Origin of the sequence: Amycolatopsis sp. MJM2582 (assembly GCF_000754115.1) — a bacterium.
In the GTDB taxonomy this organism is placed as follows: domain Bacteria; phylum Actinomycetota; class Actinomycetes; order Mycobacteriales; family Pseudonocardiaceae; genus Amycolatopsis; species Amycolatopsis japonica.
Window position 1 is genome coordinate 447,865 of the sequence record NZ_JPLW01000006.1, and the last position, 54,686, is coordinate 502,550.

Sequence of the window (54,686 nt, forward strand, 5' to 3'; positions counted from 1 at the left end):
GCTCTCCCTTGCGCAGTGCGCGCAGCAGAAGAAGCGATCCTCCACCTGGATGCCGTGTCCGACCACGCGGCAACCGCAGTGCTCGCAGATCGGCGCCAGCTGGTGGATCGCGCATTCGAAGGAGTCGAAGGTGTGCTTCGCTCCGTCGACGGTGTGGGATCTCGAACGTCTTTTCGTAGTCGTTTCCGCAGACTTCGCAGTTCGTCATGCTGGAGGGCTACCCGGTGTACGGCCCCGACAACCGTGAGGGTCAAGTCCGTGAAGGCCTCCTTGAGGGACCCAGAGTCCCTCAAGGAGGCCTTCACGGACCGAGGGGTCGCCACAGGTGCACCAGCAACCACAGCAGTCACAGCGGCCGCGCGTGAAGGCCCCCTTCCCTCGGCTCAGCCGAGGAAAGGGGGCCTTCACGGACCCCCAGCCAGTCACGCGCCGACGGCCGGAACACGGTCCCGCCGCGGAGTCCGGCTCACCGTCCACACACTGCCGACCACGACCGCCGCAGCACACGCCGCCATCGTGGAAGCGCACATCGGGAACACGACAGCCCACGTGGCGCTCACGCAGACCAGGGCCCGCCGATCCACGCTCTCCTGGCCGCGCTGATCTCGCGTCAGGAAGCGGTGAGTGGGTACCCCTCCAGGTAGCGGAGGTGATTCGCGATGGACAGGCCAGGCCCGATCCGGTGGGTGCAGTACGTCTACGGGCGCAGACTGCCGGAGCGATACCGCGAATGGGTGCTGTACGACGCGACCTCGCGCACGTGGCTGCTGCGGTTCGCCCTCCGGATCTGTTTCGAGGCGTTGCCGTGGCTCACGATCGCGTTCGTGCTGTTGGTGACGCTCACGCCGTTACCCATTCCCGCCGTGCTGGGCGCGTTGATGCTGAGCCTGTTCCTGGGGCTGTTCTTCACGATGACCAGCGCCGACGAGCTGGCCGAGGTCCGGCTCGGCAAACACGGTTTCTCGCGTGGCACCGGAAAAGCGGCCAGATCCGCCCGCGGAGGCTCAGGCAGCTGGCCGTGACGTCACGGTGGCGGCCGCCGCGGCCAGGGACAATTCCTCCCGCGATCGCACCGTCAAGACCGGTATCCCCGCGTTCCGGTCGCTGATGATCGCGTCCTGGGAGCGGTCGGTGGACAGATCGCCCTGTATCCCGAGCACGCCGAGTCCGCGCGCGACGGCCTCGGCGACCTCGGGCTGGTCCCACCCGATGTCGCCGGTGAACACCAGTGCGTCCACGCGGTCGAGGCTCGCCGCGACGGCCGCGAGCTCGCGACGGACGCGATGTTCGAACACCGCCATGGTGAACCTTGCCCCGGCATCGCCGGAACGACTGTCGCGGACCAGCTCCCGGGTGTCGTCCGAGGTCCCGGACAACCCCAGCAGCCCCGAGTGGTGATAGAGGCCGTCCTCGAGTTCGTCCAGGCCGACATGCCCTTCCCGCAGGAGCCACAACAGCATGCCGGGATCGACGCTGCCGGACCTCTTCGCCATCATCGCGCCTTCGAGCGGGGTGAAGCCCATCGATGTGTCGACGCTGCGCCCGCCGGAGACCGCGCACACCGAGCTGCCACCGGACAGATGCGCCACGAGCAGGCCGAGCCCGTCCGGCGGGCGGCCGAGCAGCTCGGCGGCGCGCCGGACCGCCCACGCGTACGAGTGCCCGTGAAACCCGTAACGGCGCAGGTCCCAGCGTTCACGCCAGCGCGCGGGCAGCGGGTACGTCCGCGCGACTTCGGGCAGCCCCTGATGGAAGGCGGTGTCCGGGCAGACGACGTGCGGCACGTCCGGCAGCAGCCCGGTCAGCAGCTCCAGAAGGGCTTCGGTGTTCGGAACATGTTCCGGCGCCAGGGATTTCGCCTTCGCGATCGCCTCGCGCACCTGGGCATCGACCACGGCGGGCGCGACGAGCGCCGTCCCGCCGTGCACGAGCCGGTGCGCGACCGCGTCCACCCGCACGTCCTCGACGAACGACCGCACGTCTTCGGTCGCGTCCGACGGCGGTTTCCCGATTTCCGCCGAGTCGACGACGTCCTCGCCGTCGACCACGTGCAGCCGGAGACTGCCCGATCCGGGATTGACGGTCAGTATCCTCACGGGTGCCACCTCCAACCGGTGATCTCGGCCGGATCTTCACCGTCCTGATAGGACTGTCGCAGCACGGTGTCCCGCCGCCGCACCAGTTCGCGGGCGAGATCCCCACCTGCCGACGCCCAGCCCGCCGCCAGGCGGACGGCGTCGGCGGCGAGATCGTGACGGGTCATCCGGTTGCTCGCGAGCAGGTCGAACGGGGTGGTAGTGGTGCCTTCCTCCAGATAGCCGTGGACATGGAAGCGGTCGGCGCGTGGGCGTCCGTGCAGCACTTCGTGCACCGCGGACGGGTAGCCGTGGAAGGCGAACACCACCGGGGTGCCGTCGCCGAAGCAGTCGGCGAACGCCTCATCGGACATCCCGTTCGGGTGTCGGTCCGCCGGGCAGAGGGAGAGCAGATCGACCACGTTCACCACCCGCACCCGCAGTTCCGGCGCCGTTTCCCGCAGCAGCTGGGCGGCGGCCAGGGTTTCCACGGTGGGAGTGGTTCCGGCGCAGGCGAGGACGACGTCGGCCGCGGCTTCGGTGTTGCCCGCCCACGACCATGCCCCGGCGCCCGCCCGGCAGTGCGCCCTGGCCTCGTCGGGGGACAGCCATTGCGGGCCGCTCTGCTTACCGGCGACGACGACGTTGATCAGCCCGGTCGAGCCGAGACAGCGGTGCATCGTCTCCAGCAGCGTGTTCGCGTCCGGCGGGAGATAGATCCGGGAGGTGGTGGCCTTCTTGGTCAGCATCTGGTTGATGAATCCGGGCCCCTGATGGCTGTAGCCGTTGTGTTCCTGCCGCCAGCCGTCGCTGGTGAGCAGGTAGTTCAGGCTCGCCACCGGCGCGCGCCAGTCGACCTCGCCGGACATCTTGAGGAATTTGGCGTACTGGTTGACCATGCTGTCCACAATGGACACGAAGGCTTCGTAGCAGGGGAACAGGCCGTGCCGTCCGGTGAGGAGGTAACCCTGCAGCCAGCCTTGGCACAGGTGCTCCGAAAGCACTTCGTGCACACGGCCGCGGGGGCCGAGGTGTTCGGTGTATCCCGTGACCTCGCGGTCGAATTGCCGCGGGGTCGCTTCGAGCAGGGTGCCCAGTTTGTTGGACTCCAGTTCGTCCGGGCAGACGACGCGGAACGTGCTCGGGGCGCGCCGGACGATTTCCGCCAGCCACTCGGCCAGCACTTCAGGGGCGCTGGCGTCGGCGGCGCCGGGTTCGTCGACGGCCACCGAGTACTTCGCCACCTCCGGAAGGGGCAGGTCACGGCGCAGCAGGCCGCCGTTCGCCTGCGGGACGCGGCCGAGCCGCAATTCGGGGGCGGGTGGGACCGCGAGGATGTCCGCGGACGGCACCCCGTTCTCGTCGAAGAGCTCCTCCGGCCGGTAGGACCGCAGCCAGCGTTCGAGTTCGGCGAGTTCACGCGGATCGTCCGCGGCGCCGGACAGGGGGACCTGATGGGCGTGGAAGGTACCTTCGAGCGGAGTCCCGTCCGGTGTGGCCGTCGGCAGACCCGCGCCCTTGGTGTTCCGCAGGACGATCATCGGTGGCTCGTCCGTGTCGCGTTCGTGCGCTCGGGCCAGGGCTTCGGCCAGCGGCGTGTCCGGATCGCCGGTGTCGCGGACGTCCACGATGACCGGGCACCAGCCGCAACCGGTGAAATAGGCGACGAGTTCGTCGTCCGACATCGCTTCATAGATTGTCGGTGACGCGATCTTGTAGCCGTTGAGATGCAGGATGGGCAACACCCTGCCGTCACCCGGGCCGCTGAATTTGGGGCTGTGCCACGCGGCGGCGGTCGGCCCCGTCTCGGCTTCCCCGTCACCGATCACGCAGGCGACCAGCAGGCCGGGATCGTCGAACGCGGCACCGAAAGCCGTCGCGAGGGCGTAGCCGAGTTCCCCGCCCTCGTGGATGACACCGGGAACCTCGGGGGAGAGGTGGCTGGGGAAGCCGCCGGGCCAGGAGAACCGTTGGACCAGGTCCGCGAGCCCACGCTCGTCGAGGGACAGCCGCGGATCGTATTCGGCGTGCGTTCCCTCCAGCCACAAATTGGCGTGGATGGCGGGCGCGCCGTGGCCGGGGCCGGTGATCAGCAGGGTCCGTTGCCTGGTTTCGGCGACGAGGCGATTCAACCCGGCGTACACGAGGGTCAATCCGGGGCAGGTGCCCCAGTGCCCGAGCGGCCTCGGTTTCAGGTGTTCGGGCCGTAGCGGTTCGCGGAGCAGGACGTTGTCCTTGAGATGGATCATCGCCGCGGCGAGGTAGTCGCACGCGCGCCGGTACCGCCGGAGCGTCCCGACCTCTGTTCCGCCAGGCACCCGGTCCTCCTTTCCGAGGGGTTTTCCGACGGGTACCCGACGACCGGACGGCTAACCGGGCGCGGACTCGCCCGGTGTGACCAGGCCTGATTCGTAAGCGAGGACCACGAGTTGCGCGCGGTCGCGGGCGTGGAGTTTGGTCATGGCGCGATTGACGTGCGTCTTCGCGGTCAGCGGGCTGATCACCATGTGGCCGGCGATCTCGTCGTTGGACAGGCCCCTCGCGACCAGGACCACCGCTTCGCGTTCGCGGTTGGTCAGCTCCTTCAGCCCGGAACCGCTGCCGCCCCCGAGCGGGACGGTGACGTATCGGTCGATCAGCTTGCGCGTGATCGACGGCGCGAGCAGGGCGTCACCGCGCGCGGCGACGCGGACGGCGTGCAGGAAGTCTTCGGGCTCGATGTCCTTGACGAGGAAGCCCGCCGCGCCCGCGCGCAGCGCGTTGAAGACGTACTCGTCCAAGCCGTAGTTGGTCAGGATGACGACGTGCACGCCTGCCAAGGCCGGGTCGGCGGCGATGCGCCGGGTCGCCTCGATGCCGTCCACGCCGGGCATCTGGATGTCGATGAGCGCGATGTCGGGCAGGTGTTTTCTGGCGAGTGTCACGCCTTGGCCCCCGTCGGCGGCTTCGGCCACGACCTCGATGTCGTCCTCGACGTCGAGCAGCGCGCGGAAACCGCTGCGGATGAGGGGCTGGTCGTCGACCAGCAGGACGCGGATCACGAGCGCTCCACGGGAAGTTCGGCCCGGACGGAGAAACCGCCCGTGTCTTTCGGTCCGGCGTCGAGACGGCCGCCGAGCGCGGTGACCCGTTCACGCATCCCCAGCAGTCCGACACCGGGAATCGGTGTGGTGCCCGGAGTGGCCTTGCCGTCGTCCTCGACCTGGATCGTCAGCGCGTCGGGACGGTGGTCGATGCGTACCGACGCGGTCTTCGCCGCGGCGTGCCGGGCGATGTTGGTCAAGGATTCCTGGACGATCCGGTACGCGGTGCGGTCCACGGCCGCGGGCAGATCGTGTCGCCGCCCTTCGACGGTGAGCGTCGCGTCGAGACCGGCCGCCTGGGCCCGTTCCACCAGGTCGGGGATCCGGTCGAGTCCGTGCGGCGGGTTCGTGTCGTCGTCGCGCAGCGCCTCCAGGGTCGCCCGCAGCTCCCTGGTCGCCTCACGGCCTGCTTCGCGGATCGCCAGCAACGATTCCGGCACCGCCTCGCCCCGTTTGGTGGCCAGGTGGACGGCGACTTCGGCCTGGACCTTGATGACGGAGATCTGGTGGGTGAGCGAATCGTGCAGTTCCCGCGCGATGTGCAGCCGTTCCTCGTCGGCCCGGCGCCGCGCGGTCTCCTCACGGGTGCGCTCGGCCTCGTCGGCCCGCCGTTCGGCCTGTCGCAGCGCTTCACCCGCCGCGCCGGCGGCGATCAGCCAGGCCAGCTGCAGCGCGTCGCGGCTCTGGGCGAAGGCATCGCTGACGGAAGAAGCGTTGGCGGAGGCAAAAAGCACGAGCGGGAGCGCGACGATCATGAGCACCGACCCCGCGACGGCGACGATCCGGTGTCCGGCGCGGACCGCGGCGTAGACCGCGACCAGGTAGGCGACGGCGGGCACGGTGAAACCCATGGCCTGATACCCCAGCGCGCACACCGCGGTCACGGCCAGGACCGTGAGGGGCGCCCGGCGATGCGCGGCGAGCGCCAGGCCGCCGGCGACCAGCACCACGTAACCGAAGGGGTTCACGGTGGTGTCCTGATCGGACAGTGCCGTGACGAGCAGGACCACCGTCACCCCGACGGCGATGGCCCAGTCCCAGACCCTGTTCATGCGAGAACCCTAACCAGCCGTCCTCGCGCGCGACTCCTCCCCACGGACGATGCCGGGACTACCACGCACGCGGTAGTCCCGGGATTTCCACGACCGCGGCGGCAGTCCGGAATGCCTGCGTTCACCGGACGACGCGGGGCGGGTCCGGCGGACACGATCTGCGGACATCAGTCATCGAGCGAAGGAGTACCCCATGACCGTCCACTTGCTGTCCGCCGGCTACCTGACCCCCGGACGCGTCTGGTCCCTGATCGCCGCGCTGGTGGGGGTGATCGGGGTGGTCGCCGGCGGACTGGCCGTCGCTCGGAGCCGGTCCGGCGACACCCGGCGGGGAGCCGTCGTGGCGCTGGCGGCGGGGCTGCTCGGCATGGCGGGCGGCGTTTACGTGGTGGCCGCGGCGAAGGGCGGCCCTGGCACGGGCTACGGGATCGTCGGTGGGTTCCTCGCCTTGGTGGTCGGGCTGATCGCCGCGGCGCTGGGCGGGGTGGCTCTTTCGCGTTCCCGGCGCGCCGGGAAGGTGTCCGGCGAAGTCGCGTGACGTCCGCGATCGTGTTGCGAAAGCCACTTTGGCAACCTTCAACGTTGCGAAAGTGGCTTTCGCAACCCGGCGCGGCGCTGGCCCGTCGTGCTTTCTACCGCGCCGGGTAACGAGCACGAAGTTCGGCGAGGTCTAGATATATCAACCTGCGTTGATGTATCTTCGGCCAGTGGCGACCTTCGAGACGGCCGATCCGCCGCCGTTCGTGCGGCTGGCGAGCGATCCGCTGCGCTGGCGGCTGCTGCGCGAGTTGTCGCACGGCGACCGCCGGGTGCGGGAGCTGGTCGACCTGGTCGGGCAACCGCAGAACCTGGTGTCCTATCACCTGCGCAAGCTGCGGGCCGCGGAGCTGGTCACGGCGCGGAGGAGCAGTTTCGACGGTCGCGACACCTACTACCACCTCGATCTGGGGCGGTGCGCGGACGCGCTCGCCGAGACGGGAAGCTCGCTGCATCCCGCCCTGTCGCCGATCGGGGTGGAGGTGAAGCGGGCCGAGCCCCGGATCAAGGTGCTGTTCGTGTGCACCGGGAACAGCGGGCGCTCGCCGATGGCCGAGGCGCTGCTGCGGCACCGTGCCGGTTCGAGGGTCGAGGTGTCCAGCGCGGGCAGCCACCCGAAACCGCTGCATCCCGACGCCGTGCGCGTTCTCGCCGAACGCGGCATCGCCCTGACCCACGAACCGTCCCATGTGGACGATCTCCGGCGCAGGCGATTCCATTGGGTGATCAGTCTTTGCGACCGGGTCCGCGAGGTCTGCCCGGAGTTCCCCGGGCATCCGCACGTCGTCCACTGGAGCCTGCCGGATCCGGCCAAGGAACCCGAGAGCCATCCGGCGTTCCGTCGGCTCGCCGACGAACTGGACCGCCGGATCGGGTTCCTGACCGCCCGGTTCGGCGGGAAATACCGCGATGATGAGGTGAACAGGACATGACTTCGGATTTGGTGAGTGTGCGGTACCTGGTCGACGACGTCGCGGCCGCCGTCGAGTTCTACACCGGACACCTGGGTTTCGCCGTGCGTTCGAGCGCGTTGCCCGCGTTCGCCGACGTGGTGCGCGGGAATCTCCGGCTGCTGCTCAGCGGTCCGGCGAGTTCGGCGGGGCGCGCGCTGCCGGACGGTACGAAACCGGCGCCGGGCGGGTGGAACCGCATCCATCTCGTCGTCGACGACATCGACGCCGAAGTCGCGCGGTTGCGCGCGGACGGTGTCCCGTTCCGCAGTGACGTCGTGACCGGGCCGGGCGGCCGTCAGATCGTGTTCGACGACCCGGCGGGCAATCCGGTCGAACTGTTCCAGCCCGCTTCCCGGTGACGCCGCACCACGAGCCGAGCCTCGGCACCGTCCTGCGGGAATGGGGCCGGATCGGCTGCATCGGGTTCGGCGGGCCGCCCACCCATATCGCCCTGCTCCGCAAGTTGTGCGTGCAGCGCCGGGAGTGGTTGTCGGATCAGGAGTTCGAGGACGCCATCGCCGCCTGCAACCTGCTGCCCGGCCCGGCGTCGACGCAGCTCGCGATCTTCACCGCATGGCGGGTCCGCGGCCGGGCGGGGGCGCTCGTCGGCGGCGCGGCGTTCATCGTGCCCGGCCTCATCGTGATTTTGGCGCTGGCCGCGCTGTTCCTCACGGGATCCCCACCGGCCTGGGTGCGCGGGGCCGGTGCGGGAGCGGGTGCGGCGGTCGCCGCCGTCGCGGTGCACGCGGGGGTCGGCCTGATCCCGGCGGGCTGGCGGCGCGCGGCCTCCACCGGTCGCGTGCGCTGGGCCTTGTACGTCCTGGCGGGTGTCGTGTCGGCCGCCTTGCTCGGCCCGTGGCTGGTGCTCGTCCTGCTGGGCTGCGGCGCGGTCGAACTGACCGTGAACCGCGCACGCCGCGGTGAGTCCAGCGCCGCGTTGTTCGCCGTCCCCGCCCAATCCTGGGCCGCGACGGTCGCGGGCGCCGGTGTGTTCGCGTCCGTCGCGTGGGTATCGCTCAAGGTCGGGATGCTGTCCTACGGCGGCGGCTTCGTGATCATCCCGCTCATGCAGGACGACGCGGTGAACACCTACCACTGGATGAGCGCGGGGGAGTTCCTCAACGCGGTCGCGCTGGGCCAGGTCACCCCCGGTCCGGTGGTGCAGACCGTCGCCGTCGTCGGCTACGCCGCGGCCGGGCTCACCGGCGGCATCCTGGCCTCGCTGGTCGCCTTCGCCCCGTCGTTCCTGTTCATCCTGTTCGGTGCCAAGCATTTCAACCGGTTGCGTGGCAATCCGAACGTCCGGGCGTTCCTCGACGGCGCCGGTCCGGCCGCGGTCGGCGCCATCCTCGGCTCGGCGATCCCGCTCGCTCTCAGCCTGACCCAGGGATGGCAGTACGCCGTGCTCGCCGGTGCCGGGGTCCTGCTGTTCGTGTTCCGGCGTGGCGTGGTGACCACGATCCTGGCCGCGGCGGCGGCCGGAACCGTGCTCGCGCTCGCCGGAGTGCTCCTGCCGAGCTGAGGTTCAGCCCAGGCCGCGGGTGGTGACGACCCGCGCGTTGCCGTCGGACAGGTGGTACGACAGCCCGACCACGGCGGTCTTCCCGGCGTCGATCTGCTCGGAGAGCAGCCGGGAACGGTCGACCAGGAGGTCGACGGTGTGGCGGATGTGCTCGTCGATGATGTCGTCGTTGCTGGTGAGCCCGGCGGCGCGGGCGGCGAGGACGCTCGGGGTGACGCGCTCGATGACGTCGCGGACGAAGCCGTTGGTGCCGAGGCCGTCCTTCAGTGCTTCGCGGGTCGCGGCGACGGCACCGCAGGAGTCGTGGCCGAGGACGACGACCAGCGGGCAGTCGAGGATGCTGACGGCGTACTCGATGCTGCCCAGCACCTCCGAACCGGCGACGTGGCCCGCGGTGCGGACGACGAACAGGTCGCCGAGCCCGCGGTCGAAGATGATCTCGGCGGCCAGTCGCGAGTCGGAGCAGCCGAAAAGCACCGCGAACGGGCTCTGCTCGGGGGCGGTTTCGGTGCGGCGGACGGCATCCTGGTTCGGGTGCTCCGGAGTACCGGCCACGAAACGCCGGTTGCCGGCGAGCAAAAGGTCGAAAGCCTCGGAAGGGGTCGGCGCGTCGCTCATGGGCCGGACATTACCGGGTGCCGGTGGTTCGGGCAGGTGGGCCGCGTCACTGATCGAGCCGTCCGGACACGGCACGCATGGCGCGGCCGACGGCCCGGAGGTCGTCCGGCGCGATCACGTCCACGAAGTGTTCGCGGACGGTGCGGAGATTGTCCGGTGCCGCGCGGCGCAACGTCTCGTAGCCCTGGTCGGTGAGCCGGGCCCGGACGCCGCGGCCGTCGTCCGAGGTCGATTCCCGCTGGACCAGGCCGCGCGTCTCCAGCCCGTTGATGCGGTGCGAAAGGCGGCTGCGCGAGTAGTACGCGGATTTCGCCAGGTCCGCCATGCGCATCGACCGGCCGGAGGCTTCGGAAAGCCGCACCAGGAGTTCGAATTCGGCCAGGGAAAGCCCGTGTTCCTCGCGGAGCCGCCGGTCGAGCAGGTCGACGAACCGCACGGATCCTTCGATGAACGCCCGCCAGTCGCGCTGCTGTTCCGGGTCGAGCCAGTCGGTCACGGCGCACACAGTAACAGTTGACGCCTTCAACCACTTCGGGCTAGTTTTGGTTGAAGACTTCAACTAGATGGGGAACGCGATGACGAACGAAGCCTGGGTGATGCACGAGAAGGACGCGGAGGTCGTCGAGCGGCCCGCGTTGCGGTTGCTGGCCGACGGCGAGCACACGGGCGGGCTCCTCGGCGCGAACCGGTTGTCGCTACGACCTGGGGAACCCGGGACGAAACCGCACTATCACCGGAAATCCGCGGAAGCGTTCTACGTGCTCGACGGGGCACTGCGGATGCTGGTGGGCGACGAAACCATCACGGTCGGGCGCGGCGGTTACGTGGTGATCCCGCCGGGCGTCCGGCACGCGTTCGCCGCGCCGCCGGAGGTCGCCGCGGACGTCCTCATCACGGTGGCGCCCGGCGTCGACCGGTTCGGCTACTTCCGGGTCCTGCCCGAGATCCTCCGCGGAAACGTCGCACCCGAAGAGGTCGAGCGCCTTCACGAGCGGTACGACGTGCACTTCGTCGACGCGCCCGAATGGGGCACGGCTCAGCCGACCCCGTAGCGCCATGACAGCCGTGACCGCCACAACCCGCGCACATCGCCTAAGTCGGGCATTATGCGGGGATGTCCGGGCTGTGGTGTGAACAGCCCGCTCCGTCCGGCGAGCATGTTTCGATGGGGAATCATGACGAACGACAGCGAGGTCCGGTCGCGGCCCCTGACGAGCTACGTCAGCCGGACGGACGACGAGGACGAGGTGCGGCGGCTGCTCGGCGTGGGCCGTCTGGTCACCTTGACCGGCGCCGGCGGCGTGGGCAAGACCCGGCTGGCCGCCCAGGTGGCCAGTTCGCTCACCAGGGCCTTCCCCGGTGGCGTGGCGGTCGCCGGACTGGGTGAGCTGCGGGACGAACGGCTGATCGCGCGCACGGTCGCCGACGCCTTGGGCCTGCACGACACGGCGGGACGCACCGACCTGGAGGCCGTCGTCTCGTATCTGCGGCCTCGGCGGTCGTTGCTGCTGCTGGACAACTGCGAGCACCTCCTCGACGGCAGTGCGGACCTGGTGACGGCGTTGCTGCGGGACTGCCCGGACCTCGTCGTCCTGGCCACCAGCCGCTGCTCGCTGGGGCTGACCGGCGAGCACGTCCTGGCGATCCCGCCCCTGGCCGTGCCCGACGAAGAGGTCGGGACACCGGAAGAGGCGCTCGCGTTCGGCGCGGTGCGGCTGTTCGCGGAGCGTGCCGCCAACGTGCTGCCCGCTTTCGAGGTCACCGAGAGCAACGTCGCGGACGTCGTCCGCCTCTGCCGGCGGCTCGACGGCCTGCCGTTGGCGATCGAACTCGCCGCGGCCAGGATCCGGGCCCTGTCGCCGTCGCAGATCGCGGACCGGGTCGAGAGCAACTCGGGCGTGCTGGCCACCGGTCTCCGGATGCCGGTCGAGCGGCATCGGACGCTGCGCGCCACCATCGAGTGGAGTCATTCCCTGTGCACGGAGACCGAGCGGATCGTCTGGGCGCGCTGTTCGGTGTTCGCCGGGCAGTTCGACCTGTCCGCCGCGGAGGACGTCTGCGCCGGAGCCGGGTTGGACTCGCTCGCCGTGCTCGACGCGGTGGACGGTTTGGTGGACAAGTCGGTGCTGGCGCGCATCGACGGCACGGACCGGGTCCACTACCGGATGCTCCGGTTGCTCCGCGAATTCGGCGGGCACCGGCTCACCGAATCCGGTGACGAGCTCGGCGTGGCGAGGAAGCATCGTGACCACTACGCCCGGCTGATCGACCAAGCCGCGGGCACATGGTTCGGGCCGGGACAGGAAGAGGCGTACGAGCGTCTGACCGCGGCGCACGCCGACATCCGCGAGGCGCTGTCGTGGTCGCTCCGCACCCCGGGCGAAGGCGCGGTGGCGTTGGGGATGGCCGTCGGCGTGATCGAGTACTGGGTGGCCCGCGGCGCGGCCTGGGAACTGCGGGACTGGATCGATCGCGCGCTCGAGGCGATGGCGCCGGAGACCCGGGGGCGGGCCCGCGGCCTGGCCGTCGCCGCCCTTTGCGCCGCGCTGCACGCGGATCTGCCCGGCGCGCGGCAGCGGTTGGCCGCCGCCGAGGCGATCGAGGACGACGACGCCGCCCCCTACATCGCCCATGCGTGTGCTTTCGTGAGGATGCTGTCCGCGGAACCGAACACCATGGTCCGCGCGGCGGAGGCCGTGCGGCTGTTCGGCGAGCGAGGCGACGTACGGCGCCAGATGCATCCGATGTTCATCCAGGGGGTCGCGCTCGCCTACCGGGGTGACCTGCCGGGCGCGCGGGAGTTGCTCGGCTCGATGCTCCGCCTGTGCGAGGAGGCGGGGGAATACCGCTATCGCTCCATGGCCCTGTACGGGCTGGGAGTCGTCGAAGTCTGCTTCGGCGGCGTTCTCGACGACGGCGAGCGGTTCATCCGTTCCGCACTGGAGATCGACCTCCGTACGTCGGACATGATGTCCGCGGCCTACCGGCTGGACGGTCTCGCCTGGGTGTCGGCGAGGCGCGAGGAGTGGGTCCGGGCGGCGGAACTGTTCGGGACCGCCGCCACGCTCTGGGACCGCTGCAACGCCGAGCCCGACGTGGCCGTCACCGCGTCGCACCGGATGTTCCACGACGCCACCCGGAACGCCTTGGGGGCGGAGAGATTCGACTTGGCTTTCGCCGAGGGGCGGCGGCGGAATCCGCACGACGCCCTGGCCGGTCCCGAGGCCTTGCCCGACGGCGAACCGGCCGACCTCCCGCCGCTGACGCCGCGCGAGTCGGAGATCGCGCGGCTGGTCGCGGCCGGGCTGAGCAACCGGGACATCGCGGCGAGACTGGTCATCGCCCGGCGCACGGTGGAGACGCATCTGCAGCACATCTCGCACAAGCTCGACTTCGCCAACCGGACCCAGCTGGCCGTCTGGGTCGAGCAACGGGACCGCGGACCGCTGTGACCCGCCGAGGTCACAGCGGCCGCGCCCCTTGCGTCAGCCGAGCGGGCAACTTCCCCGGTATACGGCGATCTTCGGGTCGTTCGCCGGGAGCGGGCACAGGAACTGGTCGTACCTGGTGTCTTCGTCGACGAAGCGTTTCAGCCACGAAAGGCTGTACTTCGCGATGGTCACGTTCGGCTTGGTCGGCGCCATGTGACCGGCGCCGGCCAGCAGCATGTACGCCTTGTCCAAGGACTCGGGAAGGCTTTGGTAGAACGGCCGGGAATGCGAGCCGTCCGGGGCGATGAAATCGTTCTGGGCACTGACGACGAACGTGGGGACCTTCAAATCGGAGAACGTCGTGTTCGGGTTCCAGCCCGTCAACGGGATGGCGGCCTTCAGCGTGGGTGCTTTCTGCGCGGCGATCAACGACCCGCCTCCGCCCATCGAATGGCCCATGACGGCGAGCCTGCCCGGGTCGACGCGGTCCTTGGCCTGGCTCTTGTCCGTCACGTACCGGAGAGCCGCGAGCAGCTGATCGGACCGGACGTCCGGAGTGTCCCAGGTGCTCTTGGTGGAGAACGTGATGACGACGAATCCCTGGGACGCCAGACGCGGGCCGTACCAGGCGATCGCGCTCTCCGTCTCCAAGAAGCCGGGCGCGATCGCGATCGCGCCGAAAGTGCCCTGGCCGGTTTCGGTCGGGTAATGGATCGTCCCGCCGCCGAAACCTTGTCCGGCGGGGACTTTCTCGGTCGCGGTCTGGAACGATCCCCGGTCCGCCTCGATGCTGGCGTTCGTCGGAGCGGGGCCGCGGGCATAGGGATTCTCTTCGGCGTCAGCCGGTGCCGCCGCCACGAGCAGTGCGGTCACCGCACTGAGCACCGCGGCGCCCCATCGTGATCCACGCTTCATCGCGCATGTCCTCTCGGAAGAACCGTTCCGGAGCCGGAACGGTTTCCCAGATATAGCGGGGACCCGGCCGGGTGCGCGTCGTGGAAACTACTGAGAAGCGAAAAACTGTCACGTCGATAAGGCTTTCGGCCTCGTGAGTGATAAGGACGGTTAGAACCGTCCTAACCACTCACGAGGTGACGAGGCGGTCAGGTGCCGGCCCGGTTCCCGGTGGGGATGGTGATCGGGGTCGTCGTCGGTGAAGTGCCCTTGTTGAGGAACAACATCGCCAGCGCGCGCACCATCTGGTCGAACATGTAGAACCCGGCGGGCATGATCGGGATCAACCCTTCGCGGAACGCGATGTAGGCAGGCCACGCGGTGCGGATGAGGGCCGCGGACGCGTAATCGCGGCGCAACCCGAGCCAGTCGCCGATCGCGTCGCTCAGCACGTAGCGCACGAATTCGTTCAGGAATCCCCGGGTGACGCCCAGATCGACCTGCGCGGTCAGCCCCAGCAGATCTTCCGCGAGCTCTTTTCCTTCGTGCGAAGGGGAAAGGATCGGGGTGAGCACCTGCGCCGACTGCGCGTAGGCGGCCGCCCACGACTTCGGGATGAACTCCTCCCGCACGCCGAGCAGGTGGATGGCGACCTGCCACATGTGGAGGAAGGCGTCCTCGTCGGCGGCCGACATCGGGACCTTCCATTCGCGCAGCTTCCGGTGCACGTAGGTGCCGAGGCTGTGGAAGGTCACCAGGATGTCGCCGTTGCTGATCGGGATCCGCTCGTCCGCGACGGCCTTCCAGTACGGCGACTGCGGCAGCAGATGCCGCACCGCGGCGTGCACGAGCCGCGTCTTGTTGGCGGTGACCACGAACTGGCCGCCGGGTTCGAAGGCGTTCAGGTCGCTCAGGTCGTAGCCGAAGGTGAACGTCTTGGCCGCGCGGTCCTGCATGTCGGCCCCGCCCGCGGACCAGTAGACCGATTTGGCCTCACGCGGGATGACCGTGCTCATGATGCCGCTGCCGAGCCCGTACAGCATGAACAGATAGGTGTCCTTGCGCCGGTTGAAATCGGCCGCGCGGCGCAGTTTCGCGGGGTCTGCCCAGGACGGCAACCGGTTGACACGCTGGAGGTGGCCCGCCAGATCGGCGGGCAGTCCGCCGGGGAGCGGATCGTTGTTGTCCACCCAGGACCGCAGCGCGGTGTTGACCGCGGGCACCTGGCCCGCTTCGAGAACCCCCGCCATGATGCGGTCGATCTCGTCGTCCCAGACCCACCAGGGGTCCGCCGCGGTATCGGTCCGCGTCGCGCCCCAGGCGGGGGCGACGCTCGCCGCGCCCACCAGGCCCAGTGCGACGCCGAGGGACAGGACATTCCTCCTGCTGAGATCGCTCATTTACTTACCTAACTTCCTTGGTAGGTGCCGATGAGTGATTCACGATCGTTTTTCGTCCAGCTCGCGAAGCGAACCTTTGACCACCTTCCCGCCCGCGTTGCGCGGGAGTTCGGGGACCACCACGAGATCCTTGGGCATCTTGAACGAAGCGAGCCTGCCGTCGAGGAATTCGACCAGTTCGGCCAAGGACGGTTCGGGCTCCGTCGCACTGACGAAAGCGACCGGCACCTGGCCCCAGCGCTCGTCGGGCCGTCCGATCACGGCGACCTCCCGTACCGACGGATGCGCGGAGATCGCGTTCTCCACTTCGGCGCAGTAGATGTTCTCGCCGCCGCTGATGATCATGTCCTTCTTGCGGTCGACCACCCAGATGAAACCGTCTTCGTCCTGCGAAACCAGATCACCGGAATGGAACCAGCCGCCGGCGAAGGCTTCCGCTGTCTCCTTGGGTTTCTTCCAGTAGCCCTTGGTCACCGAGGGCCCGCGGTAGACGATCTCGCCCACTTCGCCCGGCGCGACGTCGTTCATGTCGTCGTCCACGACGCGGTATTGGAGCGTCGGGATCGGTTTGCCGACGGAGCCGAGTTTGTGCGTCGAGTCCTCTCCGCTGAGCACGCAGGTGATCGGGGAGGTCTCGGTCTGGCCGAACACGGCCACATTCAGGGCACCGGGGAACTTCTCGGCCATGGCTAGCAGCGTCGCCCTCGACGCGGGAGCCGCGCCCCAGCTGATGATCCGCAGTTTCAGCTTCCGTTCGGCGATGTCCGGCTGGGCGCAGAGCAGATCCCATTGCTGGGGAACGTTGAACACCACGGTGGCGCCTTCGCGTTCGTAGGCGTCGAGCACCGCGCGCGGATCGAAGGCGCCCAGCGGGTGGATCACGACCACCCCGCCGACCAGGAAATTCGCCACGATCGAACCCAGGCCCGCGATGTGGAAGAACGGCGCGGTCAGGAAGGCGACATCGGTGTCGTCGAAGATCTTCATCGCCCGGATACAGGTGATCGCCTGCATCTGCAGGTTGCGATGGGACAGCATCACCCCTTTCGGCCTGCCGGTGGTGCCCGAGGTGTACATGATCAGCGCGGTCGATTCCTCGCTGACGTCGGGCAGTTCCAGCGGCTCGTGCGCGGTCAGGAATTCCTCGTACCCCATGCGTCCTTCGGCGTCGTCCGGCTCACCGATGACGAGCACGGTCCCGATCGACGCGGCGTTCGGAGCGGCGTCGAGCAGGGGGAGCAACCGCGCGTCGACGACGACGGCGGACGGGGTGCAGTCGGCCAGGATGTAGTCGAGTTCCGCCGGCGCGAGCCGGAAGCTGAGCGGGACGGCCATGGCGCCCAGGCTGTTCGCCGCGAACACGGTCTCCACGAACCACGGATGGTTCAAGGTCAGCGTCGCCACGCGATCGCCTTCGGTGACACCTCGTGCGGCGAGGGCGGCGGCCAATTGCAACGACCGTTGTGAGAGTTCCGCCCAGGTGGTCGTCTCGCCGAGGTACCGCAGAGCCGGCCTGTCCGGTCGCATCATCGCGTGCGTGGCCGCGTGCGCCATCCAGTGGTGCCGGAAGGACGAGGCGGGAGCCGAAGCGGTCGACATGGCCATCCTCAGGTGTCGGAACGGGACCTCTCGCGTGGCCAGTATGCATGCCAAACCGCCGGTTGAGAAGCGATAAGTTAATCGAAAATCACATCGCGACGCCGACCTGCCCGGCAGTTTCCGCTGGTGGTGATCCGGTTCGTGGTTGACTTCCCGGCATGAGCGCCGAGTCGACCGCGGCCGTCCGGCCGCGCCACCGCAAGCAGCAGATCGTCGACGCGGCCGGGCGGATCTTCAGCGAGCACGGCTACCACGCGGCGTCGATGGAGGAGATCGCCGCCGACGTGGGCATCACCGCGGCGGCCCTGTACCGGCACTTCCCGAACAAGTACGCGTTGTTCGCCGCGTGCGCGAACGTCATGGCCGACCGGCTCGTCGCCACGCTCGACGAGGTGGCGCCCGGCGCGCCGCTGGCGGACGTGCTCGCCGCCGTCACGCAGGGGACGGTCGTCCATCGCTCGTCGAGTGGCCTGTACCGCTGGGAATCCCGGTACCTCGAACGCGAGGACCGGCAGTCGCTCGCGCTGAAGTTCGGGCAGGTCGTGGACCGGGTCGCCGAGGCGGTGCGCCGGGAGTACCCGCTCCCCGACGAGGGCTTGCGGGCCGTCGCCGCCCTCGGCGTGATCGGCTCGATCACGATGCATCGCACCTCGATCGCCCAGCGCCGGGTCGAAGAGGTACTCGTCGAGTCCGCCCTGCGCGTGGTCGCGACCGATCCGGCGGCGGGCGCCGGGGCCGCGCACGCCGTCGAGTTGCCGTCCAATCCGGAGCCGCGCACCCGCCGTTCGGAGATCATCGCGGCGGCCATCCCGCTGTTCGAACGGGACGGATTCGCCAATGTCACGAACGGCAGGATCGCGGAAGCCGTCGGGTTGGTGCCGTCCGCGCTCTACCGCTATTTCCCCGGCAAGGCCGACATCCTCGCCGCCGCCTGCCTGCAGGCCGCGGGAATCCTGGCCCAGGCGGTGGAACAGAACCTTCGCGGCGTCGAGGGCACGGGCGACGCGCTGCTCGCGCTGGCGCGGACCTATGTCGCCTACAGCTTCGAGTACACCGCGCTCACCAGTGTCGCCAACGCCGAACTCGCGGGTCTGCCCGCGGCCCTGCAACGTCCTTTGGTCAGCGCGCAGCGCGAGCACATCGCCGTCTGGGAACGGCATTTGCGGTCGGCGCGGCCGGAGCTCGACCAGCGTCAGGCGAGGGTGCTCGTGCACGCCGGTTTCGGGGTGGTGGTCGAGGCGGGACGGAGGTTGCGCTGGGAGGACGTCCCCGCCAACCGTGACGCCGTCAGCGCCTTGCTCGTCGGCGCGTTGGGGATCTGACGCGCCGACGGCTCAGGACTCGCGGTGGCCGAGGCCGGCGGAGACCTGCCGGGCCGCGCGGCCGACGACGCGGTTCAGGCCGCGCATCCGGGCGGCGGGCATGTACGGCCGGGTCGCCGAAACGCTGATGGCCCCGGCGATCGCGCCGGTGGCGTCCCGGATCGGCGCCGCGACACAGCGGATCCCCGGTTCGTTGTCCTCCAGGTCCATCGCCACCCCTGACTCCGCGTACTCACGCATGCGCGCCAGGAACGCCTCGACGTCTTCCGGGCGCACCCTGCCGGGTTCCGCGGGTGTCTCGGCCAGGTAGAGGTCCCGCCATTCCGGCGCGGAGTCCAGCAGCAGTGCCATGCCGACACCGGTGCGGGTCAACGGCATCCGGTGCCCGATCCGGGAACGCATCTCCGCGCCCCGAGAACCGGGCAGCTTGTCCAGGTACAGCACCGAATCCCCGTCGCGGACGGCCAGGTGCACGGTGTCGCGCAACTGCTCCGCCAGTTCCTCCAGCACCGGCCGGGCGACCACCGGCAGCGGACTGCCGTGCAGGGCCTGGAAACCCAGCTCGATCAAGGTGGGTCCGAGCGCGTAGCCGTCCCGTCCGCTGCGCAGGTAACCCTCGCTGACCAGCAGCTGGACCAGCCGGTGCGCGGTACTGCGGCCCAGCCCGGTGTCCTCGACCAAGCCGCGGAGGTCGGTCGCGCCACTGGCGACCGCGCGGATCAGCGCGAGGCCGCGGGCGAGCGTCTGGGTGCCGGGCGGTGCCGTGTCGGACATGCCGGAATCCTACATATAGGGACGGCGATCGCATTATCGGGAACGCGCCCGCACGATGTCGCTCGTGACCGACACCGAACCCGCCTTGATCGCGCTCGACTGGGGAACCTCCGGTCAGCGTGCCTGGCTGCTCGGCGCGGACGGCGGGATCCTGGCCGCCCGCGGCGCCGGGCGTGGACTGCTGACCACGACCGAGGACGTGGACCTCCGCGACCCGCGGGCCAGGGCGGCCGCCTACGAGTCGGCGTTCCGGAAGACCTGCGGAGACTGGCTCACCGAGTTCCCCGGACTGCCCGCCCTCGCCGCCGGCATGGTGGGCAGCGCGCAGGGCTGGACCGACTCCGGCTACCGCACCGTCCCGGCGGGACTCGACTTCCCGTCGCTCGTCCCCGTGTCGCATCGCGGCGGCGTGCTCCATCTCGTGCCGGGACTGCGGATCCCGTCCGGCGCGCAGCCCGGCGACGTGATCCGCGGCGAGGAAACGCAACTGGTCGGCGTGCTCGAAGCGCTCGGCGACCCCGGCGGACCGCTCACCGTGGTGCTCCCCGGTACGCACAGCAAATGGGTCCGCCTCGAGGACGGGATCGTCACCGGATTCACCACCGCGATGACCGGCGAACTGTACGGATTGCTGATCGCGCACGGCATCCTCGCCCGCACAGCCGCTGATCCGGTCGCCGACGAAGAGGCGTTCTCGCGGGGGCTCGCCGCGGGACGGCGTTCGCGCGGGCTCGCCACCGAGGCGTTCGGCGCCCGCCCGCTCGTGCTCGACGGCGTCCTGGAACCGGAGTCGCTGCCCGACTACCTTTCCGGCGTCCTGATCGCCGACGAGGTCTCGCATCTGTTGTGTGACACCGACACCCGTGTGGTGCTGTGCGGCGCGGACGAACTCTGCCGTCGCTACGCCACCGCCCTCGCCGGAAGGGGAGTGGAGGCCATCGTACTGTCCGAAGAGGTCACCGCCAGAGGGCTGTGGCGGATCGCGACGGCCGCCGGACTGCTCGAAGACCGTCTCGAAAGGACACTGAAACCGTGACCGGATTGATCGCGATCCTGCGCGGGGTGACCCCGGCCGAGGTCGTCGGCGTCGGCCGGGCGCTCGTCGACGCCGGATTCCCCGCCATCGAGGTACCACTGAACTCACCGGAACCGTTCGCGAGCGTCCGCCTGCTCGCCGACGCGTTCGGGGACCGGTGCGAAATCGGGGCGGGCACCGTGCTCACCACCGAAGACGTCGGCCGGGCGAAAGCGGCCGGAGCGCGGCTGATCGTGGCGCCCAACACCGATCGCGCGGTGATCTCCGCCGCCGTGGCCGAGGGGATGACGCCGTATCCCGGCGTCGCGACGCCGACCGAGGCCTTCGCCGCGCTGGCCGCGGGTGCCCGGTATCTCAAGCTGTTCCCCGCCGACGCGGTCGGTATCGGGGGCATGAGGGCGTGGCGCGCCGTACTGCCGCGCGACGTCGGACTGCTGCCGGTCGGCGGGGTCGACGAAACGAACCTGGCGGCCTGGGCCGCCGCCGGGGCGGCCGGGGCGGGGCTCGGTTCCTGCCTCTACCGGCCGGGTGACACCGCCGGCGCGGTCGGCGTCCGTGCCCGCGCACTTTCCGAGATCTGGCACCAGGAATAGGAAAAGAACCATGAAGATCGTGTCAATGACGACATACCAGGTGCCGCCGCGCTGGTCGTTCCTGAAGATCGAAACGGACGAGGGCGTCACCGGCTGGGGCGAACCGGTCCTGGAGGGCCGGGCCGCTTCGGTCGCGGCGACCGTCGAGGAGCTTTCCGACTACCTGATCGGCAAAGACCCCTCGCAGATCGAGGATCTGTGGACCGTCCTGTACCGCGGCGGGTTCTACCGGGGCGGCGGACTCCACATGAGTGCGCTGGCCGGCATCGACCAGGCCTTGTGGGATATCAAGGGCAAGGCCCTCGGTGTCCCGGTGCACGAACTGCTCGGCGGCCGGGTGCGCGACCGTATCAAGGTGTACTCGTGGATCGGCGGCGACCGCCCGGCCGAGACCGCCCGCGCCGCGCGCGAGGTGGTGGACCGCGGGTTCAGCGCGGTGAAGATGAACGGGACCGAGGAACTGTCCTATCTGGACACCTGGGACAAGGTCGACCGCTGCGTGGCCAACGTGGACGCGGTACGCCAGGCGGTCGGCCCGAACATCGGTATCGGGGTGGACTTCCACGGCCGCGTGCACAAGCCGATGGCCAAGGTCCTGCTGCGCGAACTGGAGCCGTACCGGTTGATGTTCGTCGAGGAGCCGGTGCTTTCCGAGCACGTCGACGGATTCGCCGACGTCCTCCGCAACTCGCCGATCCCGATCGCGCTCGGCGAGCGGCTGTTCTCGCGGTGGGATTTCAAGACCGTGCTGGCGTCGGGTGCCGTCGACATCATCCAGCCGGACCCGTCGCATTGCGGCGGCATCACCGAAGCCCGCAAGATCGCGCACATGGCCGAGGCGTACGACGTCGGCCTCGCGCTGCACTGCCCGCTCGGCCCGATCGCGCTGGCGGCCTGCCTGCAGATCGACGCGGGCTGCTACAACGCGACCATCCAGGAGCAGAGCCTCGGGATCCACTACAACACGAGCAACGATCTCCTCGACTACCTGGCGGATCCGTCGGTGTTCGCCTACGACGACGGCCAGGTCGCCATCCCCGGCGGGCCGGGGCTGGGCATCGAGATCAACGAGGAGTACGTCGCCGAACGGGCGGCCGAGGGGCATCGCTGGCGGAATCCGGTGTGGCGGCACGCCGACGGCTCCTTCGCGGAATGGTGAGCGCGATGACCACCGCCGTGCGTCCCACCAGGTTCCGGATGCTCATCGCGGTGATGCTGTTCATCACCGTCGTCATCAACTACCTCGACCGGTCGAACCTGTCGATCGCGATGCCCGCGATCGCCGGCGAACTCGATCTGTCCAAAGCGGAACAGGGCATCCTCCTGTCGGCCTTCGGCTGGACCTACGCCGCGTTGCAACTGCCCGGCGGCTGGCTGGTCGACAAGATCCCGCCGCGGCTGCTCTATCCGGGCTGCCTGATCCTCTGGTCGCTCGCGACGTTCTTCATGGGGATCATCGGCGGGTTCGTCGCGCTGATCGCGTTGCGGCTGATGGTCGGCGTCTTCGAGGCGCCCGCCTATCCGATCAACAGCAAGATCGCGACCGTCTGGTTCCCGGAACGCGAACGCGCCACGGCGATCGGCTTCTACACCTCGGGCCAGTTCATCGGCCTCGCCCTTTTGACGCCCGTGCTGTCCTGGCTGCAGACCGTGCTTTCGTGGCACTGGGTGTTCATCGCCACCGGTCTGGTCGGCATCCTCTGGGCCGTGGTCTGGTACGCGAAGTACCGCGAACCACGTGAGTCGCGGGCCAACGAGGCCGAGGTGGAGCTGATCCGGTCCGGCGGCGGCCTGGTGGACCTGCCGCGCGAGCGGCCGGAGCGGGCGCGGATCACGCGTGCGGATCTGGCGACCGTGCTGGGCAGCCGGAAGCTGTGGGGAATCTACTTCGGACAGTTCTGCCTGACCTCCACCCTCTGGTTCTTCCTCACCTGGTTCCCGACGTATCTCGTCGAGTACCGGGAAATGGACTACATCAAGTCCGGGTTCCTCGCGTCGCTGCCGTTCATCGCGGCACTGGTGGGCGTGCTGGTTTCCGGTGTCCTGTCGGACTTCCTGGTACGGCGCGGCGCTTCGCTCGGAGTGGCGCGCAAGGGCCCCATCATCGCCGGACTGCTGCTGAGCACCGTGATGGTCACGGCCGGGTTCACCGACTCGACCGCGATGGTCATCGTGATCCTGTCCATCGCCTTCTTCGGCAACGGGCTCGCGTCGATCACCTGGTCGCTGGTGTCCGCACTGGCGCCGCGGCGGCTGCTCGGGCTGACCGGCGGGATGTTCAACTTCATCGGGAACCTGTCGTCGATCGCCACGCCGATCGTCATCGGCCTGATCGTCACCGACGACAGTTTCGCGCCCGGCTTCGCCTACATGACCGTGATCACGGTCGCCGGGATCCTGTCCTACGTCTTCCTGGTCGGCAAGGTCGAGCGCGTGGCCGAGCGGGACGGCGTGGTCAGCGCGCGAACGCCAGGGTGATCCAGTTCGAGAACTCGCAGGCGAGGTGCATCCGGTGCTGGGTGACCATCGTGGGCATCGTGAGCCGCGGGAACTCGACGCAGAGGTGGGCGTGGAAGCCGTCGGCGTGGTCGCGGAACTCGTGCCGGACCCCGCCGATGGCCAGCCCCGACCCGGACCTGGCGACGCCCGACGCTTCGAGCGGGAACGCCGCGTCCCGGTGGGTGACGATCTCCGCGGTGTCGGTGTAGTCGACCAGGAACCGGGTCGCGAGCGGACTGCCGCCGGTCGTCTCGATGACCTCCTGCCGCCCGTCGGGCGCGGTGTCGATCAGGAAGTGGTCCGGGTTGGCGGCGATCATGCTGCGGGCGTAGTCGTCCCGGCCGGTGTCGCCGAACCAGGCGAGGAATTCGGCGGCGGTCCCTGCCCCGCGCACGAAGAGGTCGCAGGTGCTGGTGACCCGCCGGCCGCGGGAAAGGCGGGTGGACGTCCGCGCGACGGCGTCCGCCCGGCGGATGTCCCGGCCGAGGCGGCGGCGGATCTCGTCGGGGCCGAGGGCCAGTTTGGCGTCGGCGAAAGCCGTCCGCATCAGGGAAAGTTCGCCGGTCGGAGCCGGGAGGCCGATCTTCGCGGCGGCCTTGCCCATCCGCTTCGTCTCCCACGCGCGCACGTCTTCGCGTGAGACGGGGCGCCCGGCCAGCACGGCCTCGATCGTCGGTTCGGTAGTGGGCATCGGTGCCTCCGGATCGGTGAGCGGGTTGCGTCGCAGTGTTTAATGGCGTTGAACGGTACTGTCAAGTGAGACGCGCCGCAGGTCACGTCGGCCGGTGCGGAGGCTCGAACGCGGCGGTACTGTCCAGTGCCGTCGAACTGAGGTGCAAGGGGGCTCGCGGTGGAGGACAGGATCGGGCCCGCGCTGCGGCAGGCGCGGGAAGAACGCAAGCTGAGCCTGCGCAAGGTGGCGACCGCCGCCGGGATCTCGGCGAGCCTGCTGTCGCAGGTGGAGACGGGACGGTCGCAGCCTTCGGTGAGCACGCTGTACGCGCTGGTCAGCCACCTCGGCATCTCGCTCGACGAACTGCTCGGCATCGGCGCGGGCACGCCCGCCGCCCAGGAACGGCCGGTCGCGCCGGTGTCTTCCGGGGTCGTCCAACGTGCCGCGGACAACCCCGTCCTCGAGATGGCGAACGGCGTCCGATGGGAGCGGCTCGCCGTCGGCGGCCAGACCGACGTCGACGCCCTACTGGTCACCTATGAGCCCGGCGCGGCCAGTTCGGTCGACCGGAAACTGATGCGGCACAGCGGAACCGAGTACGCCTACCTGCTTTCGGGCGAGTTGACCCTGCTGCTCGACTTCGACCGGCATCTGCTCGCACCGGGCGACTCACTGTGTTTCGACTCGACCCGTCCGCACATGTACCTCAATCACGGCAACGAACCCGCGCGCGGCGTGTGGTTCGTATCCGGCAGGCGCGACCTCGACCACACCCGCGAGTGGGTGGAATCCCAGGTCGGAGGGCTCTCCGGCGAGAATTCGGCGCGGCCGTCGAACGCCGTCGAGGCTCTGGCGCTGCTGGGTGTGCCGTCCGTGAAGGGCGACCGCGACTGAAGACTTCTCGTCCGCTGCTACTTGACGCCTGCGCTCAAGTGTTCAATATTAGTGAACACTTGAGCAAGGCAAGGGCGACGGAGAGGAGATGCCGTGCTGATCGGATTCGCCGGCCTCGGCCGGATGGGGCTGCCGATGGCCCTCCGGCTCGTACGGGCGGGGCATACGGTCCTGGCCCATGACCCGGGTCTCGGCCGGGTTCCGGAGGGCGTCACGGCGGTCGGCTCGGCGGCCGGGCTCACCGAAGCGGAGCTGTCCATCAGCATGCTGCCGGACGGCGCGGCGACGCGGGATCTGGTGCTGACCGGGCTGGCCGGTGCCGGACGGAACCACCTGCACGTGGTCATGGGCACCGTCGGACCCGCGCTCGTGAAGGAGTTGGCCCGGACCGGGCCGGTGGACGTCATCGACGCGCCGGTGTCCGGGAGCGTGTCGATGGCCGAGGCGGCGACGATCTCCACCATGGTCGGCGGTACCGCGGAGCAGTTCGAACGGGTCCGCCCGATCCTCGCGGCGATGACGTCGGCACAGTTCCACACCGGTCCCGCCGGTTCCGGGTCCGCGGCGAAACTGGCGGTCAACGCCGTGCTCGCCACCCTCAGTCAAGGCGTCGCCGAGGGCTTGCTCATCGCCGAGGCGGGCGAGCTGGACCTCAAGGTCTTCTATGACGTTCTGCGCACGAGTGCGGCGGGCGCGCCCTACGTGGGCTACAAGGAGGCGGCGTTCCTGGCCCCGGCGTCCGCCGGTGTCGCGGCCCCGATCTCGTTGATCCGCAAGGATCTCGGCCTCGCTCTCGAACTCGCCGCCGGACTCGACCTGCCGGGGGCGGAAGCCGCCTACGCCGTGCTGGACGAGGCGACGGCGACAGGGCACGGCGAAGAAGACATGGCCCAGGTGCTCGCGGCGCTGCGGCTGCGCAACCGGCCGGTGACGAAGGAGGAAGCACGCTCATGACCAGCGGCGACGTCGAATCGACCATCCGCGCCCTCGAGGACGCCCGGTACGAGGCGGTGATCGCCGGCGATTTCGCCGCCTTCGCCGCGCACGCCCATCCCGAACTCGCGTACACCCATTCGAACGCGGTCACCGACACCCTTGAGTCCTATTTGGACAAGCTGCGTTCGGGTTTCTACGTCTACCACCGCATCGACCATCCCGTCGACCGGATCACGGTGGCCGGGGACACCGCGGCCGTGGTGGGACAGATGCACGCCGACATCACCGCGGGCGGGACGCGCAAGACCCTCGCGAACCGGTCCCTCGCCGTGTGGGTGCGCGAGGACGAGCGCTGGTTGCTGCTGGCGTATCAGCCCACCGTCCTGCCGGAGCCCGCGCGATGAACGCCTTCGTCTACGACGCGTTGCCCGCACGGGTGGTGTTCGGTCCCGGTGTCGCGCGGACCGGGCTGCTGAACGAGGTCGACGCGTTCGGCGCCGGGCGGATCCTGCTCGTCGCGGCGGATTCGGAGGCGGACCTGGCGCGTGAACTGTGCGCCCCGTTCGCGGACCGGATCGCGACGACGTTCTCGGGAGTCCGTCCGCACGTTCCGGTCGAGGTCGCCGAACGCGCCCGCGCGGCGGCGGCCGGAGCGGATCTCGTGCTGTGCGTGGGCGGCGGATCGACGACCGGGACGGCCAAGGCCGTCGCGCTCACCACCGGGCTGCCGATCGTCGCCGTGCCCACCACGTATGCCGGATCCGAGGTCACCCCGGTGTGGGGGCTGACGGAGGAGGGCCGCAAACGCACCGGCACCGACTCGCGGGTACTGCCGCGGACGGTCGTCTACGATCCCGAACTCACCTTGACGCTGCCCGTGGACCTGTCCGTCGCGAGTGGACTGAACGCGATGGCGCACTGTGTCGAAGCGTTCTGGGCGCCCCGGCGGAATCCGGTGTCGAGCGCCGTGGCCGAAGACGGGATCCGGCATCTCTCCGCCGGACTGCCCGTGGCCGCCGCCGACGCCGGCGACCTCGACGCGCGTACCGAGTTGCTGCTCGGCGCGTATCTCGCCGGCTCGGCCTTCGCGGTGGCGGGATCGGGGCTGCACCACAAGATCTGCCATGTCCTGGGCGGCGCCTTCGACCTCCCGCACGCTCAGACCCACGCGATCGTGCTCCCGTACGTCCTGGCCTTCAACGCGTCCGCCGCACCCCGAGCGGCTTCCCGGATCGCTTCCGCGCTCGGCCTGGCCGACCCTGTCGAGGGATTGCGGCGACTCGGCGAAAAGCTCGGCGTGCCTGCCGGTTTGCGGGAACTCGGCCTGCGGGAGGACTATGCCGACGTCGTGCTCGAAGACATCCTCGCGCTCGCTCCCGCCGACAACCCGCGTCCGGTCACCGCCGACGGCCTGGGTGCCCTGCTGCGTGCCGCCTGGGCCGGAACCGATCCCGCGAAGGAGATCCCATGAGCCCCGCTTCGGACCACGAACAGGCCGTGACCGACGAGGTGCTGGCCAGTTTCGACGGGACCACCGATCCACGGCTGCGGCAGGTCATGCGGAGCCTCGTCCGCCACCTGCACGCCTTCGCCAGGGATGTCCGCCTGAGCGAACAGGAATGGGAGGCGGCCATCGGGTTCCTCACCCGCGCCGGGCAGATCACCGACGACCGCCGCCAGGAGTTCATCCTGCTCTCCGACGTCCTCGGCCTGTCCATGCTGACCGTCGCCATCAACGAGCCGAAGGTGCCCGGGGCGACCGAAGCGACGGTGTTCGGCCCGTTCTTCGTCGACGACTCGCCGGAGATCCCGCTCGGCGGCGACATCGCGCGCGGCGCCGCCGGGACACCGTGCCATGTGTCGGGGCAGGTCCGCGACACCGACGGCACCCCGATCCCGGGTGCGCGTGTGGACGTCTGGGAAGCAGACGAGGACGGTTTCTACGACGTCCAGTACACCGATGACCGCACGGCGGGGCGGGGCTGGCTGCGTACCGGGCCGGACGGTGAATACCGGTTCTGGTCGGTCCTGCCGGCGCCCTACCCGATCCCGCACGACGGCCCCGTCGGCGATCTGCTGAAGGCGGCGGGCCGGGGGCCGATGCGGCCCGCGCATCTGCACTTCAAGGTCACCGCGCCGGGGCATCGGACGTTGATCACCCATATCTTCCTCGACGGTGACCCCTACCTGGACGACGATGCCGTGTTCGGCGTCAAGGAAGGTCTTGTCGTGAAGAGCGGGAAGCACCACGGCGGCACCGCTCCAGACGGCTCCCGGCCCGCAGGTGAATGGGCGAGCCTGACCTTCGATCTCGTGCTCGTCGCCGAGCCGGCCTGACCCCGTTTTCCCCGCCCGGCGGCCCCCATCACGGTGGCCGTCCGGTTCCCCCTGCCCGGAAACCTCACTGTGGAGGCGCAAGATGCGAAGTACCCGATGGATCGTGTTGGGCGGGTGTTTCCTCGCGTATCTGTTCGACGCGCTGGAAATCGTCCTGCTGTCGTTGTCGCTCCCGGCGATCCGGCACGACATGGGCCTGTCCGCGACGCAAGCGGGTCTCCTCGCGACCGCGACGTTGCTGGGCATCGGGGTCAGCAGTGTCGCGGGCGGCTACATGGCGGACAACTTCGGCCGGAAGAAGGCGCTGATCGCGTCACTGGTCATCTTCGGGGTGTTCACCGCGGCGTTGGCGGTCGTGCCGAACTTCGCCGTGTTCCTGATCCTGCGGTTCCTCGCCGGGATCGGGCTCGGCGCGGTGTGGAGCGTCGTGTCGGCGTACGTGGTCGAGACCTGGCCTTCGCGGCACCGGGGTCGCGCCGCCGCGTTCGTGATCAGTGCCTTCCCCGCCGGAGGCGCGCTCGCCGCGGTGGTGTCCGGACAGTTCCTGCCCGACTGGCGGTTGATGTTCCTCGTCGCCGGTACCGCGGTGGCCGTGCCCGTACTCGTCGTGCTGGTGTTCTTCCGCGAGTCGGCCGACTGGGTCGCGCACAAGGTGCAGCGGACCGAGCACGCGGTCACGGTACGAGACGTGCTGAGCGGATCGCTGCGCCGGACCACCTTGCTGGGCACGCTCATGGCCGCGCTGGCGCTCACCGGTTATTGGGGTGCGACGACCTGGCTGCCGACCTATCTCACCGCCGAACGCGGTCTCCCCGCGGGCGACGTCGCCCTGTTCGTGACGATCTTGAACCTGGGAATGTTCCTGGGATACAACGGTTTCGGCATGCTCGCCGACCGGGTCGGCCGCCGGCGGACGATCATCCTGACCCTGTTCGGCGTCGCGCTCACGCTACCCGTCTACGCCTTCACCACACATCAGACGAGTCTGCTGTGGCTCGGCCCGCTGTTCGGCGCGTTCACCGCCTTCTTCGGCATTTTCGGTTCTTATCTCGGCGAGCTGTTCCCCACGCGAGCCCGCGCGACCGGCGCGGGATTCTGCTTCAACGTCGGCCGCGGTATCTCCGCCTTCGCACCCTTCGGTCTGGCAGGGCTCGCTGGAGTCGTCGGCTTCAGCGGAGGACTCCTGGTGTGCGCCGGTTTCTTCGCGCTGGCCGCGCTGGCGACGTTGCTGCTGCCGCGAACCGGCGCCCACGAACCCGTCGCCGACCGGCTCGAAGTCGAGGCCGGTACATGAGCGAGACCATGAAAGCCGCCGTTTACCACGGAAACCGCGACCTCCGGATCGAACGGGTCCCGGTTCCGGAACCCCGCGCGGACGAGGTGCTCGTCGCCGTCCGGCGCAGCGGGATCTGCGGCACCGACGCGACCGAGTGGGCGGCCGGGCCGGTGATGGTGCCGCTGCACCGGCGGCATCCGGCCAGCGGTCACCTCGGGCCGATGATCCCCGGCCACGAGTTCGTCGGCGAGGTCGTCGACGGCCGTGCCGGGTTGCCCGCGGGCACGCTCGTCGCGGCGGGTGCCGGAGTCTGGTGTGGACAGTGCGACCGCTGCGCGCTGGGCCGTACCAACATCTGCCGCGCCTACTACACCCTCGGCCTGAACGCGCCGGGCGGCCTTGCCGAGTACGTCGCGGCACCCGCCAAGACGTTGAGGCCGATTCCCGACTGGCTCCCACTCGACGCGGCGGGAATGGCGCAACCGCTGGCGGTCGGCCTGCACGCCGCCCGCCGCGCGGGAGTCCGCGACGGCGACTCCGTCGTGATCATCGGCGCCGGTGCGATCGGCACCTTCGTCCTGGCCGGTCTCGGTCATCTGAGGCAAGCGGAGGTCACCGTGATCGACCTCCCAGGGGCCAAACTCGAACGCGCCCTGAAGCTGGGTGCCCATCGCACGCTCTCCGCGCGCGAGGACGTCGTCGACGCGGTCTTGGAGAGCACCGCGGGCCGGGGCGCCGACGTGGTGATCGAGGCGAGTGGCGCACCCGGGCAGTTCGAGACCGCGCTGAGGATGGTGGCCACCGGCGGACGCGTGCTGGCCGTCGGCCTGCCCAAGGAAAAACCCGCCGTGGATCTGTTCGCGCTCACCCTGCGCGAAGTCACCGTCGACTCGACCGTGGCCCACGTCTGCGACGAGGACCTGGGTCCGGCATTGGAGATCCTGGCCGAAGGCACGCTCGCGCCACTGATGCTCCACTCCGTGATCGGGCTGGACGATCTGGTCGGCCGAGGCCTCGAACCGCTCGCCGGTGGACAGGTCGACGGCAAGATCCTGGTCGCGTTCGGAGGACCCCGGTGACCTCGGCGGAGATCCCCGGCCTCACATTTCGCGCGGCCGCGTCGTCGGTAGGGCAGAAACATCCACTACCGCAAGGAGAACGCGATGAACGCGCGGCTCGACTACTTCGCCAACCCGGTCGGCGGAAAGTTCATGAGGCCCCTGATCTCGGCAGGAAAGGGGCTGGCCGACTCGCCGCTGTCGCTCACGATCCAGGAGCTGGTCCGGATGCGCGCGAGCCAGATCAACGGCTGCGCGGTGTGCCTGGACCTCCACACCAAGGAAGCCGCCGCCGCAGGCGAAACGGACGTGCGGATCAACCTGGTCGCCGTCTGGCGCGAGGCGACGGTTTTCAGCGAGGCCGAACGTGCCGCGCTGGAGGTGACCGAGCAGGCCTGCCGCATGGCCGACGGCGGCGGGGTCAGCGATGAGGCGTGGGCGAACGCCGCCAAGCATTTCGACGAGGACCAGCTCGCCGCGCTGGTGGGAGTGATCTCGCTGATCAACGCCTTCAACCGGGTGAACGCCATCGTCCAGAACCCCGGCGGCGACTACCGGGTGGGGCAGTTCGCATGACCATCACCGAGACGGCACGCAATCGGGCGGCGTTCAGCCGCTTCCACGAGGCGACCAACACCGGCGACTTCGCCGTCATCGAGAAGACGATCGACGAGGTCGTCGCGCCGGACGTGGTGTTCCACGCGCCGGTACCGATGGAGACGACCGGAGCTCAGGCACTGAAACAAGTGTGGACGGTGCTGCTTCGCGCCTTCCCCGACCTGCGGGTGAAGGCCGAGGACGTACTCGCCGACGGGGACAGGATCGTCTGCCGGAACACCGTCACCGGCACCCATCAGGGCGAGTACCGGGGACTGCCCGCCACCGGGAAGACCGTTTCCTACAACGAGATCTTCATCCTCCGCTTCGCCGGAGGGCGGGTCGCCGAGATCTGGGGTGTGGTGGACGTCCTCACCCAGCTACGGCAACTCGGCGCCCTCGCGGCGTAGCGGTCAGGCTCCGGCCCAGGGCCGGAGCTTCTCCGGATTCCGCATCCCCCAGATGTGCTGGATGCGGTCCCCGGCGACGTGGAACGCGAAGACGGCGACGGTCTGTCCTGCCTGCTGGAGCACGAGGCCGGGCAGGCCGTTGACGTCCCGCTCCACCAGATCGAGACCGGACGTCCACCGCGCCAACGTCATGAGATAGGAAGCGACCTCCTCGCTCCCTTCGAACGGATGTAGTGCCGCCCTGACGACCCCGCCGCCATCGCTGGCCGCCTTCACTCCGGGATCGAGGAGACCGATGAGCGCTTGGATGTCCTGGGCCTCCCAAGCCTTCTTGAATTCCTTGACGAGATCGGCCTGCCGGGCGACCGGGGCAGGCGCGACCTGCGTCGCGCGAATACGACGTCGCGCGGAGGACGCCAGCTGGCGGCAGGCGGCCGGGCTGCGGCCGACGATCTCCGCGACCTCGGCGAACGCGTAACGGAACACGTCGTGCAAGACGAACGCGACCCGCTCGGCCGGGGTCAGCGATTCGAGCACGACGAGGAACGCCATGTTGATCGACTCGTCGAGGGTGATCCGGTCGGCCGGGTCGACGGCGGGCGGCCGTCCGGTCGTCCACTCGACATGTCCCGGCAGCGGCTCGGGAAGCCACTCGCCGACATAGCGTTCCCTTCGCGCGCGTGCCGACCCGAGGAGGTCCAGGCAGATCCGGCTGGCGACCGTCGTCAGCCAGGCTCCCGGGGACTCGATCGCATCCCGCTGCGCGGGGGACAAGGCGTACCAACGGGTGTAGGTCTCCTGCACCACGTCCTCGGCCTCGGAAAGGGATCCGATCAGGCGGTACGCGAGCCCGATCAGCTGACGCCGCTCACTCACGATCGCCTTGAGTCCCGGATCGAGCGTCGGTTCGTTCATGGGTTTCGCCCCCTCGTCGCGTGTGGTGTCCCGGGTACGACGAGACACCGCCGCCGGATGTGAGGTCACCTCCGGCGGCGGCGGGCTAGGCCGTCACCGCGCGGGGGAAGTCCTTGCGCTTGATCTTGGCCCGGCGGCCGTCGGGATGGTGGAACACGACGCCCTCGGCCACGTGCCCGGGCGAAAACCGGCTTTCCAGCGTGTCGAGGAATTCCCGCAGTTCGTGGTAGCTGCGCGGCACTTCGGGCAACGCCGGTGCCTGGAGATCGAACGGGACGCACCGGTGCTCTTCCAGCCCGAGGGGATTGCCCTGGATACGAGGGCCGAGCGCCTCGCTCGGATGCTCTCCGTCCGGCCAGCCGGACACGTCGGTGTTCCCGGCCGCCGCGAGGATCCACTTGTCGTCGGCGGATTCGCTGTCGGTGTCCACGTACCAGCCGTCCACGATGCCCTGCTGCTTCTGCGCCTTGCTCGGGTTGCGGCGCCGCTCGACCCGGACCAGCTGTCCCGAGCGCACGGTCAGCCGGACGTTGGTGCCGTCGAGTTTCTCGGTTCCCACTCCGGCGCCGTCGAATACCCAGGCGCATTCGGCGCGAGGCTTGTCGATGACGTGGAAGCGCTCGTCGCGCTCGAAAAGCGTGGGGATCTTTTCCATGACTGTCTTGCCTTTCACGACGTGCCCGATGAGTTCCTCAGGAGTGATGACGCCGGCGGTCAGCCCGCCGGCGAGCGCCCGTATCAGCTCCGCCACGGAAACGTCGGCTTCGACGGCCACGTGCTTCAGTGCCTTCTTTTCTTCAGGGGAGACCCACGCGACCAGCCGTGACCACCCTTCAGGAGGCGTCCATCGGGCCAGTGCCGCCGGGTCCTTGCGTGGCCTGCCCCGTCCTCGTGCCTGCTCCACGGCTGAACCGTAGCCAGCCGTGGAGTCTTGTGTCAATTGGCATAACAGAAAATAATCGCCAGGTCAGAGCTCTCTTCCGCCGGATTCAGTGCGCCCCGGCTTCCTCGAGGATCCGGGCGACGGTCGTCTGGCCCTTGGTCCGGGCGTGGGTGAGGGGGGTGACGCCCTGCTTGTCGGCGAGGTTCACATCGGCACCCGCGGCGACGAGTGCCCGGACCACCTCCTGATGGCGCGGCCCGCCGTCGCCGAGGATGACCGCTTCCAGCAGCGCGGTCCAGCCGAGGTCGTTCACGTGGTCGACGTCGATCCCGCTGCCCGCCACCAGTCGCACGTACTCGGCGTGCCCTCGTTCGGAGGCGGGGATCAGCGAGACCCCGCCGTACCGGTTGGTGATGGTCAGATCCGGCTTGGCTCCGAGCAGCAGCTTCGCCATCGGGACGCTGCCGGTGACCCCCGTGACCAGCCACGGTGTGTCGTGCCGCCCGTCGAGCGCGTTCGGGTCTGCGCCCGCCTTGACGAGGATTTCGGCGACCTCGAGCCGGTTCTCGGTGACGGCGACGAGCAACGGGGTCCGGCCGCGATCGTCACGGGTCTCCAGGTCGGCACCGTCGTCGACGGCCTGCCGGACCCGGTTCGCGTCGGCTTCGAAGAGTTGGCTCACAGGGACTCCTTGACGGGGCGGCTGGGACGACGCGGGTGGCGTGGTGGTGCTCGGTGCCGCCGGGGGTGGTGCGCTCGGTGCCTGCGGGGAGCAGGCACCGAGCACCAGGGCGGCGAGCAGAGCCACGATCGCCCGCTCACCGATCATCAGCGAAGTTCCCCGATGGCGCGCAGGCCCGCCGCGGCGAACTTCTCGTCCAGGTCGCCGCTGGGCGCGCCGCCCACACCGATCCCGGCGATCGGGCCGCCGTTCGCGGCGACCGGCACACCGCCGCCGAGGAAGAGCGTGCCCGGGATGTCGCGGATGGTCGGACCGTCGCCCTGGGCGTTCTTGGCCAGCGCGGAGGTCGGCTGTCCGAAGGAGACCGCGGTGAAGGCCTTCCGCTTGGCGGACTCCTCCGTCTGCGGCCCGGCGCCATCGCCCTTGAGCAGGACGCGGACGTCGCCCGACCGGTCGATCACGGCGACGGTGACCCGCTGACCCTCCTTCTCGGCGGCGTCCAGCGCGGCCTGCGCGGCGCGGGTGGCGGCGTCGACGCCGAGCACGCTGGTCTGCACGACGGCCTGCGCGGCGGCGGGCGGCTGCGGTTTGCGGTCCTGCTGTGCCTGCGCCGCGCCCACGCCGGTGGCCAGCGCGACGGTCGCGAGGCCGGCCGTCATGCCCAGGACGAGACGAGTGCGGGGGAGCTTGGCGTTCATCGGATTTCCTTTGCGGTGAGGGGGTGTTTCGTTCTCCCTCGACTTTCCCGCCTGGCGGGCCGGGGCGAATCGGGAGAGCGGATATCGATCGGGCGCCGAGCGGTCGGTGCGGGCATCAACCGAACGATTGATGCGGAGCACCCCGCCTCCCCGCATACGATCATCGGCGAGGAAGGGAGGGCCGGAATGAAACCGCATCTGGGCGAGACCACAGGGCTGAACGCCGCGATGCACGCCGGGTTCTTCCTGCTGCTCGCCGCGTCCGTGGCACGGTTCGTCGCGGGGCACGGATTGAGCGGTGCCACCCCGTTGATCCTCGTGCTCACCGGCGCGCTCGCGCTGGTCTACGTGGCGGGCGTGCTGAGCTGGGAGGCGCTCGACCGGTGGCGTCCGGTGTGGCTGACGGCGGTGATCGCGGTCTGGCTGGCACTGGTGGTGGCCGCGCCGAGTTTCGCCTGGTGCGCCGTGCCGTTGTTCTTCGTCTGCCTGCAGATGCTGCGCCCGCGGATGATGATCGCGGTGGTCGTGCTCCTGACCGTCGCGACCATCCTCGCCCAGCTGAGGATCGCGGACGGGTTCGATCCGAGTATCGTGCTCGCGCCCATCGCGGTCGCGCTGATGGCCACGATGACGTTCCTGCAACTCGACCGGGACCGGCACGAACTGGGTCAGACCGTCGGAGAGCTCCTGCGCACCAGGATCGACCTCGCCGAGAGCCAGCGCGTGGCCGGGATGGTGGAGGAACGGGAACGGCTGGCGCGAGAGATCCATGACGTCCTCGCGCAGGGGCTTTCGAGTCTGCGGATGCTCCTGCAGGCGGCGCAGCGGTCGTGGGACACGGATCCGGAACTGGCCAAAGCCCACGTGTCCCGCGCCGTCGACGCGGCGGGGGACAACCTCGACGAAGCCCGCCGGTTCGTCAAAGGCCTCGGGTCGCCGCGGCTGGAGAGCACCGACCTCGGCCAGACCCTGAGCGCGCTCGCCGAGCAGGTCACGTTCGCCGCCACTCATCCGGTGCGCTTCGAGACCAGTGGGGATCCGTATCCCCTGGAACCCGAAGTGGAGTCCTGTCTGCTCCGGGTCGCGCAGAGCGCGCTGGCGAACGTCAGCGAGCACGCCAGGGCGACGAAGGCCGCCGTCACGCTGACCTATCTGGCCGACAAGGTCGTCCTCGACATTCGTGACGACGGCGTCGGTTTCACCCCGGCTTCGACTCGCGCGAGCGGCTTGCGGGGGAACGGGTTGCGGATGATCGGTGAGCGGGTCGCCGAACTCGGTGGTGAGATGGTCGTCGAGAGCGCGCCGGGAGAGGGCACCGCGCTCGCCGTCGCCGTGCCCACCAGGGAGGTTCGATGACCGTCCGGGTGCTGATCGTCGACGACCATCCGGTCGTGCGGGCCGGTATCGCCGCGTTGCTGGCCGGTGAGCCCGGCTTCGAGGTGATCGGCGAGTGCGCGAGCGCCGAAGAGGCCGTGCGCTTCGCGACCGCCCAGAAGCCGGACGTCGTGCTGATGGACCTGCAGCTCGGCGACGGTCCGGACGGCGTGAGCGCCACCGAACGCCTGACCGCCCTGCCGGATCCGCCGAAGGTGCTGGTGCTCACCACCTACGACGCCGAGCTGGACATCACCAGGGCGGTGGCCGCCGGCGCCACCGGTTACCTGCTCAAGGCGGGACCGCCCGAGGACCTTTTCAAGGGCATCCACGCGGCCGCGCGTGGAGAGACCGCGTTGGCGCCGCAGGTCGCGGCCCGGCTGTTCGGGCACATGCGGGCTCCGGCGCCCGCGCTGAGCCCTCGTGAGACCGAGATCGTGCAATTGGTGGCGGAAGGGTTGATCAACCGGCAGATCGCCGCGCGCCTGTTCATCTCCGAAGCCACGGTGAAAACACACCTCGTCCACATCTACGACAAACTCGGTGTCGACAGCCGTGCCGGTGCGGTCGCCGTCGCCACGGAACGGAGGATCATCCGCAACTGAAGGCGTCGCCTGCAGGGCTTACCCAGAGGCTCAGCGGCGCGGTTCGATCGTCATGTCGCCACGGGTCAGCGCGAGGATCGAGTCCCTGGCGAGGATGTCGTGCGGGAAGCCGAGTTCGATCGCGGAGGCCTCGCCGAGGCGGGCCAGGTGCGAGTCGGTGAACTCGACCTCCAGCGCGCCGAGGTTGTCCTCCAGCTGCTCGGAGGTGCGGGCGCCGATGATCGGTGCCGTCACGCCCGGGTTCCGCAGGGTCCAGGCCAGACCGACCTGGGCGGGGGTGTGGCCGAGTTCCGCGGCGACCTCCTTCACGACGTCCACGATGGCGAAGTTGCGCTCGGCGAGTGTGCCCAAGGCGAGATTGAAGTCCTTGCGGGTGCCGTCTTCGGACGGCGTCGCGGACAGATCGGCTCGGCTGTACTTCCCGGTGAGCACCCCGCCGGCCAGCGGCGACCACGGGACCACGCCCAGTCCCATCTCGCGGGCCATGGGGATCAGATCACGTTCCCCGGTGCGCTCGATGAGGTTGTACTCGATCTGCAGCGCGATCAGTGGCGACCAGCCGCGCAGGTCGGCGATCGTCTGCATTCGAGACACCTCCCAGGCCGGGGTGTTGGAGATCCCGACGTACAGGACCTTGCCCTGCCGGACCAGATCGTCCATCCCGCGCAGGATCTCCTCGACCGGCGTCGTGAAATCCCACAGGTGCAGGTAAAGCAGATCGAGGTAGTCCGTGTCCAGCTGCCGCAGGCTGGCTTCCACCGACGCGAACAGGCTCTTGCGCTGGCCGCCCCCGGAATTCGGGTCGCCGGGGCGGCGCAGGGTCGTGTACTTCGTCGCCAGGACGAGGCTTTCGCGGCGGTCGCGGGCGAATTCGCCCAGCAGCCGCTCGGAGCTGCCGTTCGTGTAGGTGTTGGCGGTGTCGATGAAGTTGCCGCCGTGTTCGACGTAGCGGTCGAACAGCTTGCGTGCCTCGTCCTGCTCGGCGCCCCAGCCCCAGTCCGTGCCGAAGGTGGCCGCGCCCAGCGCCAGCGGGGAAACCCGCAGCCCGGACCGGCCCAGCAGCCGATAGGTGTCGAGGGTGAGCGACATCGGGTCCTCCTGTGCTCGTGTTCCGTTGTCGAAGACGAGTCTGCGACCGCCGCGAGCGGGGGATAAGGGAGAACACTTCCTGGGAACAGGGGTCCTACCCTGCCTGTTGGACCGGACATGACGACCTCCACCGTGGACACGACACAGGAGCTGGCCGCGTTCCTGCGGACCCGGCGTGAACGCCTGGACCCGGAGGAATTCGGCCTGCCGTCGCGCCGTCGGTCCCGGCGGACCCCGGGGCTGCGCCGCGAAGAGGTCGCCGAACTGGCGGCGGTCAGCGTCGACTACATCGTGCGGCTGGAACAGGCCCGTGGGCTGCGGCCGTCGGCCGACGTCGTGGAGGCGCTGGCCAAGGCGCTGCGCTTGGCTCCCGACGAACGCGCCTACCTCTTCGACCTCGCCCGGCAGCGTCCCCGCAACGCCGGCAAGCCCGCCACCACCGCGGCACCGTCGCTGGCCCGGCTGGTCGGGGATCTTTCGCCGCTGCCCGCCATGCTGATGAACCACCGCTACGACATCCTGGTCTGGAACGACGAGATGGCGAGGCTGCTGGTGGACTTCGGCACCCTGCCGCCGTCGCAGCGGAACGCGATGTGGTTGTGCCTCAAGCACCCCGAGATCCGCGAGTTCTACGCGGATCGTGAACGTGTCGTGCGGGAGGGCATCGCCCATCTGCGCGCCGCGTGGGCCGCGCATCCGGACGACCAGGCGCTGACCGAGCTGATCACCGAATTCACCGCCGACGAGGAATTCGCGCGGTTGTGGGCGGAACGCGACGTCAAGGTCAACGGCCGCGGGCGCAAGGTGATGCGGCATCCCGAGGCCGGTGTGGTCGAACTGGACTACGAAGTACTCACCCCGCTCGAGGACCAGGACCAGCGCTTGGTGATCTACCGCGCCACGACCGAGGAAAGCCGCTCGGCGCTGGGCCGGTTGTTCGCCCTTCCCCGGCGGTAGGCAATTCGCGTACCGCGCTGATTTCCGGTGCCGGCGGTACGAAAAACCCATGACCTGGTGCGTACACGGAAAGTGTATGGGCCGATCGCGTGATGCCCATATGACGTCGGTTCGACGCATAGGTGACGGCTGATTTCGGTGGTACGGTCCATCGCGGTCGAGAAACCTCCAACGAGTGATCATTGCCTCGTGTCATTCAGTGATGGGCCTTCGGAAAAAGAGAGTATGAGTCGTGGATTTCGACGCACTGATCGCCGAATTGCGGACCTTGCGGGACAATGTCGCCGGGGTGACCGACACGGTGATAGCCGCTGTCGACGGAATACCGATCGTCGCCGACGCGGCGAAGAACATCGACCCCGCGGAGGTTTCCGCGCTCGCCGCCGCGAATCTCGGGATCGCCCGCCAGGCGGCCGAAGTGACGGGCAAGGGCACGCTGCGGCAGACCGTCGTGTTCAGCAGTGACGGCTACATGACCGTTTACGCCATCGACCGGATGGCGCTCATGGTCATCATGGGAGACCGGCAGCTGAATGTCGGTCGCCTTCTTTTCGAATGCCGCCCGGTCATCGATCGGATCAGCTCGATACTGGCCGCTTAGTCGTCAAACCAGGAAAGTGAGTCCGATGAACATCGAAAACGCGCTCAAGGAATGCATGTCGATCGCCGGGGCGGTCGGTGTCGCGCTGGTCGATTACGACAGCGGGATGTCGCTCGGCACCAGCGGGGGAGGTGATTGGCTCAATCTGGAGGTCGCGGCGGCGGGCAACACCGATGTCGTCAGGTCGAAGATGAGGGTCATGTCCGCGCTGTCGCTCAACGACAGCATCGAGGACATCCTCATCACGTTGCACCGCCAATATCATCTGATCCGGCTGCTGGATTCCGTGAACGCCAGGAGCTCCCTCTTCCTGTACCTGGTACTGGACCGGGACCAGGCGAATCTCGCGCTGGCCCGGCACTATCTCAAGCGCGTCGAGACGGAGTTGCAGGTCTGAAGACGAACGGGGGAAGCCGGCGATGACCGGAGTCGCGTCCAGTCACCACGCACTCGTCGCCGGCTCGGCGCTCATCGGCGTTCTCGGCTCGTTGTTCCCGGCGGGGTTGAAGCTCACCGGCGATCGGCTCGAGTTCGTGTTCGTCCTGCCGGACGGCCGTGAGGCCCTGGACGCCGAACCGTCGGACCATCCGTTCGTCGCGGTGAAAGAACGGATCCGGCAGGGTGGCGGGATACCACCACCGCGGTTCTTCCTCGACACCGACGGCAGGTGGACCCGGCTGCACGTGGAGCTCGCCGGAACCGCGGTCCGGGCGGTGATCGTGCTGCCGGACGAGCTGACGGCGGGGGCGATCAACGCGCCGTTCCTCGGCCACTGGCAGAACCACGTACCCGGCGCCGTGCGGCTCGCGGTGGACGAGTTCGCCCGGATCCTCGCGCGGTGCCGTCATCGGGCCGGGGGACCGGAGCCGCTGATCGATCTGGAACTGGTGTACGTGCCCATCCGGGACTTCGAGGCCGTGTTCGCTCGCGCTCACGAGCCAGTCCGGCCGTTCATCGCGCCGGTCCGTCCGGCGTTCAAGATGCGCTGGCACGCGGTGACACCCGCGCAGCGCAAGGCCTTCGCCGCCGACCTGATCGACGTCACGAGCACGGGCCGGTGGCTTCGCCGCAGGCCGACCGCGACGATCATGGGAGTCGAGGTGGAGCTCCCGCCGAGGCACTGGCGCTAGGCCGCTCGCGTGTCCGTGAAGGCCTCCTTACCTACTCCATCCATGCCCCCGCCGCCGCCCTCAACGGACGCGCTGCGCGCGCAAACTGGATTCGAGGTAGGCAAGGAGGCCTTCACGGCTTGCGTCAGGCGGTGACGAGCGAAAGACCGTAGTTCTGCAGGATCTCGTTCACCGGCTGGAACCAGGTCTCACCCCCGGAACCGCAGTTGCCCCAGCCGCCGGAGGTGACGCCCTGCGCCTGGTCGCCGGTGATGAAGGAACCGCCGGAGTCGCCGGGTTCGGCGCAGACGTTCGTGCGGGTCATCTGGTGGACGGCGCCCTGCGAGTAGTTGACCGTCTCGTTGTGCCCCAGCACGGTGCCGCAGTGCCAGTGTGTCGTCGAACCGGACCGGCACACCGAAGTGCCGACAGGCGCGACCCACGAGCCGCGGACGAGCGCGTCGCTCACGGTGCCCCAGCCGAGGACGACCGGCGCGGTCCACCAGCCGTTGCCGATCCGGATGAACGCGTAATCGTTGCCGGGAAAGGAAGAACCGGCGAAGCTGCCCATCGCCGAGCCGTCCCAGCCGACGACCGGGCTGCCGGTGCCGCCGCAGTGACCGGCGCTGACGAATCCGCCGTGGACGCTGAACCCGATCGAACAGCGGGTGTTCCCGTTGATGTAGTACGGGTCGCCGCCGACGGTACCGGCCGCGAACGGTTCGGCCTTGGGTGCGGTGACCACCGTGACCGGGCCCGATTTCCTCGCCCTGGCCAGGAAGTCGTCGACATCGGCGCCTTGCGCGCCCGGCCGCAGCGCGACCACGACGCTGCCGCTGCGCGGGTCGGCGCGCCAGCCGCTGACGGCGGCGGGGGCCGGCCGGGTCTTGGCCGACATGTCGATTTCGGCCTTGGCCGCGTCGAGCCGGGCCGCGCTGATCGCGACCGCGGTGGGTTCGGCACCTGCCTCCCGGACCGCGGCCGCCGCCGCGGGATCGGTCACCCCGACGACGAGTGCGCCGCGCGCCGGATCGAACCAGGCGCCGCCGAACGCCGCGCCGGCGGCCCGCTGCGCGGCGGGCAGCACCCGCGAGGCGGTCATTTCCTGGGTGAGCCGGGTCGATGCCTGGGTGGCGGTGAGCCCCAGATCACGCTGCATCGCGGCGAGCAATCCGGGGGAAGCCTGCGCGACCGGGGCGAGGGCGGCGGAAGTGAGACTCGCGGTCAGGACGGCGGCGCCGCCGAGTGCCAGGGCGATTCTTCGACGCATGGTTACTCCTCCAAGGCCGGGGGAAAGAAACACACTGCCCGCCGAGTGTGGGGCCGTGACCGGCGAAAGAGCGAGGAATGTCCGGTCTTCTGTCCGGAATTCCCAAGAGCGAACGTCGCCGTTGAACGTCTACTTAGGACGGTCGGCCGACGGGCCCTCCGCGCGCTCTCGCGGCGGTTCCAGTACGTTGCGGGACATGACCGCGTCGCCGGAGGATGTGCCGGAACAGGTGCTGCGCACCTCGATCGTCGAGCGGCTGTTCGCTCGTGAGGCCGACCCGCGGCCGCTGTTCACGCACCAGGACCACAGTGCCGGTGTGGACAGCACGGTCACCTGGACGGAGTTCGTCTCCCGGGTGCGAGTGGTCGCGGGCGCGCTGCGCCTGGTCACACGGCCGGGTGATCGCGTCGCCGTGCTCACCGGCCAGGACCTGAATTACCCCTTGGCCTTCTTCGGCGCCCTCGCCGCCGGTCTGGTGGCCGTGCCGTTGATGGCGCCGGGCAGCGCTTCCCAGCGAGGCAGGCTCACCGGGGTGCTGGCGGACTGCGGCGCAAGGGTTTGGCTGACGTCTTCGGCAGCCGTCGCGAAAGTGCGCGAAGCCGGCGAGCCGGATCACCTGATCGTGGTGGACGAACTCTCCGGACCGGGGATCGATCCGGTCCCCGTCGCGCCGGAAAGTCCCGCATATCTGCAGTACACCTCCGGATCGACCCGCGAGCCCGCCGGTGCCGTGATCCCGCACCGGGCGGTGGCCGCCGCCTGCTGGCAGGCGAGCCGGGCGTACGCCGTCGACGAGGGCACGACCTGTGCCGGATGGATCCCGTTCTTCCACGACATGGGCCTGATCCAGCTGTTGTGCCTGCCGGTCCACGCGGGAGCGCGATCGGTGTTCATGTCGCCAGCCGAATTCGTGCATCGCCCCGTGCGCTGGCTGCGGCAGCTCGCCGATCACCCGGCTGTGTTCACCGCCGCGCCGAACTTCGCGTTCGACCTGGCCGTCGAAGCCGCCGAAGAAGCAGGGGAAGACCTCGATCTCTCCGGCGTCCGGGTCGCGCTCAACGGCGCCGAACCGGTTCAGCCGCGGACGGTCGCTCGGTTCCTGGAGGCCTTCGGTCCGCGCGGATTCCGCGCCGAAGCGCACCGTCCGTCTTACGGTCTGGCCGAGGCCACTGTGTACGTCGCGAGCGCGGGCGCCGAAGGGCCGCGGAGCGCGAAGTTCGACAGAGAAGCCCTGGCGCAGGGCCAAGCGATCGAGATTCCGGACGGCCAGGAACTCGTCTCGGTCGGGCGTCCGCTCGGTCAGCGGGTCCGGATCGTCGGCGACGGCGTGGCGCGACCCGACGGCCTCGTGGGGGAGATCTGGATCCGCGGACCGAACGTCGCGTCGGGATACTGGGGCCGTGGTGACGCCGCCGCGTTCGGAGGCGAACTCGACGGCGTCGGCGGTTGGTTGCGCACCGGTGACCTCGGCGTGTTCCACCGCGGGGAGCTCTACATCACCGGCAGGCTCAAGGATCTCATCGTCATCGACGGCCGCAACTTCCACCCGCAAGACATCGAAGCCGTCGCGGGGGAGGCGCATCCGGCGATACGCCGAGACCGCGTCGCCGCATTCGCTGTCTCGGACGAAAGGGGCGAAGGGGCGATGTTGGTAGCCGAATGGGCAAAGAACGCCGACGCGGATGTCAAAGAAGTGACGAGAGTGGTATTACGCGCCGTTTCACGGGAACATGATCTGACGCTGCGATCTGTCCGTCTGGTTCCCTCCGGTGACCTTCCGCGCACTTCCAGTGGCAAGGTCGCGCGAGCCGCGGCGAGGGCGCGTTATAGTCGGCCCCGTGGGTGATCACCGCGCGGAGGTCGTGAAGGTCGTCAGTGAGACTTTTCGGCTTGATCCCGCCGAAATCGAGTCCGACGCGCCGCTCGAAGAGCTGGGTATCGACTCCAAGGGACGGATAAAACTCCTGTCGGCGCTGGAGATCTACCACGACGTGAGGATCGATCTGGACCAGCTCGACCGGTTCACCGACATCGGGTCGGTGGCCGAAGTGCTCGAAGAGGCACTCGGCGGTAAAGCCGACGGATCCGACGAAAGGCGCTGAAAAGAATGAGCGGGGGCTTCACCGCGGCGACCGATGCGCTTTCATCGGCGTCGAAGAACATCGGAAAGCTGACGGAGCAGTTGCTCGAAGACAACCCGGATCTGTCGAGCACTCCGGTGAACGCGGCCGGTTTCGGCCAGGCGCACGGCGACCACGCGAAGAAGTACACCGACGGGGTGGCGGCGTTGTGGGCGTCGGTCCAGGGGTACAGCACCACACTCGGCTCGTTCGGCACGAACCTCGGCACCGCGGGCACCGCGTACGGCACCAACGAGGACGAACAGAAGAACAAGATCACCAAGACGGGGATGCGCTAGTGGCCACCGAAACCACCTGGACCGACGTCAAGGCCGTCCTCGACGACCCGGCCGTTCCCGCCGAGCAGAAGACCAAGCTCATCGGCTCGTGGATGCGGACGCATCCGGCGCCCCCGCCGTGGACGGCGGACCAGGAGCCGGAGGAGATCAAGCAGAAGCGCAAGGAAGCCGAGAAGTACGCGGCGTCCTACAACGCCCTTCCGTTCCTGCCCTACGACGACGACCTCGACAAGGTCTACAACAGCGCGAAGGGCGCGGGCGATCAGGCCAGCTTCAACCGGAAGGCGGAGTCGAAGGCCGTCGACGAGGGCAACAAGAAACTCGACGCCACCAAGGAACCCACCGCCGAAGGTGCGGGGACCAAGACGTCGGACGAGATTTTCGACGCCGCCGCCCCCGCCCTCAAGGTCTTCGAAACCTTCGGCTCCCTGCTGGGGAAGCTCCCGGAAGACTGCCGGGGCACCACCCGCGCGCTCGACTTCGAGAAGGACATCAAGAAGCCGTTCGACGAGCAGCGCGGCATCGACTTCAAGAACTTCGTCGACGACGCCGCCCATTTCAAGACCGGCTCGAAGACCGTCCAGAAGACCATCGACGACACCGGTTCCCAGCTGAACACCCTCTACGGGACGTGGACCGGCGATGCGGCGGACGCCTCCTCGGACAACTACAACGAGAAGATCCTCCCCAAGGCCAAGAAGCTCGCCCAGACGCTGGACAACGCGAGCGAGGCGACGCTGCACACCAGCGCGGCGGTGTTCAAGCTGTGCAAGGGAAAGGCTGACACGGTCATCGATCTCTACAAGGAGATCGTCGGCAAAGCGGACTTCCCGATGGCGCAGAAGGTCGTCGCCATCGCCGCCGGTGAGAAGAGCGGCAAGGAGGACCTCGGCGCGATCGCGGGCTGGATGGACGTCAACTTCGGCTCCAACCTGGTCCAGCAGTTGAACAACGACGGCTGCTGCGACGACGACGAGTTCAAGAAGGCGGGCCAGAATCTCGCCAAGCAGTGGATCCAGCGGCAGTTCATCCCCGAGATGTGGACCATCATCTACGAGGGTTTCGCCAAGACCTGCAAGGACACCAAGGAGTTCGTCGACCAGGCCTACGACGAACTCGACAAGGTGATGGGCAAGGTCAAGAACGAGTTCGAAGGCGCGGGTGACAAGGGCGGCGCCGGCGGCGCGGGCGGACCCGGTGGCACGGGCGGCGGACCCGGTGGCCAGGGCCCGGACTTCACCGGTGGCCAGGGTGGCACCGGTGGCGGGCCCGGCGGTTCGGGAACCGGCGGCACCGGTGGCGGACCTGGCGGTGGCCCCGGCGGTTCGGGTCAAGGCCCGGACTTCACCGGCGGCACCGGTGGTGGGCCGGGCGGCGGCCCTGAGGGTGGCACCGGCGGCGGTCCCGGCGGCGGTCCCGGCGGTGGCCCCGGATCGGGTGGTTCCGGCCCCGGCGGTGGCACCGGCCCGGCGGCGCAGAAGCCCCCGCCGATCCCGGACGTGAACATCCCCGAAGGCGGAGGATCGCCTGGCGGTGGACCGGGTGGCGGCACCGGTGGTGGACCGGACGAGAAGAAGGATCAGACGTCGCCATCGGGCTCGGCACCGCCGCCGTCGAACGGCGACGAGCAGAAGGCCGCCGCCGAAGAGGCGAAGAAGCAGGCAGCGGCGGCCGCCGAAAACGCGAAGAAGCAGGCTTCCGAGGCGCTGGGCAAACTCGGTGACGGCCCGACCGGTGGCGACCTCGGCGGCTCCGGCTCCGGTCCGGGCGGCGGAGGTACCGGCGGTGGTCCTGGCGGCAGTGGCAACACGGACGCCGCGGCCGACGCCAAGGCAGCGGCCGAGAAGGCCACTGAAGACGCGAAGAAGCAGGCCTCCGAAGCGCTGAACAAGCTGGGTGACGCCCCTGGCGGCATGGGCGACGGCGATTCCAAGGACGGCGACTCGAAGGACGCCGAGAAGTCCGCGGACGAGGCGAAGAAGAAGGCTTCGGAAGCCCTGGACAAGCTCGGCGAGGAGCTGCCCGGTGAAGGCGGCGACAAGCTGGCCGGGGACAAACCCGGTGAGGACGGCGACAAGGCCGAGGACGGCGAACGCGAGACTCTCAAGGTCAAGCAGGGCGACAAGACCTTCGAGATGACCGAGCCGGACAAAGACGGCGAGATGGAGATCAAGATCGGGGACGGTTCCGGGCCCGCCAAGGACTTCAAGCTCGACTGGACCGGCGACGGCGACGACTCCAAGCTGGGCTCCGCTCCCGGCTCGGACGACGGGAAGCCGGACAAGGACGGCGTCCACCGTCCGGGGCCGGACGGCAAGATCCACATCCAGGACGGCGATGTGAAGATCACCGCCGAGCGTCCCGACGGCCCGTCCGGGCCGACGATCGTCACCGTCGACGACGGCACCGGCAAGCCGACCACGTACACCCTCGGCGAGGACAAACCCGCCACGGACAAGGCATCGCATCCGGCGTCTCCCGTCACCGGGACGGTGCAGCCCGACTCCAAGCCGGCGTTCACCCCGCGTGAGGGTGGCGGCGGGACGGTCCCCGATGGGATCCGCGGCGGCGACGTCGGCGGTTCCGGTGGCGGCGGTGGTGGTTTCGGCGGAGGTGGTGCTTCGGCGCCGTCAGTGCCGTCCATGCCCTTCGAGTCCGCCAGCCCCGCGGCCGGTCAGCCACTGACCGAGGGCGTGCACACCGGTGGCGGGGCACAGCACCCGCAGCATGTGGCCGCGGGGGCCCCGTCCGCTCCGATGAGCGGCACGGCGGGCCAGTCGTTCGGTGGCGGCGCGATGCCCCCGATGGGTGGCATGGGTGCCGGCGGAGCGGGTGGCCAGGGCGGCGGAGACCAGGAACGGACCAACCGCGCGTACCGGATCGAGGGCGAGGTGTTCGACCAGATCAACGAACCCACCGGCCGGATCACCGGGTCGTTGCTGGACGATGAGGATCAGTCGGTCACCCGCAAGCGGTGAGCCGGGGCAGGGGAGAACAGATGAGCGCCGAGGACACCGCCGCCATGAGGGCGACCCTGGACGGTCTCGTCCGCGAGCAGTCGGAGCGCCGGGCACTGCGGGATCAGCGGGCCGACGAGATCAAGGCCAGCTCGCAGGAGTTCATGACCAAACAGGTCCAGACCGCCCAGCGGTACGTCGAGCACCGGCGGGAATTGGGGCAGCGCAAGACGAAATCCGGTTGGAGCACCGACCGGTCGCACGCGCAGCCGGGGAACACGTCGGCGTTCGAAGACGACTCCGTGGACATGGCGGCTCCGTTCAGCTCGGAGCCGCCGCCTCCCGCCCCCACCGGACGGGACACGCCCCGGCGTGCTCCTCGTGCCCGCCCGGCACCGGCCGACGACGAGGACGACGCCTTCCTCAACAACCGTTGGCGCGACTGATCTCGCGCCGTCAGACGACGAGGCCGACCACCAGCACGATCGGGACACCGAGCGTCGTCGAGTACACGCGAGCGGTGCTGGACAGAGTGGGCTGAACGCGTCCGGGTTTGCCCTTGCCGCCGCAGGGTATTCGCCCTGGGTGATGCAGGGCTGACCGGTACAGGGCGGGATGGTTCATGGTCGACGTGAAGATGACGGTAGACACTTCTCCCGAGCGCGTGTTCGAGGTGCTCGCCGACGGGTGGACCTACGCGGCCTGGGTGGTGGGCGCCTCCCATATCCGCGACGTGGACAAGGGCTGGCCGGCGCGGGGAACGCGGATCCATCACTGCGTCGGGTCCTGGCCTGTCCTGCTCGACGACGTCACCAAGGTCCACGTCGTCGACCCGCCTCGGCTGCTCGAACTCGAGGCGCGGGCCTGGCCGTTCGGCACCGCCCGGATCCGGTTGGAACTGCGGGAAACCGAGCCGGGGACCACGGAGATCCTGATGTCCGAGCAGGCGACCCGCGGGCCGGGCCGGGTGATGCCGGAGGCGGCGCAGGCGCTCTTCTTGGTGCCTCGGAACCGGGAATCCTTACGGCGTCTCGCGGATCTGGCGAAGGGGCGCGCCGCGGTTTAGCCGGCGGACTGGTCCTGATGGCTCGGCCGCCCGAACCGGATCCGGTCCCGCGGCGGGTCGAGGGGGCGGCTGTCGCCGCGCCGCCCGGCGCGGATGGCGGCGAGGAGTTCGGTGATCGTGGTCGCCGGGTCGTGCCGCGGCCGCCAGCCGAGTTCCTCCCGCGCGCGTCGAGTGTCCACAAGGGACGCCCGGTCGGCCAGGTGCAACCAGGACGGGTGCAGAGGTTGCAGCCCCAGCCGCCAGCTCGGCCAGGCCAGCGAGGTCAACAGCTTCAGCGGTACCGGAATCCTGAGCCCGCCTGCCAGCTTGGCCAGGTCCCGGCTTTTCAGCACCGGCTCACCGGCGAGGTTGAACGCCCCGGTCGCGCGGCGGTCGAGGATCGCCCGGATCGCTTGAGCCACATCGTCGGAGTGCACCACCTGCATCCGCAGCCCCGGCCACAAGGGCACCGGCAGCCAGTCGCCGCCGAGCGGCAACGGCGGCGCCAGCGGGCTGAGCAGCCAGCCGGAGAACTCGGCCGCCGCGTCCGGCTGCACGACGCCGCACGGGCGGATCCGTGCCACCCCGATGTCCGGGTAACGACGGCAGAACTCGTCCAGCTGCGTCTCGAAAGCCGCTTTTCCCGCGCTGTAGGCACTTTCGGCGAGCCCGCCACAGGGCCAGTCCTCGTCGACCTCGCGCCAGCGGTCGGCGGGGGTGTAGGCGGCGACCGAGGACGCGCACACGATGTGCTTCACGCCCGCGTCGGCGGCCGCGCGCAGGACGTTCGCGCTGCCCGCGACGTTGGTGCGGCGCATCGCCGGATCGTCCGCGCGCGGGTGGATCGCCCAGGCGAGATGCACCACCGCGTCGGCGCCGCGGAAGAGCCCGGTCAGTTCCTCCCAAGCGTCGTTCGCGCCGACGTCCTGAAGGACCCAGCGGGCCGACGAATAGGGTGCGGCGGTCGTGTCGGGACGGTGGCGTGCCACCCCGATCACTTCGTGGCCTTCCAGAGCCCGGAGCAAGGCGGTCCCGATGTTCCCACTGGCGCCGGTGACGACGATCTTCATCCGTGGCGTCCTCATCGGTAGACGGCGCGGTGCGCGGCACGCACCGTCGCCCGGTAGACGGAACCGGCCCAGCCGTCCCTGGTGAGGGCGGCCCTGGCGGCGTTCGACCCGGGCGCGCCGTGCACCGCCCCGCCGGGATGCGCCGACGCGGAGGCCAGGAAGAGCCGGTCGATCGGGGTGTCGGCCCGGCCGAGACCGGGGACGGGCCGGAAGAAGAGCTGTTGCTGGATCGCCGCGGTCCCGGCGTTGATCGAGCCTTCCACGAGGCTGTGGTTTCCCTTCTGTAGCTGGGCGGGCCCGGCGATCGCGCGGCCGGCGATCAGGTCGCGGAAGCCGGGCGCGTGCCTCTCGATGACCTCTTCCATCCGGTCGGCATGGCGCCGCAACCGGGAATCCGGCCAGGATTCGCCCCTCGGCACATGGGTGTAGGCCCAGGCCGATTCGGTTCCGGCCGGGGAGCGGGTCGGGTCGGCGGTGGTCATCTGCCCGAGCAGCAGGAAGGGGTCGTGGGGCACTCGCCCGCAGGCGAGATCGTTGGCGATGCCGGCGAGCCCGTCGAGATCCGCTCCGATGTGGACGGTCCCCGCCTGCCCGACTTCGGCGGCGCTCCACGGGATGGGTGAGGACAGCGCCCAGTCCACCTTGATCGTGGCGTCGTCCCAGACGAACCGGTCCAGATCGGACACCAGCCGCGCGGGCAGATGCCCGGCACCGACGAGATCCCGGTAGAGCACCGGAGCGGGGACGTCGGCGAGCACGGCCCGGCGGGCACGGACCCGCCGTCCGTCCGCGTCACGGACACCCACCGCCCGGCCGCCCGAGAGCGTCACTTCGGTGACCGGCGTACCGCAGACGATCTCGCCGCCCTTGGCGGTCAGGCGGTTCACCAGCGCGTCGGTCAGCCGTCCGGCCCCGCCCTCCGGGACCGGGAACCCGACGTCCTGGCCGAGCATGGTCAGCAGCCAGCCGAAGACACCGCTCCCGGCCTGGTCCGGGCCGAGATCGGTGTGCATGGCGTTGCCCGCGAGCAGCAGCCGGGCGCCCGCACCGTCGAATTTCTCCTTGCCGAGCCCGCGAGCGGTCAGCGTCAGCATCCTCGCCAGCCGGAGCGACTCCGCGGTGCCGAGCGTCTTGAACAGCCGCGCTCCCGACCGAACCGGCGGAAAGGGGCGCACGATCGCGTCCAGCAGGGGCTCGCGCAGACGCCGCCAGCTCGCGTGCTCGGCCCGGAGGTTGTCCGCGTCCCGTTCGTCGAACTCGGCGACGGAACGCGCGGTGCGTTCGAGGTCACGGGACTGCAGGACGTACCGGTCGTCGGGCAGCACATGCGCCAGGACCGCAGGGGCATGCCGCCAGCGCAGGCCGTGCTCCTCCAGGCCCAGCCCGGCGAGCACCGGTGACGCCGCTCCGAGCGGGTAGAAGGCGCTGTACACGTCGTTCCGGAAACCCGGCGCGGTGAGTTCTTCGGTCCGCACCGCGCCACCGGGTTTCGGCGTCGCCTCGATGACCAGGGTCTCCCAGCCCGCGTCGGCCAGCAGGTTGGCCGCGACCAGGCCGTTCGGCCCCGACCCGACCACGACGGCGTCGACTTCCATGATCAGGGCATACCCCGGACGCGCGGATTCAATCCCTGAAGGGCCAGCCAGGTTTCGTGTTGTTCCTCGGTCTTGGCCCACAGGGTGGCCAGCTCGTCGGCGCCGATGTCGTCCAGCGGGACCCGGAATTCCCGCAGTGTCCCGGCGAATTCGTCCAGAGAGGACAGGGTGTGGCGGTCTCCGTCGCCGCGTTTGACCGTGCGCGCGCGAAGGGCGAGCTCGCGGCCGTCGCGATGATGTTGCGCCACGAGCACCTTGGCGAACATGGAATCCGGTGATTTGGTCCGCGCGCGTTCGGCGAACTCGGCGATCTCATGGGGCGCGGTGCGGAAGTCCCAGGAGTCGATCGCCCCGCCTGAATGGTGGTGCGTCCGCCAGGTCCCGCTGTCGAGACGTTCCATCCGGAACGTCAGTTCACCTTGCTGGTGCGTACCTTCCCGCAGGGGGAGCGGTTCGAGGAACGCGTCCCCGATCCCGGTGTCGGCGAGCCAGGACTCGCCGTCGACGTCGACCAGCAGGGCGATGTGGTTGCCCCATTGACCTTCGCCGCGCGTCGAACGCAGGATGGCGGCCTCCACGATGGTCACCGCGAAGCCGGCAGCCTTCAGCAAGAGACCGAGCGCTCCGTTCATTTCGTAGCAGAGGCCGCCACGGCCGCGGCGCGCGAACTTGTCGGTCAACGCGTCCGGGGTGAGCAGGATCGGCCTGCCGAGCTGGACGTCGAGATTCTCGTAGGGGACTCGCAGCCGCCAAGCGCGGTGCAGGTTCCGCAAGGTGATCAGATCGGGCCGGACGGGCTCGCTGTACTCCAGCCGGTCGAGGAACGCGTCGATGGTCATGTTTTCTCCTCCAAGCAGCGCACCCGGAAGACGTTGATCGTAACCGCGTATCGCCTCTTCGAGCGGCAGGGCTACGACGGGACGACCACCGCCGAGGTGTCCCCCGCGACGTTCTTCAATCACTTCGCCACGAAGGAGGACCTGGTCCTCACCGAAGACGGGTCGCGCATCCTGGACGCGGGCTGGACGTGCTCATGGCGCGTGAGGCGTGCGAGACGCCGGCCGGTTTCTGGGGCGGGCGATCGAGCCGTCGTGATCACGAACGGAACCAGGCGATCCCGCGATAGGTGGAGCTGTCCGCGGCGAAGCCGTAGCCGATGATGACGGTCCCGCTCGCGTTGATGTGCTGGGCCACGATCGCTGTGAGCCCGGCAGGCGACGGAAGCGGGAGCGGTGTCGCGTCCGCGTCCCAGCGGACCGGCCGCACCGTGCCCTGGCCGGCGGATTCCCCGACGACCGTCCCGGCGTCGTCGATGTCGAAACACGTGGTGGCGTCGTCCGACGGCAAGGGCCGGAGCACGGTGGGGCGTCCGTCGGGATCCCAGCGCGCGCAGGTGCCGCGCCGGTCCGTGGTCACGCCCCAGCCGATCGCGACACCGCGCCCGGTGATCCGGACGAGCTGCCCCGCGGAGAACTCCGGGTCACCGGTCAGCAGGACCGTGCCGCCGTCGCGGTTCCACACGACACCGTCGCCGAGGATGGCGCCGGAGTCGGTGATCCCGCATGCCGTCGCGCGACGTGGCGGAGGCAGTTTGCTGATCTTCCCCGCGGCCGTCCAGCGCACCGCGGTCCGGGTGCCCGTGCCGTTCTTGGCCGAACCGACGACCTCGTCCAGTCCGTTCAGATCGTGGCCTTGTGTCTCGCCGTCGCCGGGAAGGGCGTCGAGTTCGACGGCCTCGCCGCCGGGCTCCCAGCGAAGCGCCCGCCAACGGTAACCCGGCCACATCACGTTGCCCAACACCGATCCGCGTGCGTTCACCCGGCACGCCGTACCGGAGACCGCGCCGTCGGGGAGTTCGAGCGCGAACACCCGGCCGTCGGGCCGCCAGCACACCGGCCGGAGGTGCTCGCCGACGTAGAGCGAGCCCACCACGAGTCCCGCGGCGTTGACGCTGATGGCGCGGCCACCGGAACAGCCGTCGAGGATCGGAAAAGGCGTGGGGGCACCGTCGCCGTCCCACCACACCGGCCACGAACCCGACTCGCCCACGATCGCCCCCGCGTCGTTCACGCAGTACGCGCCGGTGCCCTCGCCTTCGGAGAGCGGCCGCAGATCGACCGCCGTGAAGCCGGGTCCCTCGGGCATCGGATCGGGCACGAGTGGGCAGCCTAGTGCGAGAGCGCACGCCATGGGGAAACTTGCACTGACCGGGTGACAAGGGCGCTCCACAATGGACCTGGCTACGGAGTCAGCACGATCCTGCCGAACACCTCGCCGTCGTCCATCTTCCGGTGCGCCAGAACGGCTTTCTCCAGCGGAAGCAGCTCGTGCACCACGGAACGCAGTTCACCGCGCGCCGCCGCGGCGAACTGGTCCGCGCTCACCGCGAGCCGATCGGGCTCGGGGATCGAGTCCGCGCTGAAGGCGGCGAACGACAAAGACTTCCGGAACGACGCCATCAGCTTCGCGCCGAAGTCCGACGGAGGCATTCCCGCGACCACGCCGACGGCGACCAGGCGGCCGTTCGGATTCAGCCTGTCGAAGAAGAACGGCATGTCCACACCGGACACGATGTCGATGATCACGTCGTAACCCGCCGGGCCGTCGCCCGCGCCGGAGCGGTCGAGGACGTGGGTCGCGCCCAGTTCGCGCAGGCGGTCGCCGCGTTCGGCCGAGGACGTCGTCACCGCCACGGCGCTCGCGCCACCGCGAGCCGCGAGCTGCACGGCCATGATCCCTATGCCGCCTGCCGCTCCGCGCACCAGCACCGATTCGCCCGCCGCGAAAGGGGCGTGGGCGAGCGCGAAACGGGCCACCATGCCGGAGGTGCCGAGCGCCACCGCGTCGGCGGCGGGCAGGTTGTCGGGCAGGGGCACGACCTTGTCGGCCGGGATGGCGACCTGTTCGACGTAACCGCCGCTTTCACCGGTGAACGCCCAGACGTGCCGCCCGGTCCAGCTCGGATCGACGCCGTCGCCGACCGCCGTGACGGTGCCCGCGACCTCGTTGCCGGGGATGTGTCCTTCCCGGAAACCGAAACCGGCGAGGGCACCGCTCCGGATCACGGTGTCGACGCCGCCGACGCCGATCGCTTCCACGCCGATCAGCACTTCCCCCTCGGCGGGGACGGGGGAGGGGAGGTCGATCACGGCGAGGCCCTCGGGGGCGCCGAACGTCCGGATCTCGACTGCGCGCATTTTCGTCTCCTGCTCGTCGATCACTGCCGCGGCGGACGTTAACGGACGCCCCCGTCCGTTTTGGCTAAAGTGAGAGTGGTGACCGATCGTTTGCCTCGGATCCCGCGCTCCGACGCCCTGGACAACCGCGAACGCATCCTCGAAGCGGCTCGCGCGCTGTTCGCCACCGAAGGCCTGAACGTGCCGCTGAGGGAGGTCGCGCGCCGCGCCGAAGTCGGCCCCGCCACGCTGTACCGCCATTTCCCGACCAAGGAGATCCTGGCGACGGAGGCCTTCGCCGACCAAATGCGCGCCTGTCAGATCGTCGTGAACGACGGGCTGGCCGACCCGGATCCGTGGCGTGGCTTCTGTTCCGTGATCGAGAAGATCTGCGAGCTGCACTCGCGCGACCGGGGTTTCACGGCCGCCTTCGTCTCGGCCTTCCCCAAGGCGGTGGATTTCACCGCGGCCCGCGACCACGCGCTCAAGGCGATCGCCGAGCTGGCCGGCCGGGCCAAGGACGCCGGAAGACTGCGGCCCGACTTCGTCCTCGACGACCTGATCCTCATGCTCATGGCCAACAACGGGATCCAGGCCGCTTCGGCGGCCGCGCAGATCGCGGCGTCCCGGCGGTTCGCCGCGCTCGTGATCCAGGCCTTCCGGGCCGTGCCG

58 protein-coding genes and 1 pseudogene (2 of these 59 only partly in view) are annotated in these 54,686 nt (G+C 69.5%); 35 read left to right on the plus strand and 24 right to left on the minus strand.

The annotated features are described in order from the left end of the window. Window positions 1–208 (minus strand): annotated as a pseudogene (locus ED92_RS43480) (Prokaryotic metallothionein); it reaches 48 nt to the left of the window's first position. A 451-nt stretch (window positions 209–659) separates the two neighbouring features. Between ED92_RS43480 and ED92_RS33060 the strand changes: the two are divergent. Next, window positions 660–1,022, plus strand: coding sequence for a DUF5313 family protein (locus ED92_RS33060; RefSeq protein ID WP_037345161.1), 363 nt, complete (start codon window positions 660–662; stop codon window positions 1,020–1,022). On the opposite strand, the gene ED92_RS33065 is transcribed toward ED92_RS33060, so the two are convergent. Genes ED92_RS33065 through ED92_RS33080 form a run of 4 tightly spaced genes read right to left on the minus strand, consistent with a single transcriptional unit; the run spans window position 1,005 to window position 6,210 of the window. Beyond that, the gene (locus tag ED92_RS33065; RefSeq protein WP_037345163.1) at window positions 1,005–2,105 is read right to left on the minus strand and encodes an acetate/propionate family kinase; all 1,101 of its coding nucleotides are present in this window, start codon (window positions 2,103–2,105) and stop codon (window positions 1,005–1,007) included. The two genes, ED92_RS33060 and ED92_RS33065, sit on opposite strands and share 18 nt — an antisense overlap. Then, the gene (locus ED92_RS33070; RefSeq protein ID WP_037345165.1) at window positions 2,093–4,393 is read right to left on the minus strand and encodes a phosphoketolase family protein; all 2,301 of its coding nucleotides are present in this window, start codon (window positions 4,391–4,393) and stop codon (window positions 2,093–2,095) included. Before ED92_RS33070 ends, ED92_RS33065 begins: the two co-directional genes overlap by 13 nt. Before the next feature lie 51 nt (window positions 4,394–4,444). Further along, window positions 4,445–5,116 carry a response regulator transcription factor gene (locus ED92_RS33075; RefSeq protein WP_037345167.1) on the minus strand — a complete coding sequence of 224 codons (672 nt, stop codon included), beginning with the start codon at window positions 5,114–5,116 and terminating at the stop codon, window positions 4,445–4,447. Then, complete coding sequence (locus ED92_RS33080) at window positions 5,113–6,210, minus strand: sensor histidine kinase (protein ID WP_037345169.1); 1,098 nt, start codon at window positions 6,208–6,210, stop codon at window positions 5,113–5,115. The genes ED92_RS33075 and ED92_RS33080 overlap by 4 nt, the downstream gene beginning before the upstream one ends. A gap of 193 nt (window positions 6,211–6,403) precedes the next feature. Here ED92_RS33080 and ED92_RS33085 point away from each other — a divergent pair, with 193 nt between their 5' ends. The 4 genes from ED92_RS33085 to chrA all read left to right on the plus strand — a co-directional run bounded on the left by ED92_RS33085 (window position 6,404) and on the right by chrA (window position 9,222). Then, the gene (locus ED92_RS33085; RefSeq protein WP_037345174.1) at window positions 6,404–6,748 is read left to right on the plus strand and encodes a DUF6223 family protein; all 345 of its coding nucleotides are present in this window, start codon (window positions 6,404–6,406) and stop codon (window positions 6,746–6,748) included. 169 nt (window positions 6,749–6,917) lie between these two features. Next, window positions 6,918–7,679, plus strand: a complete 762-nt coding sequence (locus ED92_RS33090; RefSeq protein ID WP_037345175.1) for an ArsR family transcriptional regulator — start codon at window positions 6,918–6,920, stop codon at window positions 7,677–7,679. Continuing rightward, window positions 7,676–8,059, plus strand: coding sequence for a VOC family protein (locus ED92_RS33095; RefSeq protein ID WP_037345176.1), 384 nt, complete (start codon window positions 7,676–7,678; stop codon window positions 8,057–8,059). The genes ED92_RS33090 and ED92_RS33095 overlap by 4 nt, the downstream gene beginning before the upstream one ends. Continuing rightward, complete coding sequence (gene chrA / locus ED92_RS33100) at window positions 8,056–9,222, plus strand: chromate efflux transporter (protein WP_037345177.1); 1,167 nt, start codon at window positions 8,056–8,058, stop codon at window positions 9,220–9,222. Before ED92_RS33095 ends, chrA begins: the two co-directional genes overlap by 4 nt. 3 nt (window positions 9,223–9,225) lie before the next feature. Here chrA and ED92_RS33105 read toward each other — a convergent pair whose 3' ends face one another. Together ED92_RS33105 and ED92_RS33110 are read right to left on the minus strand one after the other, a co-directional pair. Next, the gene (locus ED92_RS33105) at window positions 9,226–9,840 is read right to left on the minus strand and encodes a carbonic anhydrase (RefSeq protein ID WP_016333342.1); all 615 of its coding nucleotides are present in this window, start codon (window positions 9,838–9,840) and stop codon (window positions 9,226–9,228) included. A gap of 46 nt (window positions 9,841–9,886) precedes the next feature. Next, window positions 9,887–10,336, minus strand: a complete 450-nt coding sequence (locus tag ED92_RS33110) for a MarR family winged helix-turn-helix transcriptional regulator (protein WP_037345794.1) — start codon at window positions 10,334–10,336, stop codon at window positions 9,887–9,889. Between the two features lie 79 nt (window positions 10,337–10,415). On the opposite strand from ED92_RS33110, the gene ED92_RS33115 reads away from it, so the two are divergent. Both ED92_RS33115 and ED92_RS43770 read left to right on the plus strand, forming a co-directional pair. After that, a complete protein-coding gene (locus ED92_RS33115) occupies window positions 10,416–10,892 on the plus strand; it encodes a cupin domain-containing protein (protein ID WP_037345796.1) in 477 nt (158 codons plus the stop codon). Window positions 10,893–11,015: 123 nt separating this feature from the next. Beyond that, window positions 11,016–13,292 (plus strand): LuxR C-terminal-related transcriptional regulator, encoded by a 2,277-nt coding sequence (locus tag ED92_RS43770; RefSeq protein WP_037345178.1) that lies wholly within the window; start codon window positions 11,016–11,018, stop codon window positions 13,290–13,292. A gap of 33 nt (window positions 13,293–13,325) precedes the next feature. Here the strand turns inward: ED92_RS43770 and ED92_RS33125 are convergent, their stop codons facing one another. The 3 genes from ED92_RS33125 to ED92_RS33135 all read right to left on the minus strand — a co-directional run bounded on the left by ED92_RS33125 (window position 13,326) and on the right by ED92_RS33135 (window position 17,164). Then, window positions 13,326–14,186 (minus strand): dienelactone hydrolase family protein, encoded by an 861-nt coding sequence (locus ED92_RS33125; RefSeq protein WP_081975980.1) that lies wholly within the window; start codon window positions 14,184–14,186, stop codon window positions 13,326–13,328. Window positions 14,187–14,374: 188 nt separating this feature from the next. Continuing rightward, complete coding sequence (locus ED92_RS33130; RefSeq protein WP_037345180.1) at window positions 14,375–15,565, minus strand: oxygenase MpaB family protein; 1,191 nt, start codon at window positions 15,563–15,565, stop codon at window positions 14,375–14,377. A 39-nt stretch (window positions 15,566–15,604) separates the two neighbouring features. Further along, window positions 15,605–17,164: a long-chain-fatty-acid--CoA ligase gene (locus ED92_RS33135; RefSeq protein ID WP_037345182.1), complete on the minus strand. Its 1,560-nt coding sequence runs from the start codon at window positions 17,162–17,164 to the stop codon at window positions 15,605–15,607. Window positions 17,165–17,322: 158 nt separating this feature from the next. Between ED92_RS33135 and ED92_RS33140 the strand changes: the two genes are divergently transcribed. After that, on the plus strand, window positions 17,323–18,486 hold the full coding sequence (locus tag ED92_RS33140; RefSeq protein WP_037345183.1) for a TetR/AcrR family transcriptional regulator: 1,164 nt from the start codon (window positions 17,323–17,325) through the stop codon (window positions 18,484–18,486). Window positions 18,487–18,498: 12 nt separating this feature from the next. On the opposite strand, the gene ED92_RS33145 is transcribed toward ED92_RS33140, so the two are convergent. After that, window positions 18,499–19,260, minus strand: coding sequence for an IclR family transcriptional regulator (locus tag ED92_RS33145; RefSeq protein ID WP_037345184.1), 762 nt, complete (start codon window positions 19,258–19,260; stop codon window positions 18,499–18,501). A gap of 55 nt (window positions 19,261–19,315) precedes the next feature. On the opposite strand from ED92_RS33145, the gene ED92_RS33150 reads away from it, so the two are divergent. The 4 genes from ED92_RS33150 to ED92_RS33165 are packed head-to-tail and all read left to right on the plus strand — an operon-like array spanning window position 19,316 to window position 23,367. Next, on the plus strand, window positions 19,316–20,296 hold the full coding sequence (locus ED92_RS33150; protein ID WP_037345185.1) for a 2-dehydro-3-deoxygalactonokinase: 981 nt from the start codon (window positions 19,316–19,318) through the stop codon (window positions 20,294–20,296). Further along, the gene (locus tag ED92_RS33155; RefSeq protein WP_037345187.1) at window positions 20,293–20,889 is read left to right on the plus strand and encodes a 2-dehydro-3-deoxy-6-phosphogalactonate aldolase; all 597 of its coding nucleotides are present in this window, start codon (window positions 20,293–20,295) and stop codon (window positions 20,887–20,889) included. The genes ED92_RS33150 and ED92_RS33155 overlap by 4 nt, the downstream gene beginning before the upstream one ends. A 10-nt stretch (window positions 20,890–20,899) precedes the next feature. Further along, window positions 20,900–22,048 carry a galactonate dehydratase gene (gene dgoD, locus ED92_RS33160; protein ID WP_037345188.1) on the plus strand — a complete coding sequence of 383 codons (1,149 nt, stop codon included), beginning with the start codon at window positions 20,900–20,902 and terminating at the stop codon, window positions 22,046–22,048. A 5-nt stretch (window positions 22,049–22,053) separates the two neighbouring features. Further along, window positions 22,054–23,367 (plus strand): MFS transporter, encoded by a 1,314-nt coding sequence (locus ED92_RS33165; RefSeq protein WP_037345798.1) that lies wholly within the window; start codon window positions 22,054–22,056, stop codon window positions 23,365–23,367. On the opposite strand, the gene ED92_RS33170 is transcribed toward ED92_RS33165, so the two are convergent. Then, window positions 23,345–24,079, minus strand: a complete 735-nt coding sequence (locus ED92_RS33170) for a hypothetical protein (protein WP_037345189.1) — start codon at window positions 24,077–24,079, stop codon at window positions 23,345–23,347. The genes ED92_RS33165 and ED92_RS33170 overlap by 23 nt on opposite strands. Before the next feature lie 159 nt (window positions 24,080–24,238). Here ED92_RS33170 and ED92_RS33175 point away from each other — a divergent pair, with 159 nt between their 5' ends. The 9 genes from ED92_RS33175 to ED92_RS33215 all read left to right on the plus strand — a co-directional run bounded on the left by ED92_RS33175 (window position 24,239) and on the right by ED92_RS33215 (window position 31,569). Next, window positions 24,239–24,955, plus strand: coding sequence for a helix-turn-helix domain-containing protein (locus ED92_RS33175; protein ID WP_063777637.1), 717 nt, complete (start codon window positions 24,239–24,241; stop codon window positions 24,953–24,955). A 93-nt stretch (window positions 24,956–25,048) separates the two neighbouring features. Next, window positions 25,049–25,909, plus strand: a complete 861-nt coding sequence (locus ED92_RS33180) for an NAD(P)-dependent oxidoreductase (RefSeq protein WP_037345191.1) — start codon at window positions 25,049–25,051, stop codon at window positions 25,907–25,909. Beyond that, a complete protein-coding gene (locus ED92_RS33185) occupies window positions 25,906–26,295 on the plus strand; it encodes a nuclear transport factor 2 family protein (RefSeq protein WP_037345193.1) in 390 nt (129 codons plus the stop codon). Before ED92_RS33180 ends, ED92_RS33185 begins: the two co-directional genes overlap by 4 nt. Beyond that, window positions 26,292–27,362 (plus strand): maleylacetate reductase, encoded by a 1,071-nt coding sequence (locus tag ED92_RS33190; protein ID WP_037345195.1) that lies wholly within the window; start codon window positions 26,292–26,294, stop codon window positions 27,360–27,362. Before ED92_RS33185 ends, ED92_RS33190 begins: the two co-directional genes overlap by 4 nt. Then, the gene (locus ED92_RS33195) at window positions 27,359–28,228 is read left to right on the plus strand and encodes an intradiol ring-cleavage dioxygenase (RefSeq protein WP_037345196.1); all 870 of its coding nucleotides are present in this window, start codon (window positions 27,359–27,361) and stop codon (window positions 28,226–28,228) included. Before ED92_RS33190 ends, ED92_RS33195 begins: the two co-directional genes overlap by 4 nt. An 82-nt stretch (window positions 28,229–28,310) precedes the next feature. Further along, window positions 28,311–29,522: an MFS transporter gene (locus ED92_RS33200; RefSeq protein ID WP_037345198.1), complete on the plus strand. Its 1,212-nt coding sequence runs from the start codon at window positions 28,311–28,313 to the stop codon at window positions 29,520–29,522. Beyond that, entirely contained in the window at window positions 29,519–30,583 is a 1,065-nt protein-coding gene (locus ED92_RS33205) for a zinc-binding dehydrogenase (RefSeq protein WP_052121025.1), read from the plus strand. Before ED92_RS33200 ends, ED92_RS33205 begins: the two co-directional genes overlap by 4 nt. 84 nt (window positions 30,584–30,667) lie before the next feature. Then, window positions 30,668–31,138 (plus strand): carboxymuconolactone decarboxylase family protein, encoded by a 471-nt coding sequence (locus ED92_RS33210; RefSeq protein ID WP_037345200.1) that lies wholly within the window; start codon window positions 30,668–30,670, stop codon window positions 31,136–31,138. Beyond that, window positions 31,135–31,569 (plus strand): ester cyclase, encoded by a 435-nt coding sequence (locus tag ED92_RS33215; RefSeq protein ID WP_037345201.1) that lies wholly within the window; start codon window positions 31,135–31,137, stop codon window positions 31,567–31,569. The genes ED92_RS33210 and ED92_RS33215 overlap by 4 nt, the downstream gene beginning before the upstream one ends. A gap of 3 nt (window positions 31,570–31,572) precedes the next feature. Here ED92_RS33215 and sigJ read toward each other — a convergent pair whose 3' ends face one another. The 4 genes from sigJ to ED92_RS33235 form a co-directional block, all read right to left on the minus strand. Continuing rightward, the gene (gene sigJ / locus ED92_RS33220; protein WP_037345202.1) at window positions 31,573–32,484 is read right to left on the minus strand and encodes an RNA polymerase sigma factor SigJ; all 912 of its coding nucleotides are present in this window, start codon (window positions 32,482–32,484) and stop codon (window positions 31,573–31,575) included. An 85-nt stretch (window positions 32,485–32,569) separates the two neighbouring features. Next, window positions 32,570–33,388, minus strand: coding sequence for an RNA ligase family protein (locus ED92_RS33225; RefSeq protein ID WP_235213423.1), 819 nt, complete (start codon window positions 33,386–33,388; stop codon window positions 32,570–32,572). A gap of 85 nt (window positions 33,389–33,473) precedes the next feature. Then, window positions 33,474–34,049: an ankyrin repeat domain-containing protein gene (locus ED92_RS33230; RefSeq protein ID WP_037345204.1), complete on the minus strand. Its 576-nt coding sequence runs from the start codon at window positions 34,047–34,049 to the stop codon at window positions 33,474–33,476. Window positions 34,050–34,195: 146 nt separating this feature from the next. Next, window positions 34,196–34,747, minus strand: coding sequence for a heme-binding protein (locus ED92_RS33235; protein WP_037345206.1), 552 nt, complete (start codon window positions 34,745–34,747; stop codon window positions 34,196–34,198). A gap of 186 nt (window positions 34,748–34,933) precedes the next feature. Between ED92_RS33235 and ED92_RS33240 the strand changes: the two genes are divergently transcribed. Further along, window positions 34,934–36,103 carry a sensor histidine kinase gene (locus tag ED92_RS33240; protein WP_037345208.1) on the plus strand — a complete coding sequence of 390 codons (1,170 nt, stop codon included), beginning with the start codon at window positions 34,934–34,936 and terminating at the stop codon, window positions 36,101–36,103. Beyond that, a complete protein-coding gene (locus tag ED92_RS33245) occupies window positions 36,100–36,726 on the plus strand; it encodes a response regulator transcription factor (RefSeq protein ID WP_037345210.1) in 627 nt (208 codons plus the stop codon). The genes ED92_RS33240 and ED92_RS33245 overlap by 4 nt, the downstream gene beginning before the upstream one ends. 30 nt (window positions 36,727–36,756) lie before the next feature. On the opposite strand, the gene ED92_RS33250 is transcribed toward ED92_RS33245, so the two are convergent. After that, complete coding sequence (locus ED92_RS33250) at window positions 36,757–37,815, minus strand: aldo/keto reductase (RefSeq protein ID WP_037345212.1); 1,059 nt, start codon at window positions 37,813–37,815, stop codon at window positions 36,757–36,759. Window positions 37,816–37,932: 117 nt separating this feature from the next. On the opposite strand from ED92_RS33250, the gene ED92_RS33255 reads away from it, so the two are divergent. The 4 genes from ED92_RS33255 (at window position 37,933) to ED92_RS33270 (ending at window position 40,503) form a co-directional block, all read left to right on the plus strand. Further along, on the plus strand, window positions 37,933–38,772 hold the full coding sequence (locus ED92_RS33255; protein ID WP_037345214.1) for a helix-turn-helix transcriptional regulator: 840 nt from the start codon (window positions 37,933–37,935) through the stop codon (window positions 38,770–38,772). Window positions 38,773–39,004: 232 nt separating this feature from the next. Beyond that, window positions 39,005–39,373 carry a roadblock/LC7 domain-containing protein gene (locus ED92_RS33260; RefSeq protein ID WP_037345216.1) on the plus strand — a complete coding sequence of 123 codons (369 nt, stop codon included), beginning with the start codon at window positions 39,005–39,007 and terminating at the stop codon, window positions 39,371–39,373. A 25-nt stretch (window positions 39,374–39,398) separates the two neighbouring features. Continuing rightward, complete coding sequence (locus ED92_RS33265) at window positions 39,399–39,770, plus strand: hypothetical protein (RefSeq protein WP_037345225.1); 372 nt, start codon at window positions 39,399–39,401, stop codon at window positions 39,768–39,770. Between the two features lie 22 nt (window positions 39,771–39,792). Next, a complete protein-coding gene (locus ED92_RS33270) occupies window positions 39,793–40,503 on the plus strand; it encodes a hypothetical protein (RefSeq protein ID WP_037345226.1) in 711 nt (236 codons plus the stop codon). A 124-nt stretch (window positions 40,504–40,627) separates the two neighbouring features. On the opposite strand, the gene ED92_RS33275 is transcribed toward ED92_RS33270, so the two are convergent. Next, window positions 40,628–41,752, minus strand: coding sequence for a S1 family peptidase (locus tag ED92_RS33275; RefSeq protein ID WP_037345227.1), 1,125 nt, complete (start codon window positions 41,750–41,752; stop codon window positions 40,628–40,630). Between the two features lie 196 nt (window positions 41,753–41,948). Between ED92_RS33275 and ED92_RS33280 the strand changes: the two genes are divergently transcribed. Genes ED92_RS33280 through ED92_RS33300 form a run of 5 tightly spaced genes read left to right on the plus strand, consistent with a single transcriptional unit; the run spans window position 41,949 to window position 47,574 of the window. Beyond that, window positions 41,949–43,598, plus strand: coding sequence for a fatty acyl-AMP ligase (locus ED92_RS33280; protein WP_037345228.1), 1,650 nt, complete (start codon window positions 41,949–41,951; stop codon window positions 43,596–43,598). Continuing rightward, complete coding sequence (locus ED92_RS33285; protein ID WP_037345229.1) at window positions 43,591–43,854, plus strand: acyl carrier protein; 264 nt, start codon at window positions 43,591–43,593, stop codon at window positions 43,852–43,854. Before ED92_RS33280 ends, ED92_RS33285 begins: the two co-directional genes overlap by 8 nt. Before the next feature lie 5 nt (window positions 43,855–43,859). Then, on the plus strand, window positions 43,860–44,171 hold the full coding sequence (locus tag ED92_RS33290) for a hypothetical protein (protein ID WP_016333370.1): 312 nt from the start codon (window positions 43,860–43,862) through the stop codon (window positions 44,169–44,171). After that, complete coding sequence (locus ED92_RS33295; RefSeq protein WP_037345230.1) at window positions 44,171–47,149, plus strand: WXG100 family type VII secretion target; 2,979 nt, start codon at window positions 44,171–44,173, stop codon at window positions 47,147–47,149. Before ED92_RS33290 ends, ED92_RS33295 begins: the two co-directional genes overlap by 1 nt. Before the next feature lie 20 nt (window positions 47,150–47,169). Beyond that, window positions 47,170–47,574 carry a hypothetical protein gene (locus tag ED92_RS33300; protein ID WP_037345232.1) on the plus strand — a complete coding sequence of 135 codons (405 nt, stop codon included), beginning with the start codon at window positions 47,170–47,172 and terminating at the stop codon, window positions 47,572–47,574. Window positions 47,575–47,584: 10 nt separating this feature from the next. On the opposite strand, the gene ED92_RS42825 is transcribed toward ED92_RS33300, so the two are convergent. Further along, entirely contained in the window at window positions 47,585–47,752 is a 168-nt protein-coding gene (locus ED92_RS42825) for a hypothetical protein (RefSeq protein ID WP_161791130.1), read from the minus strand. Here ED92_RS42825 and ED92_RS33305 point away from each other — a divergent pair. Further along, window positions 47,751–48,194 (plus strand): SRPBCC family protein, encoded by a 444-nt coding sequence (locus ED92_RS33305; protein WP_037345234.1) that lies wholly within the window; start codon window positions 47,751–47,753, stop codon window positions 48,192–48,194. The two genes, ED92_RS42825 and ED92_RS33305, sit on opposite strands and share 2 nt — an antisense overlap. Here the strand turns inward: ED92_RS33305 and ED92_RS33310 are convergent. Genes ED92_RS33310 through ED92_RS33320 form a run of 3 tightly spaced genes read right to left on the minus strand, consistent with a single transcriptional unit; the run spans window position 48,191 to window position 51,677 of the window. Continuing rightward, window positions 48,191–49,243, minus strand: a complete 1,053-nt coding sequence (locus tag ED92_RS33310) for an NAD-dependent epimerase/dehydratase family protein (RefSeq protein WP_037345235.1) — start codon at window positions 49,241–49,243, stop codon at window positions 48,191–48,193. The genes ED92_RS33305 and ED92_RS33310 overlap by 4 nt on opposite strands. Window positions 49,244–49,254: 11 nt before the next feature. Continuing rightward, window positions 49,255–50,838: an NAD(P)/FAD-dependent oxidoreductase gene (locus ED92_RS33315; protein WP_037345236.1), complete on the minus strand. Its 1,584-nt coding sequence runs from the start codon at window positions 50,836–50,838 to the stop codon at window positions 49,255–49,257. 2 nt (window positions 50,839–50,840) lie between these two features. After that, on the minus strand, window positions 50,841–51,677 hold the full coding sequence (locus ED92_RS33320; RefSeq protein WP_037345237.1) for an arylamine N-acetyltransferase: 837 nt from the start codon (window positions 51,675–51,677) through the stop codon (window positions 50,841–50,843). Between ED92_RS33320 and ED92_RS42155 the strand changes: the two genes are divergently transcribed. Then, a complete protein-coding gene (locus tag ED92_RS42155) occupies window positions 51,597–51,998 on the plus strand; it encodes a TetR/AcrR family transcriptional regulator (protein WP_235213424.1) in 402 nt (133 codons plus the stop codon). The two genes, ED92_RS33320 and ED92_RS42155, sit on opposite strands and share 81 nt — an antisense overlap. Here ED92_RS42155 and ED92_RS33325 read toward each other — a convergent pair. Both ED92_RS33325 and ED92_RS33330 read right to left on the minus strand, forming a co-directional pair. Then, window positions 51,934–52,995, minus strand: coding sequence for a hypothetical protein (locus ED92_RS33325; protein WP_081975981.1), 1,062 nt, complete (start codon window positions 52,993–52,995; stop codon window positions 51,934–51,936). The genes ED92_RS42155 and ED92_RS33325 overlap by 65 nt on opposite strands. Window positions 52,996–53,078: 83 nt before the next feature. Continuing rightward, a complete protein-coding gene (locus tag ED92_RS33330; RefSeq protein WP_037345802.1) occupies window positions 53,079–54,035 on the minus strand; it encodes a zinc-dependent alcohol dehydrogenase family protein in 957 nt (318 codons plus the stop codon). Between the two features lie 78 nt (window positions 54,036–54,113). Between ED92_RS33330 and ED92_RS33335 the strand changes: the two genes are divergently transcribed. Further along, window positions 54,114–54,686 carry the 5' portion of a TetR/AcrR family transcriptional regulator gene (locus ED92_RS33335; RefSeq protein ID WP_037345240.1) on the plus strand. The gene runs 63 nt beyond the window's last position, so the window shows 573 of its 636 coding nt (coding positions 1–573); the start codon lies at window positions 54,114–54,116; its stop codon lies beyond the right edge, outside the window.

What these genes read in the sequence shown, in the direction of transcription:
- ED92_RS33060 (WP_037345161.1), top strand. Translation starts at nt 660, where the DNA reads ATGGACAGGCCAGGCCCGATCCGGTGGGTGCAGTACGTCTACGGGCGC.
- ED92_RS33080 (WP_037345169.1), bottom strand. Translation starts at nt 6,210, where the DNA reads ATGAACAGGGTCTGGGACTGGGCCATCGCCGTCGGGGTGACGGTGGTC.
- ED92_RS33085 (WP_037345174.1), top strand. Translation starts at nt 6,404, where the DNA reads ATGACCGTCCACTTGCTGTCCGCCGGCTACCTGACCCCCGGACGCGTC.
- ED92_RS33095 (WP_037345176.1), top strand. Translation starts at nt 7,676, where the DNA reads ATGACTTCGGATTTGGTGAGTGTGCGGTACCTGGTCGACGACGTCGCG.
- ED92_RS33105 (WP_016333342.1), bottom strand. Translation starts at nt 9,840, where the DNA reads ATGAGCGACGCGCCGACCCCTTCCGAGGCTTTCGACCTTTTGCTCGCC.
- ED92_RS33115 (WP_037345796.1), top strand. Translation starts at nt 10,416, where the DNA reads ATGACGAACGAAGCCTGGGTGATGCACGAGAAGGACGCGGAGGTCGTC.
- ED92_RS43770 (WP_037345178.1), top strand. Translation starts at nt 11,016, where the DNA reads ATGACGAACGACAGCGAGGTCCGGTCGCGGCCCCTGACGAGCTACGTC.
- ED92_RS33125 (WP_081975980.1), bottom strand. Translation starts at nt 14,186, where the DNA reads ATGAAGCGTGGATCACGATGGGGCGCCGCGGTGCTCAGTGCGGTGACC.
- ED92_RS33130 (WP_037345180.1), bottom strand. Translation starts at nt 15,565, where the DNA reads ATGAGCGATCTCAGCAGGAGGAATGTCCTGTCCCTCGGCGTCGCACTG.
- ED92_RS33135 (WP_037345182.1), bottom strand. Translation starts at nt 17,164, where the DNA reads ATGTCGACCGCTTCGGCTCCCGCCTCGTCCTTCCGGCACCACTGGATG.
- ED92_RS33140 (WP_037345183.1), top strand. Translation starts at nt 17,323, where the DNA reads ATGAGCGCCGAGTCGACCGCGGCCGTCCGGCCGCGCCACCGCAAGCAG.
- ED92_RS33145 (WP_037345184.1), bottom strand. Translation starts at nt 19,260, where the DNA reads ATGTCCGACACGGCACCGCCCGGCACCCAGACGCTCGCCCGCGGCCTC.
- ED92_RS33150 (WP_037345185.1), top strand. Translation starts at nt 19,316, where the DNA reads ATGTCGCTCGTGACCGACACCGAACCCGCCTTGATCGCGCTCGACTGG.
- dgoD (WP_037345188.1), top strand. Translation starts at nt 20,900, where the DNA reads ATGAAGATCGTGTCAATGACGACATACCAGGTGCCGCCGCGCTGGTCG.
- ED92_RS33165 (WP_037345798.1), top strand. Translation starts at nt 22,054, where the DNA reads ATGACCACCGCCGTGCGTCCCACCAGGTTCCGGATGCTCATCGCGGTG.
- ED92_RS33170 (WP_037345189.1), bottom strand. Translation starts at nt 24,079, where the DNA reads ATGCCCACTACCGAACCGACGATCGAGGCCGTGCTGGCCGGGCGCCCC.
- ED92_RS33185 (WP_037345193.1), top strand. Translation starts at nt 25,906, where the DNA reads ATGACCAGCGGCGACGTCGAATCGACCATCCGCGCCCTCGAGGACGCC.
- ED92_RS33190 (WP_037345195.1), top strand. Translation starts at nt 26,292, where the DNA reads ATGAACGCCTTCGTCTACGACGCGTTGCCCGCACGGGTGGTGTTCGGT.
- ED92_RS33195 (WP_037345196.1), top strand. Translation starts at nt 27,359, where the DNA reads ATGAGCCCCGCTTCGGACCACGAACAGGCCGTGACCGACGAGGTGCTG.
- ED92_RS33200 (WP_037345198.1), top strand. Translation starts at nt 28,311, where the DNA reads ATGCGAAGTACCCGATGGATCGTGTTGGGCGGGTGTTTCCTCGCGTAT.
- ED92_RS33205 (WP_052121025.1), top strand. Translation starts at nt 29,519, where the DNA reads ATGAGCGAGACCATGAAAGCCGCCGTTTACCACGGAAACCGCGACCTC.
- ED92_RS33210 (WP_037345200.1), top strand. Translation starts at nt 30,668, where the DNA reads ATGAACGCGCGGCTCGACTACTTCGCCAACCCGGTCGGCGGAAAGTTC.
- ED92_RS33215 (WP_037345201.1), top strand. Translation starts at nt 31,135, where the DNA reads ATGACCATCACCGAGACGGCACGCAATCGGGCGGCGTTCAGCCGCTTC.
- sigJ (WP_037345202.1), bottom strand. Translation starts at nt 32,484, where the DNA reads ATGAACGAACCGACGCTCGATCCGGGACTCAAGGCGATCGTGAGTGAG.
- ED92_RS33235 (WP_037345206.1), bottom strand. Translation starts at nt 34,747, where the DNA reads ATGAACGCCAAGCTCCCCCGCACTCGTCTCGTCCTGGGCATGACGGCC.
- ED92_RS33240 (WP_037345208.1), top strand. Translation starts at nt 34,934, where the DNA reads ATGAAACCGCATCTGGGCGAGACCACAGGGCTGAACGCCGCGATGCAC.
- ED92_RS33245 (WP_037345210.1), top strand. Translation starts at nt 36,100, where the DNA reads ATGACCGTCCGGGTGCTGATCGTCGACGACCATCCGGTCGTGCGGGCC.
- ED92_RS33250 (WP_037345212.1), bottom strand. Translation starts at nt 37,815, where the DNA reads ATGTCGCTCACCCTCGACACCTATCGGCTGCTGGGCCGGTCCGGGCTG.
- ED92_RS33255 (WP_037345214.1), top strand. Translation starts at nt 37,933, where the DNA reads ATGACGACCTCCACCGTGGACACGACACAGGAGCTGGCCGCGTTCCTG.
- ED92_RS33265 (WP_037345225.1), top strand. Translation starts at nt 39,399, where the DNA reads ATGAACATCGAAAACGCGCTCAAGGAATGCATGTCGATCGCCGGGGCG.
- ED92_RS33270 (WP_037345226.1), top strand. Translation starts at nt 39,793, where the DNA reads ATGACCGGAGTCGCGTCCAGTCACCACGCACTCGTCGCCGGCTCGGCG.
- ED92_RS33275 (WP_037345227.1), bottom strand. Translation starts at nt 41,752, where the DNA reads ATGCGTCGAAGAATCGCCCTGGCACTCGGCGGCGCCGCCGTCCTGACC.
- ED92_RS33280 (WP_037345228.1), top strand. Translation starts at nt 41,949, where the DNA reads ATGACCGCGTCGCCGGAGGATGTGCCGGAACAGGTGCTGCGCACCTCG.
- ED92_RS33290 (WP_016333370.1), top strand. Translation starts at nt 43,860, where the DNA reads ATGAGCGGGGGCTTCACCGCGGCGACCGATGCGCTTTCATCGGCGTCG.
- ED92_RS33300 (WP_037345232.1), top strand. Translation starts at nt 47,170, where the DNA reads ATGAGCGCCGAGGACACCGCCGCCATGAGGGCGACCCTGGACGGTCTC.
- ED92_RS33305 (WP_037345234.1), top strand. Translation starts at nt 47,751, where the DNA reads ATGGTCGACGTGAAGATGACGGTAGACACTTCTCCCGAGCGCGTGTTC.
- ED92_RS42825 (WP_161791130.1), bottom strand. Translation starts at nt 47,752, where the DNA reads ATGAACCATCCCGCCCTGTACCGGTCAGCCCTGCATCACCCAGGGCGA.
- ED92_RS33310 (WP_037345235.1), bottom strand. Translation starts at nt 49,243, where the DNA reads ATGAAGATCGTCGTCACCGGCGCCAGTGGGAACATCGGGACCGCCTTG.
- ED92_RS33315 (WP_037345236.1), bottom strand. Translation starts at nt 50,838, where the DNA reads ATGGAAGTCGACGCCGTCGTGGTCGGGTCGGGGCCGAACGGCCTGGTC.
- ED92_RS33320 (WP_037345237.1), bottom strand. Translation starts at nt 51,677, where the DNA reads ATGACCATCGACGCGTTCCTCGACCGGCTGGAGTACAGCGAGCCCGTC.
- ED92_RS33330 (WP_037345802.1), bottom strand. Translation starts at nt 54,035, where the DNA reads ATGCGCGCAGTCGAGATCCGGACGTTCGGCGCCCCCGAGGGCCTCGCC.